52 protein-coding genes, 2 rRNA genes, 4 pseudogenes and 1 riboswitch are annotated in these 57,671 nt (G+C 36.9%); of the genes and pseudogenes, 43 read left to right on the top strand and 15 right to left on the bottom strand.

The window, feature by feature from the left end; genetic code table 11:
* From J2S19_RS06825 to purD, 16 genes are all read left to right on the top strand, one after another.
* Positions 1 to 97 (top strand): 23S ribosomal RNA (locus J2S19_RS06825); the annotation flags it as partial.
* A 93-nt stretch (positions 98 to 190) separates the two neighbouring features.
* A 5S ribosomal RNA gene (gene rrf, locus J2S19_RS06830) occupies positions 191 to 306 on the top strand.
* Between the two features lie 457 nt (positions 307 to 763).
* Complete coding sequence (locus J2S19_RS06835; protein ID WP_307339166.1) at positions 764 to 1,312, top strand: DUF2179 domain-containing protein; 549 nt, start codon at positions 764 to 766, stop codon at positions 1,310 to 1,312.
* A complete protein-coding gene (locus tag J2S19_RS06840) occupies positions 1,302 to 1,502 on the top strand; it encodes an NETI motif-containing protein (protein WP_307339168.1) in 201 nt (66 codons plus the stop codon). The genes J2S19_RS06835 and J2S19_RS06840 overlap by 11 nt, the downstream gene beginning before the upstream one ends.
* A gap of 73 nt (positions 1,503 to 1,575) precedes the next feature.
* A riboswitch (purine riboswitch) is annotated at positions 1,576 to 1,677 on the top strand.
* Positions 1,678 to 1,779: 102 nt separating this feature from the next.
* On the top strand, positions 1,780 to 2,268 hold the full coding sequence (gene purE / locus J2S19_RS06845) for a 5-(carboxyamino)imidazole ribonucleotide mutase (protein ID WP_307339170.1): 489 nt from the start codon (positions 1,780 to 1,782) through the stop codon (positions 2,266 to 2,268).
* Positions 2,255 to 3,385, top strand: a complete 1,131-nt coding sequence (gene purK / locus J2S19_RS06850; RefSeq protein WP_307339172.1) for a 5-(carboxyamino)imidazole ribonucleotide synthase — start codon at positions 2,255 to 2,257, stop codon at positions 3,383 to 3,385. Before purE ends, purK begins: the two co-directional genes overlap by 14 nt.
* Positions 3,386 to 3,400: 15 nt before the next feature.
* Positions 3,401 to 4,693 (top strand): adenylosuccinate lyase, encoded by a 1,293-nt coding sequence (gene purB, locus J2S19_RS06855; RefSeq protein ID WP_307339175.1) that lies wholly within the window; start codon positions 3,401 to 3,403, stop codon positions 4,691 to 4,693.
* Between the two features lie 130 nt (positions 4,694 to 4,823).
* The gene (gene purC, locus J2S19_RS06860) at positions 4,824 to 5,549 is read left to right on the top strand and encodes a phosphoribosylaminoimidazolesuccinocarboxamide synthase (protein WP_307339616.1); all 726 of its coding nucleotides are present in this window, start codon (positions 4,824 to 4,826) and stop codon (positions 5,547 to 5,549) included.
* The gene (purS, locus tag J2S19_RS06865; RefSeq protein ID WP_307339178.1) at positions 5,537 to 5,791 is read left to right on the top strand and encodes a phosphoribosylformylglycinamidine synthase subunit PurS; all 255 of its coding nucleotides are present in this window, start codon (positions 5,537 to 5,539) and stop codon (positions 5,789 to 5,791) included. Before purC ends, purS begins: the two co-directional genes overlap by 13 nt.
* On the top strand, positions 5,788 to 6,471 hold the full coding sequence (purQ, locus tag J2S19_RS06870) for a phosphoribosylformylglycinamidine synthase subunit PurQ (protein WP_307339180.1): 684 nt from the start codon (positions 5,788 to 5,790) through the stop codon (positions 6,469 to 6,471). The genes purS and purQ overlap by 4 nt, the downstream gene beginning before the upstream one ends.
* On the top strand, positions 6,455 to 8,683 hold the full coding sequence (purL, locus tag J2S19_RS06875) for a phosphoribosylformylglycinamidine synthase subunit PurL (RefSeq protein ID WP_307339181.1): 2,229 nt from the start codon (positions 6,455 to 6,457) through the stop codon (positions 8,681 to 8,683). Before purQ ends, purL begins: the two co-directional genes overlap by 17 nt.
* Complete coding sequence (purF, locus tag J2S19_RS06880; RefSeq protein ID WP_307339183.1) at positions 8,659 to 10,071, top strand: amidophosphoribosyltransferase; 1,413 nt, start codon at positions 8,659 to 8,661, stop codon at positions 10,069 to 10,071. Before purL ends, purF begins: the two co-directional genes overlap by 25 nt.
* Before the next feature lie 294 nt (positions 10,072 to 10,365).
* The gene (gene purM / locus J2S19_RS06885) at positions 10,366 to 11,406 is read left to right on the top strand and encodes a phosphoribosylformylglycinamidine cyclo-ligase (protein ID WP_307339186.1); all 1,041 of its coding nucleotides are present in this window, start codon (positions 10,366 to 10,368) and stop codon (positions 11,404 to 11,406) included.
* Positions 11,403 to 11,969, top strand: coding sequence for a phosphoribosylglycinamide formyltransferase (gene purN / locus J2S19_RS06890; protein WP_307339187.1), 567 nt, complete (start codon positions 11,403 to 11,405; stop codon positions 11,967 to 11,969). The genes purM and purN overlap by 4 nt, the downstream gene beginning before the upstream one ends.
* Before the next feature lie 18 nt (positions 11,970 to 11,987).
* The gene (gene purH, locus J2S19_RS06895; RefSeq protein WP_307339189.1) at positions 11,988 to 13,526 is read left to right on the top strand and encodes a bifunctional phosphoribosylaminoimidazolecarboxamide formyltransferase/IMP cyclohydrolase; all 1,539 of its coding nucleotides are present in this window, start codon (positions 11,988 to 11,990) and stop codon (positions 13,524 to 13,526) included.
* Positions 13,527 to 13,674: 148 nt separating this feature from the next.
* On the top strand, positions 13,675 to 14,943 hold the full coding sequence (purD, locus tag J2S19_RS06900; protein ID WP_307339192.1) for a phosphoribosylamine--glycine ligase: 1,269 nt from the start codon (positions 13,675 to 13,677) through the stop codon (positions 14,941 to 14,943).
* On the opposite strand, the gene J2S19_RS23695 is transcribed toward purD, so the two are convergent.
* Positions 14,924 to 15,025: an EYxxD motif small membrane protein gene (locus J2S19_RS23695; RefSeq protein ID WP_370875086.1), complete on the bottom strand. Its 102-nt coding sequence runs from the start codon at positions 15,023 to 15,025 to the stop codon at positions 14,924 to 14,926. The two genes, purD and J2S19_RS23695, sit on opposite strands and share 20 nt — an antisense overlap.
* Positions 15,026 to 15,079: 54 nt before the next feature.
* Positions 15,080 to 15,391: a YgaP family membrane protein gene (locus J2S19_RS06905; RefSeq protein ID WP_307339194.1), complete on the bottom strand. Its 312-nt coding sequence runs from the start codon at positions 15,389 to 15,391 to the stop codon at positions 15,080 to 15,082.
* A gap of 105 nt (positions 15,392 to 15,496) precedes the next feature.
* Between J2S19_RS06905 and J2S19_RS06910 the strand changes: the two genes are divergently transcribed.
* The 14 genes and pseudogenes from J2S19_RS06910 to pruA all read left to right on the top strand — a co-directional run bounded on the left by J2S19_RS06910 (position 15,497) and on the right by pruA (position 32,405).
* The gene (locus tag J2S19_RS06910; RefSeq protein ID WP_307339196.1) at positions 15,497 to 17,239 is read left to right on the top strand and encodes an adenine deaminase C-terminal domain-containing protein; all 1,743 of its coding nucleotides are present in this window, start codon (positions 15,497 to 15,499) and stop codon (positions 17,237 to 17,239) included.
* 73 nt (positions 17,240 to 17,312) lie between these two features.
* Positions 17,313 to 18,320: a DUF3048 domain-containing protein gene (locus J2S19_RS06915; protein ID WP_370875094.1), complete on the top strand. Its 1,008-nt coding sequence runs from the start codon at positions 17,313 to 17,315 to the stop codon at positions 18,318 to 18,320.
* A gap of 73 nt (positions 18,321 to 18,393) precedes the next feature.
* Positions 18,394 to 18,699, top strand: a complete 306-nt coding sequence (locus J2S19_RS06920) for a YerC/YecD family TrpR-related protein (RefSeq protein WP_307339200.1) — start codon at positions 18,394 to 18,396, stop codon at positions 18,697 to 18,699.
* Between the two features lie 266 nt (positions 18,700 to 18,965).
* Entirely contained in the window at positions 18,966 to 19,649 is a 684-nt protein-coding gene (pcrB, locus tag J2S19_RS06925) for a heptaprenylglyceryl phosphate synthase (protein ID WP_307339202.1), read from the top strand.
* Between the two features lie 105 nt (positions 19,650 to 19,754).
* Positions 19,755 to 19,907 (top strand): hypothetical protein, encoded by a 153-nt coding sequence (locus J2S19_RS06930; RefSeq protein ID WP_307339204.1) that lies wholly within the window; start codon positions 19,755 to 19,757, stop codon positions 19,905 to 19,907.
* A 347-nt stretch (positions 19,908 to 20,254) separates the two neighbouring features.
* Positions 20,255 to 21,028, top strand: a pseudogene (locus J2S19_RS06935) (UvrD-helicase domain-containing protein); the annotation flags it as partial.
* 643 nt (positions 21,029 to 21,671) lie between these two features.
* Entirely contained in the window at positions 21,672 to 23,177 is a 1,506-nt protein-coding gene (locus J2S19_RS06940) for a reverse transcriptase/maturase family protein (protein WP_307339207.1), read from the top strand.
* A 100-nt stretch (positions 23,178 to 23,277) separates the two neighbouring features.
* Positions 23,278 to 24,321, top strand: a pseudogene (locus J2S19_RS06945) (3'-5' exonuclease); the annotation flags it as partial.
* A 940-nt stretch (positions 24,322 to 25,261) separates the two neighbouring features.
* Positions 25,262 to 26,749, top strand: a complete 1,488-nt coding sequence (locus J2S19_RS06950; RefSeq protein WP_307339209.1) for a reverse transcriptase domain-containing protein — start codon at positions 25,262 to 25,264, stop codon at positions 26,747 to 26,749.
* Between the two features lie 126 nt (positions 26,750 to 26,875).
* A pseudogene (locus J2S19_RS23820) lies at positions 26,876 to 27,005 on the top strand (hypothetical protein); the annotation flags it as partial.
* A gap of 71 nt (positions 27,006 to 27,076) precedes the next feature.
* Positions 27,077 to 27,289 (top strand): annotated as a pseudogene (locus J2S19_RS23825) (hypothetical protein); the annotation flags it as partial.
* 39 nt (positions 27,290 to 27,328) lie between these two features.
* Positions 27,329 to 29,335 (top strand): NAD-dependent DNA ligase LigA, encoded by a 2,007-nt coding sequence (gene ligA / locus J2S19_RS06960; protein WP_307339212.1) that lies wholly within the window; start codon positions 27,329 to 27,331, stop codon positions 29,333 to 29,335.
* Between the two features lie 33 nt (positions 29,336 to 29,368).
* Complete coding sequence (locus tag J2S19_RS06965; RefSeq protein ID WP_370875095.1) at positions 29,369 to 30,568, top strand: CamS family sex pheromone protein; 1,200 nt, start codon at positions 29,369 to 29,371, stop codon at positions 30,566 to 30,568.
* A 289-nt stretch (positions 30,569 to 30,857) separates the two neighbouring features.
* On the top strand, positions 30,858 to 32,405 hold the full coding sequence (pruA, locus tag J2S19_RS06970; RefSeq protein WP_307339216.1) for an L-glutamate gamma-semialdehyde dehydrogenase: 1,548 nt from the start codon (positions 30,858 to 30,860) through the stop codon (positions 32,403 to 32,405).
* A 286-nt stretch (positions 32,406 to 32,691) separates the two neighbouring features.
* Here the strand turns inward: pruA and J2S19_RS06975 are convergent, their stop codons facing one another.
* Positions 32,692 to 33,114: a hypothetical protein gene (locus J2S19_RS06975; RefSeq protein ID WP_307339218.1), complete on the bottom strand. Its 423-nt coding sequence runs from the start codon at positions 33,112 to 33,114 to the stop codon at positions 32,692 to 32,694.
* Between the two features lie 526 nt (positions 33,115 to 33,640).
* On the opposite strand from J2S19_RS06975, the gene putP reads away from it, so the two are divergent.
* Positions 33,641 to 35,137 carry a sodium/proline symporter PutP gene (gene putP, locus J2S19_RS06980; protein WP_307339221.1) on the top strand — a complete coding sequence of 499 codons (1,497 nt, stop codon included), beginning with the start codon at positions 33,641 to 33,643 and terminating at the stop codon, positions 35,135 to 35,137.
* 285 nt (positions 35,138 to 35,422) lie between these two features.
* Here putP and J2S19_RS06985 read toward each other — a convergent pair whose 3' ends face one another.
* A complete protein-coding gene (locus tag J2S19_RS06985) occupies positions 35,423 to 35,806 on the bottom strand; it encodes an Hsp20/alpha crystallin family protein (protein ID WP_307339224.1) in 384 nt (127 codons plus the stop codon).
* Between the two features lie 662 nt (positions 35,807 to 36,468).
* Here J2S19_RS06985 and gatC point away from each other — a divergent pair.
* From gatC to gatB, 3 genes are read left to right on the top strand one after another with little or no spacing between them, the layout of a single operon-like run.
* Positions 36,469 to 36,759: an Asp-tRNA(Asn)/Glu-tRNA(Gln) amidotransferase subunit GatC gene (gene gatC / locus J2S19_RS06990; RefSeq protein WP_307339227.1), complete on the top strand. Its 291-nt coding sequence runs from the start codon at positions 36,469 to 36,471 to the stop codon at positions 36,757 to 36,759.
* 20 nt (positions 36,760 to 36,779) lie between these two features.
* Complete coding sequence (gene gatA / locus J2S19_RS06995; protein ID WP_307339230.1) at positions 36,780 to 38,237, top strand: Asp-tRNA(Asn)/Glu-tRNA(Gln) amidotransferase subunit GatA; 1,458 nt, start codon at positions 36,780 to 36,782, stop codon at positions 38,235 to 38,237.
* Between the two features lie 14 nt (positions 38,238 to 38,251).
* Positions 38,252 to 39,682: an Asp-tRNA(Asn)/Glu-tRNA(Gln) amidotransferase subunit GatB gene (gatB, locus tag J2S19_RS07000; RefSeq protein ID WP_307339233.1), complete on the top strand. Its 1,431-nt coding sequence runs from the start codon at positions 38,252 to 38,254 to the stop codon at positions 39,680 to 39,682.
* A 42-nt stretch (positions 39,683 to 39,724) separates the two neighbouring features.
* On the opposite strand, the gene J2S19_RS07005 is transcribed toward gatB, so the two are convergent.
* Positions 39,725 to 41,233 (bottom strand): potassium/proton antiporter, encoded by a 1,509-nt coding sequence (locus tag J2S19_RS07005; protein ID WP_307339236.1) that lies wholly within the window; start codon positions 41,231 to 41,233, stop codon positions 39,725 to 39,727.
* A 17-nt stretch (positions 41,234 to 41,250) separates the two neighbouring features.
* A complete protein-coding gene (locus tag J2S19_RS07010) occupies positions 41,251 to 41,805 on the bottom strand; it encodes a tyrosine-type recombinase/integrase (RefSeq protein ID WP_307339239.1) in 555 nt (184 codons plus the stop codon).
* Positions 41,806 to 42,428: 623 nt separating this feature from the next.
* On the opposite strand from J2S19_RS07010, the gene J2S19_RS07015 reads away from it, so the two are divergent.
* From J2S19_RS07015 to rlmD, 5 genes are all read left to right on the top strand, one after another.
* The gene (locus tag J2S19_RS07015) at positions 42,429 to 43,568 is read left to right on the top strand and encodes an AI-2E family transporter (RefSeq protein ID WP_307339243.1); all 1,140 of its coding nucleotides are present in this window, start codon (positions 42,429 to 42,431) and stop codon (positions 43,566 to 43,568) included.
* A gap of 442 nt (positions 43,569 to 44,010) precedes the next feature.
* A complete protein-coding gene (locus J2S19_RS07020; protein WP_307339246.1) occupies positions 44,011 to 44,631 on the top strand; it encodes a DUF47 domain-containing protein in 621 nt (206 codons plus the stop codon).
* Between the two features lie 19 nt (positions 44,632 to 44,650).
* Positions 44,651 to 45,655 (top strand): inorganic phosphate transporter, encoded by a 1,005-nt coding sequence (locus J2S19_RS07025; protein ID WP_307339249.1) that lies wholly within the window; start codon positions 44,651 to 44,653, stop codon positions 45,653 to 45,655.
* A 240-nt stretch (positions 45,656 to 45,895) separates the two neighbouring features.
* Entirely contained in the window at positions 45,896 to 46,810 is a 915-nt protein-coding gene (locus J2S19_RS07030; protein WP_307339252.1) for a diacylglycerol kinase, read from the top strand.
* Positions 46,811 to 46,896: 86 nt separating this feature from the next.
* Entirely contained in the window at positions 46,897 to 48,288 is a 1,392-nt protein-coding gene (rlmD, locus tag J2S19_RS07035) for a 23S rRNA (uracil(1939)-C(5))-methyltransferase RlmD (RefSeq protein ID WP_307339256.1), read from the top strand.
* An 11-nt stretch (positions 48,289 to 48,299) separates the two neighbouring features.
* On the opposite strand, the gene J2S19_RS07040 is transcribed toward rlmD, so the two are convergent.
* Genes J2S19_RS07040 through J2S19_RS07055 form a run of 4 tightly spaced genes read right to left on the bottom strand, consistent with a single transcriptional unit; the run spans position 48,300 to position 49,987 of the window.
* The gene (locus J2S19_RS07040; protein ID WP_307339258.1) at positions 48,300 to 48,842 is read right to left on the bottom strand and encodes a hypothetical protein; all 543 of its coding nucleotides are present in this window, start codon (positions 48,840 to 48,842) and stop codon (positions 48,300 to 48,302) included.
* A complete protein-coding gene (locus J2S19_RS07045; RefSeq protein ID WP_307339261.1) occupies positions 48,827 to 49,480 on the bottom strand; it encodes a recombinase family protein in 654 nt (217 codons plus the stop codon). The genes J2S19_RS07040 and J2S19_RS07045 overlap by 16 nt, the downstream gene beginning before the upstream one ends.
* Before the next feature lie 7 nt (positions 49,481 to 49,487).
* Entirely contained in the window at positions 49,488 to 49,838 is a 351-nt protein-coding gene (locus J2S19_RS07050; protein WP_307339264.1) for a recombinase family protein, read from the bottom strand.
* The gene (locus J2S19_RS07055) at positions 49,835 to 49,987 is read right to left on the bottom strand and encodes a hypothetical protein (RefSeq protein ID WP_307339267.1); all 153 of its coding nucleotides are present in this window, start codon (positions 49,985 to 49,987) and stop codon (positions 49,835 to 49,837) included. Before J2S19_RS07055 ends, J2S19_RS07050 begins: the two co-directional genes overlap by 4 nt.
* Before the next feature lie 172 nt (positions 49,988 to 50,159).
* On the opposite strand from J2S19_RS07055, the gene J2S19_RS07060 reads away from it, so the two are divergent.
* The gene (locus J2S19_RS07060) at positions 50,160 to 50,522 is read left to right on the top strand and encodes a hypothetical protein (RefSeq protein WP_307339270.1); all 363 of its coding nucleotides are present in this window, start codon (positions 50,160 to 50,162) and stop codon (positions 50,520 to 50,522) included.
* Positions 50,523 to 50,942: 420 nt separating this feature from the next.
* Here the strand turns inward: J2S19_RS07060 and J2S19_RS07065 are convergent, their stop codons facing one another.
* The 5 genes from J2S19_RS07065 to J2S19_RS07085 all read right to left on the bottom strand — a co-directional run bounded on the left by J2S19_RS07065 (position 50,943) and on the right by J2S19_RS07085 (position 53,971).
* Positions 50,943 to 51,794, bottom strand: coding sequence for a hypothetical protein (locus J2S19_RS07065; RefSeq protein WP_307339273.1), 852 nt, complete (start codon positions 51,792 to 51,794; stop codon positions 50,943 to 50,945).
* A 168-nt stretch (positions 51,795 to 51,962) separates the two neighbouring features.
* Positions 51,963 to 52,199 (bottom strand): hypothetical protein, encoded by a 237-nt coding sequence (locus J2S19_RS07070; protein ID WP_307339275.1) that lies wholly within the window; start codon positions 52,197 to 52,199, stop codon positions 51,963 to 51,965.
* A gap of 176 nt (positions 52,200 to 52,375) precedes the next feature.
* Positions 52,376 to 52,555, bottom strand: a complete 180-nt coding sequence (locus tag J2S19_RS07075) for a helix-turn-helix transcriptional regulator (protein WP_307339278.1) — start codon at positions 52,553 to 52,555, stop codon at positions 52,376 to 52,378.
* A 416-nt stretch (positions 52,556 to 52,971) separates the two neighbouring features.
* A complete protein-coding gene (locus tag J2S19_RS07080) occupies positions 52,972 to 53,235 on the bottom strand; it encodes a helix-turn-helix domain-containing protein (RefSeq protein WP_307339280.1) in 264 nt (87 codons plus the stop codon).
* A gap of 181 nt (positions 53,236 to 53,416) precedes the next feature.
* Positions 53,417 to 53,971 carry a recombinase family protein gene (locus tag J2S19_RS07085; RefSeq protein WP_307339285.1) on the bottom strand — a complete coding sequence of 185 codons (555 nt, stop codon included), beginning with the start codon at positions 53,969 to 53,971 and terminating at the stop codon, positions 53,417 to 53,419.
* A 491-nt stretch (positions 53,972 to 54,462) separates the two neighbouring features.
* Here J2S19_RS07085 and J2S19_RS07090 point away from each other — a divergent pair, with 491 nt between their 5' ends.
* The 3 genes from J2S19_RS07090 to J2S19_RS07100 all read left to right on the top strand — a co-directional run bounded on the left by J2S19_RS07090 (position 54,463) and on the right by J2S19_RS07100 (position 57,577).
* Positions 54,463 to 54,795 carry a metal-sensitive transcriptional regulator gene (locus J2S19_RS07090; RefSeq protein ID WP_144546803.1) on the top strand — a complete coding sequence of 111 codons (333 nt, stop codon included), beginning with the start codon at positions 54,463 to 54,465 and terminating at the stop codon, positions 54,793 to 54,795.
* Positions 54,796 to 54,881: 86 nt separating this feature from the next.
* Complete coding sequence (gene copZ / locus J2S19_RS07095; RefSeq protein WP_144546802.1) at positions 54,882 to 55,088, top strand: copper chaperone CopZ; 207 nt, start codon at positions 54,882 to 54,884, stop codon at positions 55,086 to 55,088.
* Between the two features lie 71 nt (positions 55,089 to 55,159).
* Entirely contained in the window at positions 55,160 to 57,577 is a 2,418-nt protein-coding gene (locus J2S19_RS07100) for a heavy metal translocating P-type ATPase (RefSeq protein ID WP_307339292.1), read from the top strand.
* Positions 57,578 to 57,671: the final 94 nt, after the last annotated feature.

A 57,671-nucleotide genomic window follows, 5' to 3' on the forward strand; every position in this document is an offset into this window, starting at 1 on the left:
GTAAGAACCCTGGAAGATGACCAGGTTGATAGGTCTGAGGTGGAAGTGTGGTGACACATGGAGCTGACAGATACTAATCGTTCGAGGACTTAACCAAAAAGAAAAGACACAAACGTTTAAACTCAGTAATAAACTTGAATAGTGAATCGTTATCTAGTTTTGAAGGAACATCCTTCTAACTTAATATGTATCTGGTAATGATGGCGAAGAGGCCACACCCGTTCCCATGCCGAACACGGAAGTTAAGCTCTTCAGCGCCGATGGTAGTTAGGGGCTTCCCCTTGTGAGAGTAGGACGTTGCCAGGTACCTCGAGAAAAAGATCAGTAGAGATACTGGTCTTTTTCTATATCTATCTGATTTTGTTTTATCTCATATTGCATGATTTGAACTCCCTATGCTAAAACTCTTTCTTAACCTTATAAAAAAACTATTACAAAACTTCTATCTTCATTTGAAAACTCATTAATGAGCATTCCTTTAAATATGTTTTGCTGGTCTACGAATATAAAAATATACACCCCCTAATTGTAGCAAAAGAATCTGCAAATTAACTCTCTGGCAATATAACTCTAAATTATTATTGTAATTTATAATTTGAAAGAACGATACCGTTCCAGATAATTATGAATATACCGTATATCGTGGGGCAATCGGGCAATTATAATACTAGTTATTATCATAATTATAATTTCTGTATTGTTTTCCTAGAAAAACTTTAGTACAATGTATCCTAATTTATTCTTTCAACTAGGGAGGAATTTTGTGCTTCAAAATAGCATTGTGATGGTATTAATTATTTTAATGATAAATATTGTTTATGTTTCTTTTTTTACAATCAGAATGATTTTAACTTTAAAAGGCCAACGATATTTAGCCGCGTTTATTAGTATGTTTGAAGTAGTCATTTATGTTGTAGGGTTGGGGTTAGTACTAGATAACTTAAATGAAATTCAGAACTTAATTGCATATGCGGTCGGTTATGGTATAGGTGTAATTGTCGGGATGAAGATTGAGGAAAAGCTAGCTTTAGGTTATATTACAGTAAATGTAGTAACAACTGAAAGTGAGACTAACTTACCGAAACAACTACGTGAAAAAGGGTACGGAGTGACGAATTGGACAGCACATGGGTTAGAAGGGGATAGATTAGCTATGCAAATTCTAACACCTCGCAAATATGAAATAAAGTTATATCAGCTTATTAAAGAGTTAGATCCTAAAGCATTTATTATTACATATGAACCAAAGGCAATTCATGGAGGCTTCTGGGTCAAAGCAGTTCGAAAAGGGAGATTGAAGGATGCCAAATAAGCATAAAAAACAAAAATTTATTGTGGGAGACAATGAAACACTAGATGAGTGTCTAGAAAGAATGAAGTCTGAAGGATATATTCCTGTAAGGCGGATAGAACAACCTATATTTAAAGAAGAGATACGTAATAATGTCGTTGAACATGTACCATGTGGCAGAAAAATTGTTTTCGAAGGCAAATTGCAGTAAAATCCGAACATTAATGTATCATTAAAATAAAACGTTCGATTTTAACGTTGACATCGTTCTGCTTCATTGTTAAGATAAACATGTAAATAAACCTCATATAAAATTGGGAATATGGCCCAAAAGTTTCTACCCGATGACCTTAAATTATCGGACTATGAGGGAAAGTGAACGTATATCTAGAACGGGGAAATTTCCGGGCTTGATATACAGCTTTCTCCTAAATAGAGATAGCTGTATATCAAGCCCTTTTTTAGTCTTTATAAAAGGTGGGAAATAAATGAACTCGCAAGTTGGAGTAATAATGGGAAGTACCTCAGATTGGGAAACAATGAAGCATACGTGTGAGATGTTGGATGAACTTGGTGTACGATATGAAAAAAAGGTTGTATCTGCGCATAGAACACCAGATTACATGTTTGAATATGCAGAGAGTGCTAGAAATAGAGGTTTAAAGGTTATTATTGCAGGTGCAGGTGGTGCAGCTCACTTACCGGGGATGGTAGCTGCTAAAACAAGTTTACCTGTTATTGGAGTTCCGGTTCAATCAAAGGCGTTGCAAGGAATGGATTCATTGTTATCAATTGTTCAAATGCCAGGAGGAGTACCTGTTGCAACGGTTGCAATCGGGAAGGCTGGGGCAACAAATGCCGGGCTATTGGCAGCAGAAATACTATCTACAAATGATGACGCCTTAGCAGAAAGGCTAGATTCGAGAAGAGACGCATTACGTAAAAAGGTGCTAGAGAGCAGTGATGAACTTGAGTAACAATGTTATTTTACCAGGAGCTACAATTGGGATAATCGGTGGAGGTCAGTTAGGTCGGATGATGGCAATTGCTGCTAGACAGCTAGGTTATAAAATTGCAGTTTTAGACCCTACTGAGAATTGCCCATGTGGTCAGATTGCTGATGTCGAAATAAATGCTCAATATGATGATTTAGATGCAATTAAAAAATTAGCAGAAATTAGTGATGTCATAACTTATGAATTTGAGAACATTGACTATGATGCGTTACGCTGGCTTGAAGAAGAAGCACATTTACCTCAGAAAAGTTCTTTGTTGTTGTTAACACAAGACCGTGAAACGGAAAAAGGGGCCATTGTAGAGGCAGGATGTGAAGTAGCACCCTACTATATAGTGAATAGTGAAGAAGCACTTGTCGAAGCTATTGAAAAGCTAGGCTATCCTTCTGTATTAAAGACATGTAGAGGCGGATATGATGGCAAAGGTCAAGTTGTTATACGAGAGCTTGAGGATCGTCATGTTGCTAAAAATCTATTAGCAAACGGTACGTGTATATTAGAAAAATGGGTACCTTTTGAAAAAGAAATTTCAGTTATTGTAACGAGATCAGTGAATGGTGAAACAAAGACTTTTCCAGTTGCAGAGAATATACATAAAGACAACATTCTCTACCAAAGTATTGTACCTGCTAGAATTAGTAAAGATATAGAAGAAAAGGCAGAGAAACTTGCGCTAAAGCTAGCAAACAATTTTCATTTAGTTGGCACATTAGCTGTAGAGATGTTTTTAACTAGTGAAGGCGAAATATATATAAATGAATTAGCGCCACGCCCACATAATTCAGGTCATTATACCATTGACTTATGTGAAACAGACCAGTTCGAACAACATGTACGAGCAATCTGTAACTTACCACTCGGGAAAACTACACTACTACAAGATGGGCTTATGGTAAATATATTAGGAGAAGACTTAGCAATTATTAATGAACATATTTCATTATTAGAATCGGGGAAGCTTCATTTATACGGAAAGAAAGAACCAGCTAATAAAAGAAAAATGGGGCATCTTAATTTAATAAGTCATGACATCGAAGAAGATATTGTAATGATTAATCGATTATGGGGTCATAAATAGAACGGAGGATTTAGAATGATAGAACGTTATTCGAGACCAGAGATGGCAAATATTTGGACAGAAGAGAATAAATTTAAAGCATGGTTAGAGGTAGAAATTCTAGCTTGTGAGGCTTGGTCAGAGTTAGGGATTATCCCGAAAGAGGACGTTGCACTACTTCGTAAGAATGCATCTTTTGATATTGATAGAATTAATGAGATTGAACTTGAAACTCGACATGATGTTGTTGCATTTACACGTGCCGTTTCTGAAACTTTAGGTGAAGAGCGAAAGTGGGTTCATTACGGATTGACTTCAACTGATGTTGTAGACACCGCTTTATCATATTTATTAAAACAAGCAAATGACATTTTACTAAAAGATATCGAGAACTTCATTGATATTTTAAAAGAAAAAGCACAAGAACATAAATATACCGTGATGATGGGACGTACTCATGGTGTTCATGCTGAACCGACTACATTTGGTCTAAAGCTTGCATTATGGTATGAAGAAATGAAGCGTAACTTAGAACGTTTTAAACAAGCTGCAGCTGGTGTAGAGTACGGGAAAATTTCAGGGGCTGTCGGGACATATGCGAACATTGATCCGTTCGTCGAAAAATATGTATGTGAAAAGTTAGGAACTAAGCCGGCACCTATCTCCACTCAAACATTGCAACGTGACCGCCATGCAAATTATATGGCTGCTATCGCATTAGTTGCAACATCGATTGAAAAGTTTGCAGTTGAGATTCGCGGGTTACAAAAAAGTGAAACTCGTGAAGTGGAAGAATCATTTGCAAAAGGACAAAAGGGTTCATCAGCTATGCCACATAAACGGAATCCAATCGGTTCTGAAAACATGACAGGTATTGCAAGGGTTATTCGTGGATATATGTTAACAGCGTACGAAAATGTCCCATTATGGCATGAGCGCGATATTTCTCATTCATCAGCTGAACGTATTATTTTACCAGATGCTACTATTGCATTGAACTATATGTTAAACCGTTTTGGCAACATTGTGAAAAACTTAACGGTATTCCCTGAAAACATGAAACGAAATATGGATCGTACACAAGGTTTAATATACTCTCAACGTGTATTACTTGCCTTGATTGATACTGGAATGACAAGAGAAGAAGCATATGACCTTGTTCAACCGAAAGCAATGGAGGCTTGGGAAAAGCAAGTTCCATTCCGTGGACTAGTAGAATCAGAGGCGAAAATAACAGAACGTCTTTCAGCAGAAGCAATTGCAGATTGCTTTGATTATAAATACCACTTAAAAGGTGTCGACACAATTTTTGAGCGACTTGGTCTTTAAGTGAAAAAATCAATACAAGCAAGGGGCGTTTAGCCCTTTGCACTGCTTTGCATAAAAAACTTGGTGAGAAAATGTAACAAGATATATATTGAGAATTCCCAATATTCTGCCTAGGAGGACTACCATGCGTATTGAAAAGCTTGAGCAATTGTATGAAGGTAAGGCAAAACGAATTTACAAAACAAATGACCCAGGGCTACTTTTCGTAGCATATAAAGATTCTGCAACAGCTTTTAATGGTGTAAAGAAGGAAGAAATAACTGGTAAGGGCCGCTTGAATAACGAAATCTCAACATTGATTTTTGAAAAGCTTACTGCAAATGGTATCGAAAATCACTTTGTGGAACGACTCTCTGAAACAGAACAACTTGTAAAAAAAGTGACGATTATTCCGTTAGAGGTTGTTGTAAGAAATGTTGTAGCAGGAAGTCTATCTAAACGGATTGGCATTGAAGAGGGTACTGAAATAAAGGAACCTCTTGTTGAGTTTTATTACAAAGATGATGATTTAGGAGACCCGTTAATTACGGAGGACCATATTGCTCTCTTAGAAATAGCTACACAGGACCAAGTGGACACGTTAAAAACGATAGCAAAACAAGTAAATGAAGTGTTAAAAGCACATTTCCTATCATGTGATGTTCGCTTAATCGACTTTAAATTAGAGTTTGGATTGACAGATGAAGGAAACATCATCTTAGCTGATGAGGTGTCACCTGATACATGTAGGCTATGGGATATTCACACTAATGAGAAATTTGATAAAGATGTATTCCGTAGAGGAATTGGTAGTTTAACAGATGCATATGAAGTCATTTTAACTAGACTAGGAGGACAAAAGGAATGTACAAAGTAAAAGTTTATGTAACGTTAAGAGAGAGTGTATTAGACCCACAAGGAAGTGCAGTAAAAAGTGCTTTACACAGTATGACTTATAACGAGGTTCAAGATGTCCGTATCGGGAAATATATGGAGCTAACAATTGAAAAGTCTGAACGCGATTTAGATGAAGCAATTCGTGAAATGTGTGAGAAGCTTTTAGCTAATACAGTTATTGAAGATTACCGTTACGAGGTACAGGAGGTTGTCACAAAGTGAAATTCGCTGTGATTGTTTTTCCAGGATCAAACTGTGATGTAGATATGTTTCATGCAATAAAAGACGAACTTGGTGAAGAAGTTGAATATGTCTGGCATGATGAGACGGATTTAAGCCGTTTTGACGGTGTATTACTACCTGGTGGATTCTCATATGGGGACTACTTACGTTGCGGCGCCATTGCTCGTTTCTCTAATGTGATGAAAGAAGTTGTAAAAGCAGCTGAAGCAGGAAAACCAGTTCTTGGTGTATGTAATGGATTCCAAATTTTACTTGAGGTTGGACTACTGCCAGGTGCGATGAAACGTAACGAAAATTTAAAATTTATGTGCAGACCAGTTAATTTAAAGGTTGCAAACAATGAAACAGCGTTTACTTCAGCTTATCAAAAGGATGAAGTGATTTCTGTCCCAATTGCGCACGGTGAAGGGAATTATTATTGTGATGAAGAAACACTTCAAACGCTTAAAGAAAACAATCAAATCGTGTTTACGTACGAAGAAAATCCAAATGGCAGCCTAGAAGATATTGCAGGTATAACGAATGAACGAGGAAATGTATTAGGAATGATGCCTCACCCTGAGCGTGCAGTTGATGCATTACTAGGAAGTGCTGACGGATTAAAATTATTTCAATCAATCGTAAGAAACTGGAGGGAATCTCATGTCACTACAGCTTGAACCAACAAACCAGATGATAAAAGATGAAAAAGTCTATAGACAAATGGGTGTCAGTGATGACGAGTTTGCTCTAATTGAAAAAATAATTGGACGTCTCCCTAACTATACTGAAATAGGAATCTTCTCAGTTATGTGGTCAGAGCATTGCAGTTATAAAAATTCAAAGCCCATTTTAAAGAAGTTCCCAGTAACAGGTGAAAAAGTGTTACAAGGTCCTGGAGAGGGAGCGGGAATCGTCGATATTGGAGATAATCAAGCGGTTGTGTTCAAAATCGAAAGTCATAACCATCCATCAGCAATTGAGCCTTATCAAGGAGCGGCAACTGGTGTAGGTGGAATCATTCGTGACGTTTTTTCAATGGGAGCAAGACCAATCGCAATCTTAAATTCATTACGGTTTGGTGAATTAAAAACACCGCGTGTGAAATATTTATTCGAAGAGGTTGTTGCTGGTATTGCTGGTTACGGTAACTGTATCGGGATACCTACGGTCGGTGGAGAGATTCAATTTGAAGACTCATATGAAGGAAATCCACTTGTTAACGCTATGTGTGTAGGGTTAATTAACCATGAGGATATTAAAAAGGGTCAAGCAAAAGGTGTTGGCAATACAGTTATGTATGTTGGCGCAAAAACAGGTCGTGACGGTATCCATGGAGCAACATTCTCTTCTGAAGAATTAACCGATGATTCTGGTGCCGATCGTTCAGCGGTACAAGTTGGGGACCCATTTATGGAGAAGCTTTTATTAGAAGCTTGTCTTGAAGTCGTTAAAAATGATGCATTAGTTGGAATTCAAGATATGGGTGCGGCAGGTTTAACAAGTTCATCTGCTGAAATGGCAAGTAAAGCAGGATCAGGTATGGAAATGAATTTAGACCTTATTCCACAACGTGAAACAGGTATGACACCATATGAAATGATGCTTTCCGAATCTCAAGAAAGAATGCTCTTAGTCGTTGAACGTGGCAGAGAACAAGAAATTATTGACCTGTTTGAAAAATATGATTTAGAAGCGGTAGCAGTTGGAAAAGTAACAGACGATAAATTGCTTCGTCTTTTCCATAAAGGTGAAATGGTTTGTGAGCTACCTGTTGATGCATTAGCAGAGGAAGCACCTGTTTATCATAAGCCATCTGCAGTACCTGCATATTATAAAGAGTTCCAAGCGATGGATGTTGCACCTATTCAAGTAGATAACTATAAAGAAACACTTATTAATCTATTAAAACAACCGACGATTGCAAGTAAAGAGTGGGTTTATGACCAATATGATTATATGGTTCGTACAAATACAGTTGTAGCACCTGGTTCAGACGCTGCTGTAGTTCGAATTCGTGACACGAAAAAGGCGTTAGCGATGACAACGGATTGTAATTCTCGGTATCTCTATTTAGATCCTGAAGTTGGCGGTAAAATTGCAGTGGCAGAGGCTGCACGTAATATCGTATGTTCAGGTGGTACACCATTAGCAATTACTGATAACTTAAACTTCGGGAATCCTGAAAAACCAGAAATCTTCTGGCAAATCGAGAAGGCTGCAGACGGAATTAGTGAAGCTTGCCGTGTATTAGAGACACCAGTTATTGGTGGAAACGTATCTTTATACAATGAGACGAACGGAACGGCGATTTATCCTACACCTGTAATTGGAATGGTAGGACTAATCGAGGATACGGATTATATTACGACTCAAGATTTTAAAGAAGCTGGAGACCTCATTTATTTAGTAGGGGAAACAAAAGCAGAATTTTGTGGAAGTGAGCTTCAAAAATTAATTCATGGAGAAATCTTTGGACAATCTCCTGAGCTAGATTTAGAGAAGGAAAGCAAAGTACTAGGCCAAATTTCTCGTGCAATTCGTGCAAACACTGTTGCTTCTGCTCATGATGTATCAGAGGGTGGAGTTGCTGTTGCGATTGCAGAGCCATTATTTAGTGGTAGAGGACTTGGTGCTGAAGTAACTCTTTCTGGAGAGGCAACAACAGCATTATTCAGTGAATCACAAACTAGATTTATTGTTTCAGTGAAGAAAGAAAACCAAGAAGCGTTTGAACAACTAGTAGATGCAGTATGTATCGGTGAAGTTACGAATACAAATACATTAGTTGTGAAGGATGAAAATGGTCAATCACTTATCAATGCATCTGTTGAGGAGTTAAAGGATGCGTGGAAAGGAGCTATCCCATGCTTGCTGAAATCAAGGGATTAAATGAAGAGTGTGGAGTATTTGGGATTTGGGGTCACCAAGATGCACCACAAATCACTTACTACGGTCTTCATAGTTTACAACATAGAGGGCAAGAAGGTGCTGGTATCGTCACAACTGACGGAGAAAAGCTTACTAGCATGAAGGGATTAGGTCTAATCAATGAAGTATTTAGTAACGGAAAACTAAATGATATTTCTGGTAAAGCAGCAATTGGCCATGTTCGTTATGCAACTGCTGGAGGAGGCGGATATGAAAATGTCCAGCCGCTCCTCTTTAAATCATCAAGTGGTAGCTTTGCCCTTGCGCATAATGGAAATTTAGTAAATGCGAGTCAAGTGAAATATCAGCTTGAAGCACAAGGGAGTATCTTTCAAACAACTTCTGACACAGAGGTACTTGCACATCTTATTAAAAGAAGCGGTCACTTAGACATGAAAGAAGCAGTAAAGAGTGCATTATCTGTCATCAAAGGTGCTTATGCGTTCTTAATCATGACAGAGACAGAAATGATGGTCGCATTAGATCCGAACGGCTTGCGTCCACTTTCAATTGGTGTTTTAGGAGACGCTTATGTCGTTGCATCAGAGACATGTGCTTTTGATGTCATTGGTGCGAAATATGAGCGTGATGTTCAACCAGGTGAATTATTAATTATAAATGATGAAGGAATTCATTCAGAGCGTTTCTCGATGAATATTAATCGTTCCATGTGTAGTATGGAATATATTTATTTCTCAAGGCCTGATAGTAATATTGATGGAATCAATGTTCATACTGCCCGGAAAAACCTTGGCAAACGTTTAGCAGTTGAGTCTGAGGTTGATGCTGATGTTGTAACAGGTGTTCCAGATTCAAGTATTTCAGCTGCAATCGGTTTTGCAGAACTGACTGGAATTCCTTATGAATTAGGATTAATTAAAAATCGATATGTCGGACGAACGTTTATTCAGCCTTCACAAGCTTTACGTGAACAAGGTGTGAAAATGAAATTGTCTGCAGTACGTGGTGTTGTTGAAGGGAAGCGAGTTGTCATGGTTGATGACTCAATAGTGCGCGGAACAACAAGCCGACGCATTGTCACGATGCTTCGTGAAGCAGGTGCAAAAGAAGTACATGTACGAATTAGTTCACCACCTATCTCAAACCCTTGTTTCTACGGGATTGATACGTCTACACATGAAGAGCTGATCGCATCAAATCATACAGTCGAAGAAATTCGCCAAATAATTGGTGCTGATAGTCTAGCATTCCTAAGTGTAGAGGGTTTACTTGAAGGGATTGGCAGACCTTATGAAGGTGAATTCAAGGGACAATGTTTAGCATGCTTTACTGGACGCTATCCAACTGAAATTTATCAAGATACGGTTCTTCCGCACGAAAAGGCATAAAAAAGAAATTGTTTATGCTATAAAGCTATCCAGTAATTGATTATTAGGGTCAGACCTCTCATTCTTTGAGGAGTCAGACCTTTTTACTTCAATTGATTATTTCATAGGAGCCGGACTAATATACATGTGGTGAAATTTCGGTTAATTTTTGCTCGTGTCTTTTGCAATTGTAGGGGGAGAGTCTAAGGTATACTCGAATCAACCTTTACGATAAGTCCGAAAACAATAAGATTATTAAAAAAGTGCCATTATCAATAGATGTCTCGATAATAGATTGCTAAGGAGGAAGAATGCATGTCTGATATATACAAAGAAGCTGGCGTCGATATAGAAGCAGGCTATGAAGCTGTAACGAGAATGAAAAAGCATGTACAAAAGACGTTACGTAAAGGTGTTATGGGTGGTCTAGGCGGTTTTGGCGGTATGTTTGATTTAAGTGAATTAAATTATAAAAAGCCAGTGCTCGTATCAGGAACAGATGGAGTAGGGACAAAGCTGAAGTTGGCTTTTATGGTCGATAAGCATGATACAATTGGTATTGATGCAGTTGCAATGTGTGTAAATGATATTTTAGCTCAAGGTGCAGAGCCGTTATTTTTCCTAGACTATTTAGCACTCGGTAAAGCAGAACCTGCAAAAATTGAGCAAATTGTTAAAGGGATTGCGGATGCATGTGAGGAATCAGGCTGTGCGTTAGTCGGTGGAGAAACAGCGGAAATGCCTGGCTTATATGATGAAGATGAATACGATGTTGCTGGATTTTCTGTCGGTGCTGTCGAGAAAGATGAGATTGTCACTGGTGAGAATATTAAAGCAGGTCATGTTTTAATCGGTCTTCCATCAAGCGGAATCCATAGTAACGGCTTTTCGTTAGTTCGAAAAATTTTACTGGAAGATAATAAGCTTGATTTAAAAGAAGTATATGAACCATTTACGCAAATTTTGGGAGAAGTTCTTCTAACGCCAACAAAATTGTATGTAAAGCCCGTTCTTGATGTAATAAACAATTATCAGATTGATGGGATGGCGCATATTACTGGTGGTGGTTTTATTGAAAACATACCGAGAATGCTTCCTGAAGGGTTAAATGCAGAAATTGATTTAGGATCGTGGCCAATTCCATCTATTTTTGATTTCCTAAAAGAAAAGGGAAATTTAAATAGTCATGACATGTATAATGTATTTAATATGGGTATCGGCTTTGTTCTAGCAGTGAAAGAAGAGCTTGTTGAAGGTGTAATCAATACTTTGGCCAAAAATGGTGAGAGGTCATATGTGATTGGTCGAGTGAATCAAGGAGCGGGAGTTTCCTTCAATGAAGGTGTGCTTCGATGAAAAAAATAGCTATTTTTGCATCAGGGAACGGTAGTAATTTTCAAGCAATCCTTGACCAAGTACAGGCAGGTGATATCCGAGCAGAGATTAGTCTTGTTGTATGTGATAAGCCACAGGCAGGTGTCATTGCACGAGCAAATGCTGTGAATATACCAGTCTTTAGTTTTAAGCCAAAAGAGTATGAATCAAAGGTGCAGTTTGAAACAGAAATTTTAGCTGAATTACAAAAATATGAGATTGAACTCGTTATTTTAGCTGGGTATATGAGGTTAATCGGCAAAACGCTACTAGATGTGTACGGTGGGAAAATTGTGAATATTCATCCATCGCTTCTCCCATCATTTCCCGGGATAGATGCTGTCGGACAAGCAATAGATGCTGGAGTTAAAGTAACAGGTGTAACGGTACATTATGTCGATGCAGGAATGGACACTGGGCCAATCATTGCACAGAGAGCAATAGAAATAGTGGATGAAGATACGAAGGATACATTAGCTGAAAAGGTTCATAAAGTTGAGCATGTCCTATATCCAGAAGTAATTAAGCAATTAGTATCAAAATAATGTTTAGGGGTGACGATAATGGCGATTAAACGTGCGCTTGTTAGTGTATCAAATAAGGAAAACCTTGTTCCGTTTGTAAAGGAACTAATTAATTTAGGTGTTGAAGTGATTTCAACAGGTGGAACAAAATCACTTTTAGAACAAAATGGTTTAAAAGTAATTGGTATTTCAGAAGTAACAGGCTTCCCTGAAATAATGGATGGACGTGTTAAAACTCTTCACCCGAACATTCATGGCGGCTTACTTGCTGTCCGAAATAATCCAAGTCATATGGAACAACTTAAAGAAAATCAAATTGAAACAATTGATTTAGTCGTTGTTAACTTATACCCATTTAAAGAAACAATTTCTAAACCAGATGTTCAATTCCAAGATGCAATTGAAAATATTGATATCGGTGGTCCTTCGATGCTTCGTTCAGCTGCAAAGAATCATGAGGATGTAACAGTTCTTGTTGATCCAAATGACTATGAAGCAGTATTAGCTGAATTAAAAGGAACAGGTGAAGTTTCACTTGAACAAAAACAACGCCTAGCGGCGAAGGTATTTAGACATACAGCTGCTTACGATGCATTAATTGCTGAATTTTTAACAAAAACAATTGGTGAGGAAGACCCGGAATCTGTTACATATACGTTTGAGAAAAAACAATCATTACGTTACGGAGAGAATCCTCATCAAAAGGCAACATTCTATCAAAAACCATTTGTACCAGTAGCTTCAATTGCTAATGCAGAACAGCTTCATGGTAAAGAACTTTCTTTCAACAACATTAAAGACGCTGATGCAGCCCTACAAATTGTTCGTGAATTCAGTGAGCCTGCTGCAGTTGCGATTAAGCATATGAATCCATGTGGTGTAGGTGTCGGAACTTCTACTTTAGAGGCGTTTACACGTTGTTATGAAGCTGATAGAACATCAATTTTTGGTGGGATTGTCGCTATTAATAGGGAAGTTGATGAAGCAACAGCTCAAAAGTTACATGAAATTTTCTTAGAAATTGTCATCGCTCCTTCATTTAGTAAAGAAGCGTTAGAAGTGTTAACTAGTAAGAAGAATTTACGCTTATTAACAATTGACGTTGCGGCAGCTTCTAAGCCTGAAAAGCAATTACAATCTGTACATGGCGGACTTCTTGTCCAAGATGAAGACATTCTTTCACTTGATGATGTAGAAGTGACAATTCCGACAAAACGTGAGCCAAGTGCGGAAGAATGGAAGGATTTAAAGCTAGCGTGGAAAGTTGTGAAACATGTAAAATCGAATGCAATTGTCTTAGCAAAGGATGAAATGACAGTTGGTGTCGGTGCAGGACAAATGAATCGTGTCGGCTCAGCGAAAATAGCGATTGAACAGGCTGGCGAGAAAGCGAAAGGTAGTGCTTTAGGTTCTGATGCATTTTTCCCAATGTCTGATACCGTTGAAGAGGCTGCAAAAGCAGGTGTTACAGCGATTATCCAACCAGGTGGATCAATTCGTGATGAGGATTCAATTCGTGTAGCAGATGAGTACGGAATAGCAATGGTATTCACTGGAGTACGTCATTTTAAACATTAATCAGTTACTGTAGATTGGAAGTGACTTTCTACAAGAGTATTAGACCCTTAATGCAAATCATATCGGCATTTAGTGAAGAGGGTCTAACACTTATGAGTCATCCTAAACTAAAAGCAGAGTATTAAAATAATATTAATGAGGTGTTTAAATGAAAGTACTAATTATCGGTCAAGGCGGACGTGAACATGCACTAGCATGGAAAGTGGCTCAAAGCAAATTAGTAACAGAAGTATTTGTAGCACCAGGAAATGATGGAATGCAGGAGCTGGCTACATTAGTGCCAATCAGTGAGACAGATAACGAGGCACTTTTAGCGTTTGCACAAAAGGAAAAGATAGATTTTACGTTTGTTGGACCTGAAGTACCATTATTAAATGGGATTGTGAATGTATTCCAAGAGGCTGGTTTGAAAATATTTGGACCAACTAAGGAAGCAGCACTTATTGAGGGAAGTAAAAATTTTGCAAAAGAACTAATGATAAAATACAATATCCCGACAGCTGATTATCAGACATTTACAGATGTCGAGCAGGCGAAAGCATATATCAAGGAAAAAGGTGCACCAATTGTCATTAAAGCAGATGGCTTAGCGGCAGGTAAAGGTGTGACAGTTGCTGAAACACTTGATACTGCAATCGATAGTGTAACAGATATGCTTGAAGGTGCGAAATTTGGTGATGCCTCAAGCTCAGTTGTTGTTGAAGAATTTTTAGCAGGGGAAGAATTTTCACTGATGGCATTTGTTAATGGTGAAAAAGTTTATCCAATGGTCATAGCCCAAGATCATAAACGTGCTTATGACAATGATGAAGGCCCAAACACAGGTGGGATGGGAGCCTATTCACCAGTTCCACAAATTTCTGAAGACATTGTTCAGACAGCGGTTAAAACAATCCTCGAACCAGCTGCTAAAGCACTTGTGAGTGAAGGACGTTCATTTACAGGTATCTTGTATGCTGGTCTGATTTTAACAGCTGAAGGACCAAAGGTTATTGAATTTAATGCTCGCTTTGGAGATCCGGAAACACAGGTCGTTCTACCTAGATTAGAATCAGATTTAATAGAAGCACTTCTTGCTATTTTAGCGGACAAGCCAGTTGAACTAAAGTGGTCTGAAAAGGCAGTGTTAGGTGTTGTCCTTGCTTCAAAGGGATATCCTAATGAGTATGCGAAAGGGCAACCAATCGGTACACTTTCTGAAAAAGAAGACGCTGCCGTGATTTTCCATGCTGGGACGAAAAAAGCTGGTTCAGAATTTGTCAATAATGGTGGACGTGTTATCGTCGTTTCAGGCTATGGTGATACAATCCAGGATGCCCAGCAACAAGCATATCAGCTTGTTGAGAAGGTAGCATCGCCAGCGTTATTTTACCGAAAAGATATTGGAAATAAAGCAATTAAGCACGTCGTTTCTTAATATAAACATATAATAACGCAACAATTCCTCCAATTAAGGCTATTAATAGAAATGACATATCAGTAAAATACTCAATAAACATTTTTTATCTATACCTCCATTTAGAAAATAAGGGGCTGGCTATCGCCAGTCCCTTTTAATATTCTGATTCAGCACCCTGCTCGTACACGATCGTATCATCATCTTCCACATATTCTCCATCTATATAATCCTCATCCTCATAATCATCATTGTTGTTGAAAAATGAGAAGTCGGTACGTTCAAAGAGGTAGGTAATCGGACAAAAGCGTAAAATTCCCTCGCCGACTTTCATAGCTGCAAGCGTCATAATAACTAAATAGGACTCTCTCCAAGGTTTTTTACAGTAACGAGAAGTTGACCATGCAAGCATTGTTAACCCACATGTAATTCGGATTAAGGCATTTACGATCCCGATATTTGGTCTCATGATTATCCCCTTCCTAAATTTGTCATACAAATGCAACATTCTGTTAATGCATCCATAAACTACCTATGTTAACATAGGATCAAAATCTAAAATGGAGGGTTTTCTATGCCCGAGAGAATATTTCCATGGAAGTTAAGTCAAATACGTAAGCATATAGACGTTATTACTAACAAGCTTGCCCCGACTATTGTGCTTAAGAATGCAACAATCCTTAATTCATTCTTAAGACAATGGATTAAAGGTCATGTATGGATTGCTGACGACCGAATTGTTTATGTCGGAAATCAGTTGCCACAGTTAACAAAAAACTCTGAAATGATTGACTGTGCAAATAAAGTAATTGTTCCAGGCTATATTGAACCACATGCACATCCATTTCAATTATATAATCCCCAATCGTTAGCGAACTATGTATCAAAAACAGGTACAACAACTTTTATAGGTGATAATCTTTTCTTCCTTTTACAATACAACAAAAAGAAAGCGCTTACGTTTTTAGATGACGTTGGAAAGCTTCCTTATCATTTTTATTGGTGGGCAAGATTCGATTTGCAAACAGAGGTACATGGAGAGGAGAACATTTTCTCGCATGATTTTTTAAAGCAGTGGCTAGAGCATAAAACAGTCATACAAGCAGGAGAGCTGACTAGCTGGCCTAAGCTTGTTGCAGGAGATGATTGGATTTTATATTGGCTAAGAGAGACGAAGCGGAGAGGTAAGAAAATTGAAGGGCATTTCCCTGGAGCCTCAGAAAATACATTATTGAAAATGAAGCTATTTGGGGTTGATAGTGACCATGAATCAATGAATGGTAAAGATGTGATAAATCGACTGAAAATGGGGTATACTGCAGCATTAAGACAATCTTCAATTCGACCGGACTTGTCTAAACTAATAAAAGAGGTTCAGGATGAAGGGTTAACTTCGTATGACCAGTTATATTACACAACAGATGGTGCAACACCGACATTTTATCAAGACGGCATGATTAACCAATGTATCGATATTGCATTAGAAGCGAATGTACCTTCAATTGATGCCTATCATATGGCAACATATAATATTGCTAAATATTATCAGCTTGAGGACCAAATAGGAGTAATTGCGCCTGGGCGAATAGCAACTTTAAATATTTTGGATTCTATTGATAATCCTACACCATCCTCTGTAATGGCAAAAGGTAACTGGATTACAAAAGACGGTAAGCATTGTAAATTAAACGACACGATCAATTGGTCTGATTATGGGTTAAATCAAGCGGAAATCAGCTGGGAACTCTCAATTGATGATTTGCAGTTTTCAATGCCATTAGGTATGAAGATGAAAAACTCTGTTATTATGGAGCCATATTCAATCGCTATTGATAGCTCTGTCAATGAACTATCACCTAAGCATGATGAATGTTTCCTTGCTCTAATAGACCGTAATGGTGAATGGAGAGTAAATACTGTTATTAAAGGATTTGCTAAAAATATTCAAGGCTTTGCGAGTTCCTATTCAACAACTGGGGATATTATTATTATCGGGAAAAAGAAGGCAGAAATGATTGCTGCTTTCAAACGCATGAAGGAGATTGGTGGAGGTATTGTTTTAGCGGAGGATAATCAAATAACGTTGGAAATGCCACTACAACTTAATGGCAGTGCATCAAGTGAGGACCTAGAACAAGTGATATCTCAACAGACAGTATTAAATCAATTATTAAAAGATAGAGGATACCAATTTGATGACCCAATATATTCTCTATTGTTTTTCTCATCTACACATTTGCCATATATTCGAATAACTCCGAAAGGTATTTTTGATGTAATGAAAAAAACGGTACTCTTTCCATCAATAATGCGTTAAAATATAAAAGTGAAAAAGCGATAAGGTTGTGTTTCGTTTGCAGAAAAGATCTAGCGTATTTCTAATAGTCATCATGTTATGTATATTAAGCGCTTGCAACAAGGATGAAAAGCAAAGTATCGTCAATTTAGAGGACAAAACAGTTGAAGCTAAACCTACTGAATTTGAAGAAACAGAAATAATTGAGGAGGATGTTTATCCTCTAACCGGTTTAAAGGTGGAAAGTGACACGAAGAACCAAAGGCCGATTGCTGTGATGGTGAATAATCATCCGAAAGCAAGACCACAATCTGGTCTTCATAAAGCAGACCTTGTATACGAAGTACTTGCTGAAGGCAATATTACAAGATTTCTAGCTGTATTTCAAAGTGACATACCTGACGTTATAGGTCCTGTTCGTAGTGCAAGGGATTATTATATCGATTTAAGCAAAGGGTTTGAAGCACTCTATGTTCACCATGGTTGGAGTCCTTCTGCTAGGCAAAAGCTTGAATCAGGTGAAGCAGATTATTTAAATGGACTTTTTTACGATGGCACGTTATTTTGGAGAGCAGATCATCGTAAAGCACCTCATAACTCATATATATCGTTCGAACACATTCAAAAAGGTGCTAAAGAGAATAATTTTACCTTAGAGAAAGAAGTAATACCATTTCAATTCTATACACAAGAGGAATTGCTAAGCCTTAAGGGAAATGAACTAAATGAGTTTGTTATCAAATATCATAAATCTCCAGAGTGGCAAGTAACGTACGAATATGACAAAACAAAACAAACCTATAGCAGATATAGTAATAATGAACAAACAGTTGATTTAGAGAGTGGAAAATCCATTGAACTAAGCAATGTATTTGTAGTAGAGATGGAACATGAGTATATTGATGATTATGGGAGAAGAGGAATTGACCTCATATCAGGTGGAAAAGCGTTCTTAATGCAAAAAGGTTTGAAGCAGGAAGTTGAGTGGAAAAACATTGATAATCGAATTGTGCCAATAAAAGATGGTGAGATTATTAAATTTGTACCAGGTCGAACTTGGATTAACATCGTTCCAAACCTTGAAGAAAGTGTTATTGAATAGTAATCACGATGATTTAGAGGTTATGTACAGCTTACTCTAACAGACAATTGTTACATATAAAAGGAGAATGGTTATGCAAATAGACAAGTTACGGGGAAGAGAGCTTGATCAGCTTTTTGAATCAATCTTATCCTTAAAAGATTTAGAAGAGTGTTATCGATTTTTTGATGACCTCTGTACTGTAAATGAAATACAATCACTGGCTCAAAGATTAGAAGTTGCCAGAATGTTAAGAGAAGGTAATACGTATCATAAAATTGAGACTGAAACTGGTGCAAGTACTGCTACAATCTCGAGAGTAAAACGTTGTTTAAACTATGGAAATGATGCCTATCAAATGGCTCTTGAACGTGTCCATAATAAACAGGAAACTGAATAAGATGCAGAGGGTAACTCTAAACAAGTGATTTCCCCTCAAATACTATATATAGTATTTGTTGGAGGGGAAGATACTTATTATGAGTTTCCCTCTTTTTTATTGCTTAGGAAATGAACATTTGCTTGTCTAAAAGATAAAATGATGTTCATGTTATTGACCTCAAATCGTTAAGTAAAGACTAGTAATTGTAGGTTGACTAATAGTGTTTTGCTAGTATGTATTTTGCTATAATAGTGAAATGGAGTTTTGAATGGAGGTTTATAGGCATGTATGATATTAATGAGTGGAAGCATGTATTTAAGCTTGATCCAGATAAAGAAATAAGTGATGAGGCTTTAGAAAAGATTTGTGAATCTGGCACAGATGCGATTATGGTAGGAGGAAGTGATAATGTTACCGAGGATAATGTGCTAAACTTAATGTCTCGTATTCGCCGCTATCTCATTCCATGTGTACTTGAAGTTTCAACAGTTGATTCAATCATACCTGGTTTTGATTTATACTTTATTCCTACTGTACTAAATAGTAAGAGACCTGAATGGATTGTAGAGTTACATCAGCAGGCTGTGAAGGAATTTGGTGAAATTATGAATTGGGATGAAATTATCGTTGAAGGCTACTGTATCTTAAATGAAGAATGTAAGGCAGCTAAGCTGACTGAAGCAAATACAGACTTAACTTGCGATGATGTCGTTGCATATGCTCGTGTAGCGGAGAATATTTTTCATTTACCAATCTTCTATTTAGAATACAGTGGTAAGTTAGGTGATTTATCTTTAGTAGAAGAAGCGAAGAATGTATTATCGAACACAAAGCTATTTTATGGAGGTGGGATAACGACCCCAGAAGAGGCAAAGATGTTTGCAGAACATGCAGATGTTGTTGTTGTAGGGAATGTCATTTATTCCAATCTTGATGCTGCACTTCTAACGGTAAGTGCGATAAAATAATCTATGTTTGGAAAAGAGAGTTTATTCATACTCTTTCTTTTAGGCTCTATTCTAAAAGATTGTGGCTTTTTGCACTTACATTTTTAAGGGTTTGTTGGAGCGTAAGTGCGAGACTCCTGCGGGATTCGTGGGAGACGTGAGCAGGCGTTTACGCTGAGGAGTACGAAAAGCGTAGGCGGCTTGCCCATCGACGTACAAACTGGAGGGGCATCGACTAAGACCAAAGGAATCACGATGAGCCGAATGGCGAATCGATGATGACTTATCGTAGGGAGATGACCTGAAGTTTGATAAAGGGTAGCCGCAAGGAGCTATGAGGCTCACCACCCACCCCGAGGAAAGCGAGTACTGCAAGAGGAGACAAACCCTAAACGACAACTCAGGTAAAAGCAACTATGTTTACGAAAACAGCCTTCTTTTAAAATCTCAAAATATCAACACAAACCACTTGTGGTCAAGAGACATCTCTCCGTTCAGGTATATAGAGCATTTATTAAGACGTTTTCTAGTAACAAAATTATGAAAATAGCCTGTATTAATAGGTTTAATTCTTGAAGGGTTATTGATAAAATAGAACATATATTCGTAATAAGGTGGTGTAATGTTTGCAATTCTTATCAGAACAATTATTAACAGGATTAAATGATAGACAACAAGAAGCGGTAAAAGCAACAGACGGCCCATTATTAATTATGGCTGGAGCAGGTAGTGGAAAGACACGTGTTTTAACGCATCGTATCGCATATTTAATGACAGAAAAGCGAGTGGCACCTTGGAATATACTTGCGATTACTTTCACAAATAAAGCATCGCGAGAAATGAAAGAAAGAATTCAAAACATATTAGGACCGGGTGCTGATGACATATGGATATCTACGTTTCACTCTATGTGTGTAAGGATTTTACGTCGAGATATTGACAGAATGGGGATTAACCGAAACTTTTCCATTCTTGATACGACTGATCAATTGTCAGTGATTAAGGCAGTCCTAAAAGAAAAAAACTTAGATCCTAAAAAATACGAACCGAGAAGTTTATTAGGCTCAATTAGTAGTGCTAAAAATGAACTGCTGACCCCAGATGAATATGAAAGTACAGCTGCAAGTCACTATGAGCAAATTGTCAGTGACGTGTATAAAGATTATCAAAGAAAACTTCGGAAAAACCAATCACTCGATTTCGATGACCTGATTATGACAACAATTCAATTATTCAAGCGTGTTCCAGAAGTATTAGAATCATACCAACGCAAGTTCCAATACATCCATGTAGATGAGTATCAAGATACAAATAGAGCACAGTATATGTTAGTTAAGTTATTAGCGGCACGGTTCCAGAATCTTTGTGTTGTTGGTGATTCAGACCAATCAATTGTGCGCCCATAAGGGTATTGTAGTTTTTCACCATTTGGCGGTGAATTAGTATAGAACAGCTAATATATCAGCAGACTTATCTCAGCGGGAAACCAAAGAGGAAGTGTAGCATGTCTGTTAAAGTCATAAGTCAACTTAGATAGCATATAGTTGCGACTGAATGGCGAGATATAAAAGGAAGGTATAAGGAAGAAGGCTAAACTGCTTAAAGAATAGACCGAGTGGGAGTATGGTCGCCTGTTAGGAAAGCTATCTGGAACCTAACATCAATCCGTGTAGATGAAAATTATTACTGTTACACTTGAGGATTAGTACTAAATTGATACTTATTTCCTTATGTTCTTCGAAAAGAGGATTGACACACATATTAAGATATGGAAAGGTCGAACGTTCCTTCCGATAACCTACCGAGCCAAACTACAATATACTAAATGGGGATTACCTAAGTTGGAGTGCTATTAAAGTAGTGTAGCTATGCGAAATGCCCTTAACGGTGATAAATTCCAAGTCAGAAGACAAGGAAGATGACGCTGAATATCCAATATGGTAACGGAGCTTCCGTAGTAGTCTGAGCATGGGAAAACCTTGTACATGGCAAAGGGAAGCAGCTTACATTGTATAAACAACGAGGAAGGGAGCGAAATGCTCTATGCAAAGTTCTGAAAATGTTTTATACAATCTATCCAAAAAAGCAAATGAAAAAGATTACACTTTTAAAAGAATATACAGAAATCTATACAATCCTAACTTTTATTATCATGCTTATGAAAATATTCTTGTTCGTAAAGGACTCGGCGCAAATGGGGTACCGGTTGTTGGTTTTGGCGAGGAACAGATCACATCAATTATTGAAAGTCTTAAAGATGAAAGTTATCAGCCACAACCTATTAAGAATTCTTCTCCTCGAAACAAGGATAACAAGCAACCATCAATAACCGACCGTATTGTAGAAGAAATTTGCAGAATGCTATTAGACGCCATCTATGAACCATACTTTCTTGAAGCATCACATGCTTTTAGACCTAAGAAAAGCTGCCATACTGCATTATTACAAGTTAAACAAGCCTTCAATGGAGCTAGTTGGTTTATTGAAGGAAATATAAAAGGTTTCTATCAAAACATCAACCATCATATTTTAATAAATTTATTAAGAAAACGCATATGTGATGAGAAGTTTTTAAGATTAATGTGGAAATTTTTAAAGGCAGGCTATACTGAGAATTGGACATTCAATCAAACATATAGTGGTACACCACATGGTGGGAGAATCAGTCCAATCCTTGCAAATATTTATCTTAATGAATTCGACTTATATATGATGGACAAGCTCAAAAGGGAATTTGATGTGGATAACTCTAATAGTCGTGAGGAAATTATGGAGAATAAAATAAACGACATGAGAAACCGCGAAAATAATGCAGCGATGAATCCTAAGTGTCCTTATCCTGGTGAAGGAAGTAAAGGATATAAAAGCTTTTCGTATGTCCGGTATGCTGACCAATTCATAGTAGGTGTTCAAGGCAATAAAGCAGACTGTAAATTGCTTGAGGATAAAATGAGAGACTTTCTTAAAGAAAAACTAAATTTACACTTAACAGAGCAAAAAAAACTTATCACAAATAGTAACAAGCCTGTTAACTTCCTTGGGTATTCTATTAAGGTTATGAAGGGAATTAATCATACCAATAGAGTGAATCAGTGTAAAATTAGGCTCTCTATTCCTGATGGAACAATCGAAAAGGTCATCACGAAACATAAGATGGTGAAAGATATTAGTGAGAAGAATTGGAAAATCCTCCATCGTCCTGAGCTCATTAAGTATACTCCAAAAGCAATTGTTGAAACTTATAATGCTGAGCTGCGTAGTTTATATAGCTATTATCGTTTAGCAAATAATGTCTCAGCGAAAATGTCTCAATTACGCTATGTGATGGAGTATAGCTGCCTAAAAACACTCGCAGGAAAATATCGAACAAGTATAAGGAAAATAAAAGAAAAGTATAGAGATGGTCAACGTTGGGGGGTCCCTTATGAAACAAGACAAGGGGAAAAGATAGTCTATTTTTTTCACGAGCCCTTATCGATGAAAAACCATGCAAGTATATTAGAAGTTGATAATCTACCATACAGTTTAAAAAGGATAGATAAAATGTAAGTGGCGAGCCGTATACTCGGAGACGAGTACGTACGGTTCTGAAGGGGGTTCTTGGAGACCTGTCACAGCAATGTGAAAAGGCGCTAGGTTCCTACCTAACTATCGTTGGCGTGGAGCAGATATCGCGAATATTCTCTCCTTTGAAAATGACTATCCACAAGCGAAAGTCATCCTACTTGAACAGAATTACCGATCGACTAAATTAATTTTAGAAGCTGCTAATGAAGTGATCAAACATAATTCAAATCGGAAGCCAAAGAAATTATGGACAGAGAACCTTCAAGGATCAAAAATCTCATATTATCGTGCAGATAATGAGGCTGCAGAAGGTCAATATGTAGCGGGTAAAATTAAAGAAATAACTGGCTCAGGAAAGAAAAAGTTATCTGATATTGCTATATTATACCGAACGAATGCACAATCACGGATTATAGAGGAAGTATTACTCAAGTCAAATATAAACTATACAATCGTCGGTGGGATTAAGTTCTATGATAGGAAAGAAATTAAAGATTTACTTGCATATTTGCGGTTGGTAGCAAATCCTGATGATGATATTAGTTTAACTCGTGTGATTAACGTACCTAAACGTGGTGTTGGTTCAACTTCTGTAGACAAAATTGCTAACTACGCGATTGCACATGATATTTCACTATTTCAGGCGTTAGATGAAATTGAGCAAATTGGTGTTAGTGCTAGAGTTATCAATGCCTTAGTCGAATTTCGTGAATTAATTCGAAACTTAGGAAATATGCAAGATTATTTATCTGTAACAGAGCTTGCAGAGGAAATTATTGAAAAGTCTGGCTATCGAGAAATGCTCCAAGTGGAAAAGACATTAGAGGCTCAAAGTAGACTTGAGAATATTGATGAGTTTTTATCTGTTACCCAAACATTTGAAAAACAAAATGAAGATAAAAGTCTTATAGCATTTTTGACTGATTTAGCCCTTGTTTCAGATATTGATAAGCTTGAAGAAGATGAACAAGGTGAAAATGATGCGATTGTTCTAATGACGTTACACTCAGCAAAGGGTCTAGAATTTCCGGTTGTCTTTTTAGTCGGACTTGAGGAAGGAGTCTTCCCGCATAGTCGTTCTCTAATGGAAGAGGATGAGATGGAGGAAGAAAGAAGGTTAATGTACGGTGCGTGACGTTAGACAGAAATCGAGGTAACTCGAAGGATTGTCTGGACTAACTTGAGTTAGTAACAACTGAAACTGTGAGACCACGGTGGGATACCCAAAATAAATCCCATGACTAGATGGCTATTAAGACTCCCCCATGCGTGTTTGGTAACGAATGCGTGTGAAGCGGGGTGAAGTCGCATCGAGTAGCCCTAACAGGTTAAGCTGAGGAAAGGTTAAACATACTGCGAAAGTGATGCGGATAGGGAGCTATATATGGTTAGGATTTGATAATCAATGACGAACTGCTGAATGTACGCCTCGCAAAGCCGACCTTAGAAATGAGGCCGAATTAATTACTTTCCAAAATAGATATCGTACGGTCTATGATGGATGAAGCTAATGGGTTGCTTCACTCTTCAATGAGAGTGATCGGGGTAAAGGCAGAACCTAAGTATAGTTATATACCTAGCAGTTTCGGAACGTCAGAAGTCCCTAACGAATGAGTAATAACTTGGGGAACAGCTCGCCTAAGCTGTGAAAGAGTTATGAATAGGGATGGCAGTAGGGGTGTAGTACCAATGAAACTCTGATAATAAAGAGTGGAGGGAAGGCCCCAAGTCTAATGAACAGGTTAATCGCTATCCATTATGGAAAGAAGGCGATGTCGATTGAAAACCAAAGATAAGGATATATATCGATATGGTATTAATGATATTGAAATCAAACTCTTTGAAAAGTCGTTAGAAAACAAGAGGCATAACCACTTATGGCATTTAGTTATTGAGGAAAGAAATATTCTGTGTTCTATTAAAATTATTAGCGGGAATAAAGGGAGTAAAACACCGGGACCGGATGGTATGGTCTGAAGGATGTACTAAAAAATGATATTGAGGAAGTCATAAGACAGATTAAATATCGACTTTTCGGAAGAATTCGTGGCAAAGCCAGACAAGTTATGATTCCAAAGGAGAACGGTAAATTTAGACCCCTTGGTATCGCTAATATTTACGATAGAATTGCACAACAATGCGTAAAGAATATCTTGGAACCAATCTTAGAAGCACAGTTTAATCCAGAAAGCTTTGGCTTCAGGAAAAATCGAAATGCTCAAGAATGTTTATCATATATTGCAACTAGTCTTCAATTTAATAATGAAGGTCATATTTATGACTGTGACCTGAAAAATTACTTTGATACAGTGAAAATTGATAAGGTTTTAGATAAACTCAGAATAAACCATAACATTCATGACTTGGCATTTCTCAAATGTGTGAAGAGATTGATGTGGATTGATTTAATCCAGCCAAAAGAAACCTATAAAGGTACTGGTCTTAGACAAGGTACAATCTTAGGTCCTTTGTTAGCGAATGTAATGCTACATGATTTTGAATTAAGATTAAATGAAGTAAATGGATTTAAACGTAACAATGGTCGAGAGATTATTCAAAATCCAAATATCTTTAAGAATCATAGCAAGAATTACAAACGTGGCAGGGAGTTTTACTTTAATTGGTTGGGTAGTCGCAGAGTAGTAAAAATCGTAAGGTATGCTGATGACTTCATTCTAATTAGTAAAGGAAAATATGATATATATGATGCGATAATGATATTTGAGGATTGGTGTAAAGAGAATGAATTAGAGATTAATCAAGAGAAAACAAAACTGATTACCTTAAATGGGGAAACGGTACTTGAATTCCTTGGTTATAAACTTAAAAAAACTTTTTCAGATAAAAGAGGTTCATTTTTAATTTCACCAAAGAATCAAACGAGAATATGGAAAGAAACAAAAAAGAGACTCGAATGGAGTCTCAGAAATAACAACATTGACTATTTTATCATATATATCAGAGGAATATTCCAATACTTTAATATTTGTACCAATTTAACTTGGCTGATTAGCAGAATACAACTTCTCTTAATTAAACTCAGAGATAGGAGAAGAAATAAATTCGGCATTAAGAAAGAAGTAGGAGAGACAATTTATTTTACAATAAAGGGAATTAAACTCGATGTCTGGGATATGAGGAAACATAGTATTAAAAATACGAACGATTATATGTACGAGGTAAATAAGCTATGGTACCCGAACAATGAAAGATATAAATCATTGGAATGGGTAAAGCATTTCTTTGAAAACCGAGTATTCACTGATCGTAATTCTGCGAATGTGATTTATATTCCGAGCCTACTAAATAGCCGAAAGAAAGAGCCGTTACTTGGTACAGAATATTTAACAATACCACCGCAAGAAATACAGATTCATCATAAAGTTCCGTTAAGCCGTGGTGGTAAGGATGAATACAAAAACCTGATTTTACTATCTAAAACAAGTCATAAACTAGTTCATGATAAAAACCTTACGTTAGAACGACTACCAGCTTATATTAATTTAAAAGAACTCAATAAACTAAGGAAATACTGTGGTTTTGCAAAACTATAACGAAATTCAATTAGGCGTATTTTGTAACCTGTTAATTAGATGGAACGCCGTGTGCGGTGAAAGTCGCACGCACGGTGTGGGGTGGGGGAAAAACTAGAGATAATATCAAAGGTTTACCTATCACCATTTGGCGTAACACGTGCAGAACAAGAACTATATTTAACAAATGCTAAAATGCGTACACTATTTGGACGTACAAATATTAATCCTGAATCAAGATTTATTGCTGAGATACCTGATGAATTAATAGAAGATGTTAATAATAGTATGAAGAAGAAAGCAGCACCTGCTGCATCCTCTATGAATTCAGGACGCAAAGTTGAAAAGCGCCCGCCTGTATCGAGGCCAATAGCAAGAGCTACAGGTGGAGATGACCTCCCGTGGGCTGTCGGAGATAAAGCCGAGCATAAAAAATGGGGAACTGGAACGGTAGTCAGTGTGAAGGGTTCTGGTGAAGGAATGGAGCTGGATATTGCTTTCCCAAGCCCTGTTGGCATTAAACGCCTCCTTGCTAAGTTTGCACCAATCAATCGTGTGTAAAAGGATTTGTAAGTTCATAAGAAAGGATTGGACCTCCGAATGGACAAACAGTCAGCAGAAAACCGAGTAAAAGAATTACATGAACTGTTAAACACATATAATTATGAATATCATGTGTTGGATAAACCAAGTGTTCCTGATGCGGAATATGACCGCCTTTTGCAGGAGTTATTAAAAATTGAAGAGAGTTATCCTGAACTTAAGTCAGCAGATTCTCCTACACAAAGAGTTGGTGGGGCGCCTCTAGATAATTTTCAAAAGGTGGAGCATCGTACACCAATGTTAAGCTTAGGAAACGCATTTAATGAAACAGATTTACGCGATTTTGACCGTCGTGTAAAACAAGCAGTAGGGGAAGATGTACAATATGTAGTAGAACTAAAAATAGATGGGTTAGCAGTTTCTTTGCGTTATGAAGATGGTCTCTTTAAGCAAGGTGCTACCCGTGGCGATGGTACTACAGGGGAAGACATAACAGAAAATTTGAAAACGATCCGCTCATTGCCATTAAGACTAAAGCAAACATTATCATTCGAAGTCCGTGGCGAGGCATTTATGCCAAAAAACTCATTTGAAAAGCTAAATGTGATGAGAATGCAAAATGATGAAGAGCCATTTGCAAACCCTCGAAATGCTGCAGCCGGCTCCATCAGACAGCTTGACCCGAAAATTGCTGCAAATCGTAACCTTGATTTGTTCGTATACAGTATAGCTGATTTAGGTGGAACGGGTGTTGAAAGACATAGTGAAGCACTTAATTTATTAGAGGAAGTTGGTTTTAAAACAAATAAAGAGCGGCGACTATGCGAAAATATTGAAGAAGTATTAACGCTTATTAATGATATTCAGGAAAAGAGAGCTTTACTTGCGTATGACATTGATGGAATTGTTATAAAGGTAGACTCATTACAACAACAAGAAGAACTAGGATTCACTGCTAAAAGTCCACGTTGGGCTATCGCATACAAATTCCCTGCAGAAGAGGTTATGACGAAGCTACTAGATATCGAGCTTAGTGTAGGGCGTACAGGTGTGATTACGCCTACTGCGATTCTGGAACCAGTAAGGGTAGCAGGTACAACCGTACAACGTGCTTCACTTCATAATGAAGATTTAATTAGAGAAAAAGATATCAAAATTGGAGATACAGTTGTTGTCAAAAAAGCTGGGGACATCATCCCTGAAGTAGTGAATGTCCTAACAGATTTGCGCACAGGTGAAGAAAAGACATTTGCGATGCCAACACATTGTCCTGCTTGTGAAAGTGAACTCGTGAGAATTGAAGGAGAAGTAGCTTTACGATGCATTAATCCGAAATGCCCAGCACAAATAAAAGAAGGGCTAATTCATTTCGTTTCAAGAAATGCAATGAATATTGACGGATTAGGAGAACGTGTTGTCGAACAGCTATTTCAGGAACAACTAATAAAGGATGTTGCTGATATTTATCGCCTAACAAAGGAACAGTTAATGAATCTAGATAGAATGGGCGAAAAATCGACAGATAATCTGCTGCGTGCGATTGAACAATCGAAAGAAAACTCATTAGAAAGACTTTTATTTGGATTAGGAATACGACATGTCGGTGCAAAGGCTGCGAAAACTTTAGCTCAGCAGTTCGAGACGATTGACCAACTTAAGCAAGCTTCCATAGAAGATTTAATTGCGATTAATGAAATTGGTGATAAGATGGCAGATGCTGTTGTCACATATTTCGCTAATCCGGAAGTACAGAAATTAATAATAGAGTTACAAGCTCTTGGCATAAATACAATTTATAAAGGACCTAAACTCATTAAGCCAGAAGAAAGTGATTCCTATTTAGCAGGTAAAACAGTTGTATTAACAGGAAAGCTCGAACAACTATCGAGGAATGAAGCAAAAGAAGGAATCGAAGCCCTAGGTGGTAAGGTTACTGGAAGTGTAAGTAAAAGTACCGATTTACTTGTTGCAGGCGAATCTGCAGGAAGCAAGCTACAAAAAGCACAGGACTTAAACATTGAAATATGGGATGAAGCACGCCTATATGATGAACTAAATAAATAAGAGGTGTTGAGACACTTGAAAAGGATATTAGTAATGGTGCTATCAAGTATATTTGTATTAACTGCTTGTGCACCTAACTTTGGAGAGCAAGAAGAAATCGTGCAGGAAACGGAAGACGACTCTAAGGAACAGGCGATTATACCGAAATATAATAAAGCGGGTTATTATCAAACGCCATTAAGTCAAAAAGAAGGCGAACCTAGCTATAAACCAGGGGAAGCTCGTGGTGTCGTTGCTGAAAATTTAAATACACGGCTTGATATTGATGAATTTGAAACAGGGTTAATGAGAATTGCCCAAGATACATTTTCTCCTGATACGTATTTGTTTCAAGAAGGACAATATTTAAAAGGGGATGTCATCAACAGCTGGTTAAAAAGGCAAAAAACTGCTGAAGAAGCAAAGGTTGCACAAGCAGAGCTCGATGAAAAGAAAAAGGATGAAAAGTATACAGAACTTGGTTTAAATCCTGCCCTGCCTGAGGGTGAACCATCTACACTCGAGCAGAGAAATCAAGATAATCCTATCTATTTAGCTCATATTATTGAACACAATTATCTTATCCGAAAAGATGATGATGCGATTCAACTTGATGGGATGGTGATAGGGCTTGCGATGAATTCCGTTCATTACTACAAGCAAAAAGATGGATTTGAACGTGAGCATAAGATACCAAGAGATGTATTGTTAGAGAAAGGGAAGGAAATAGCTGAGAAAGTTTTACAACGTATGAGAAACACAAAAGGTGTCGGTAATGTGCCAATCGTTTTTGCAATTTATGAGCAAGAAGAAAAAAAGTCGATTGTACCAGGAAATTTTATTGCTAAAGCTGAAGTAAAGCAAGGCAGTAATAGTTTTGGTAAATGGGAAACAATTGACGAAGATTATGTTTTCTTCCCTTCTCCAGGAGGGACACAGGATTATCGCGAGGATGCCCAAAGATTTGACCAATTTAAAGGTGAAATTGAGAGCTTTTTTCCGAACTACACAGGTGTAATCGGAAAAGCTTTCTATAAAAACGGAGAAATGAATTATATTGACATAGAAATTCCGATGCAATTTTATTCAAAAGGGGAAGTTATTGCCTTTACCCAATTCGTTGCGAGCGAGGTCATGGAGTATTTTCCGGATTATATATCACTTGAAGTAAACATCATGTCTAATTCAGGTCAAGAAGCGCTCATTTTAAGAGAACCGAAACAGGACGAACCAACTGTTCATATTTATAAATAATGAAAAAGAGGGTAACTCATTAAGGTTTGACACATTCACCAAACACATATATAGAATGCAGTTTGTAATCTATATATATGTTTGAGAGAGGTCTGAACCTTTACGAGTTTGCCCTCTTTTTTATCTGATTAGTTGTGACGGTAACAGACTATGTTACTAGATACGAATTGATAATCATTTCTATCATTCCCCTTGCATACGAATGAACAAGAGACGTTCCTAGTAGTCTTGGCTTCAAAAATTGAATAGCAGTTGTTTTGATGAAAAAATGACAAGGGGGCGTTAAATAATGGTCGTACCTTATAAACATGAACCTTTTACTGACTTTTCAAACGTCAAAAATCAACAACAATTTCTAGCTGGTTTACAAACTGTGGAGTCGTATATCGGTAAAGATTATCCACTTGTTATCGGTGGGGAAAGAGTGCAAACAAAAGAGCGTATCGTTTCGATTAATCCAGCAAACAAGGAAGAGGTTATTGGTACAGTTTCAAAGGCATCACAAGAGCATGCAGAAAAAGCAATGCAGGTGGCTGAAGCAACATTTGAGACTTGGAGGAAGACGAAGCCGGAAATGCGAGCAGATATATTATTCCGCTCGGCAGCGATTATTCGTCGACGGAAACATGAATTCTCGGCCCTTCTAGTGAAAGAGGTTGGAAAACCGTGGAATGAAGCAGATGCTGATACTGCTGAGGCCATTGACTTCTTGGAGTATTATGGCAGACAGATGCTACAATTAAAAGATGGAGTGAAAGTTGAAAGTCGCCCAATTGAATATAATCGGTATACCTATATTCCTTTAGGGGTTGGGATTATAATATCACCATGGAATTTTGCCTTTGCAATTATGGCAGGGATGACTGCAGCTGCTGTTGTAACAGGAAACACAGTTTTGCTTAAACCAGCCAGTGCAACACCAGTGATTGCAGCAAAATTTTTAGAGGTATTAGAGGAGGCAGGATTACCTGAAGGTGTTGTTAACTACGTACCCGGAAGTGGAGCTGAGGTTGGGGATTACTTAGTTGACCATCCAAAAACAAGGTTCATTAGCTTCACGGGTTCAAGAGAAGTAGGTATACGTATTTATGAACGTGCTGCAAAAGTTCATGATGGTCAAATATGGTTAAAGCGAGTCATTGCAGAGATGGGTGGAAAAGATACGATTGTTGTCGATTCTACAGCAGACCTCGAACTTGCGGCAAAATCGATTGTTGCTTCTGCATTTGGCTTTTCTGGGCAAAAATGTTCAGCTTGTTCACGTGCTGTCATTATAGAAGATGTATATGATGATGTGTTAGAACGTGTTGTAGACATAACGAAACAATTGACTGTCGGGGAAACGAAACAACCTACAGTGTTTATGGGACCTGTCATCGATGAAGCCGCCTTTGAAAAGATTTGTGAGTATATTGAAATCGGTAAGAAAGAAGGACGATTGGTAGCAGGTGGAACAAGTGATAAGTCAAAGGGGTTTTTTATTGAACCGACGATATTTGCTGATGTAGATAAAAATGCTCAGATTATGAAAGAGGAGATTTTCGGTCCAGTCGTTGCATTTTGTAAGGCAAAGGACTTTGATGATGCGATTAGCATTGCAAATAATACTGAATATGGATTAACTGGTGCCGTACTAACGAATAATCGTGAGCATATTGAACAGGCTCGAGAAGACTTCCATGTTGGTAATTTGTACTTTAATCGCGGTTGTACAGGTGCGATTGTCGGATATCAACCATTTGGAGGGTTTAATATGTCTGGCACTGATTCTAAGGCAGGTGGACCTGACTATTTACTGCTACACATGCAAGCTAAAACAACATCAGAAATGCTATAATACAAGACAATTTTTATAAAACCTTTATAACATACTCGTATTGGCGGTATCGACTAAATCTCTTAGGTGTTCTCCTTAAAATAAATCATCAATAATTTATCAATTTCACCCATATATTCCTTAGATTTAGTCGTTCCTTTCCATTTAATAAGTTAATGAACAAACCGTCTTCAATTAGAATTCCTCCATTCGACACCTACTCAATACATTATTGTTTAAATCAGATTCAAGTAACTTGGTGTCAGATAAATGAGGCACACACATGCTCATTTAGTCATCTCTTTTTTTATCCTTTCCAATAAAAGCGGCCGTCATAGCCTTTATCGGGATTTGCTATATTCGCATCCTCAGTTGTTTGCGACTTTGGTTGATCGTCCTTGTTTTGAGTATCTGAAGATTCGCTCTGTTGATTATTAACGACAGAGCGTTTTTCATTTAGCATATCTATTATTTGGATAGAGGCTTCTGTACGTTTTTGAAACTCGGTTATAAACACAGCAACTGCTAGTATTAGGCCACCACCTATTAAACAAGTAAGATATGGGGTAGTTGTCCCAGCTAATTGAACTAATATTAAGCTTGGATTGTAGGTATCATACATTACTTGCTCAGCTTTAATCGCTCGATTCAACATAGAAAGATGATTTATAAGACCTACAAAACCGATAATAATTAAGAAAATACCAAGAATATATAGGGATTTTTTCAAATTTGCCACTCCTGATTGAAACATATTTATTAGTAATACTAACATGTAATTTTTTTAACAGCTAGAACAAAAGAGTAATTCTTCTTCTAATAAATGTGTAAAAGTAACCTGTAAATTTTTACATAAATTGGACAAAATTCTACTAGATTTTTAAAAAATTCAAAACTTAATTTTATAAATTTTTGTGAATAGATATAATGTATTCTTTTGTATATTGCAAAAAAACAACAATATAGTGTATATTTATGCATTTTTAAGGAGTGAGAATTAAGTGTCATTTGTTCCGTTTGTCAGATTGTGTTACGCTTGTACATGACTTCTTTCCGCACTTAATCCTGCTATTGTATTTTTCTTATCATCATGAAATTGCATAAGCTTGCATATGGATTTGTTATAACCTTATTAGGAGGTGAGTTGGATGGAACATTCATTAACTGGTGCTACATGGTTTTGGTTATTTGGACCAATGTTATTTTTAGTAGTTATATCAATTATTACAAACTTTACAGAGAGGAGTGACTAATTAGTGGATGCTGGAGTTTTAACAACATTTATCATTTATTTAATAGGTATGTTAGCGATTGGTATTATTTCTTACCGTTTAACTAGTAATCTTTCAGACTATGTTTTAGGTGGAAGACGTTTAGGTCCTGGTGTCTCAGCACTTAGTGCCGGAGCATCGGATATGAGTAGTTGGTTATTGATGGGGTTACCTGGTGCAGTTTATGCTGCAGGTGGAATGAATCAAATTTGGTTAGCAGTTGGATTGGCAATTGGAGCCTACCTTAACTGGCAGTTTGTAGCCAAAAGATTACGGACGTATACAGAGGTCGCAAACGATTCGATTACGATCCCAGACTTCTTAGAAAATCGTTTTAGAGACGGTTCTAAGATTTTACGTGTTATTTCAGCAGCAGTTATCCTACTTTTCTTTACATTCTACACATCTTCAGGAATGGTTGGTGGAGCAAAATTATTTGAAGCTTCATTTGGCCTTTCTTATACACAAGCATTGTGGATAGGTGCAGTAGTTATTATTTCATATACGTTCCTTGGTGGATTCTTAGCAGTTAGTTGGACTGATTTTATTCAAGGAATTTTAATGTTCTTAGCATTAGTTATAGTACCTATTGTTGCCGTGAGTGAGCTTGGCGGTTGGGGTGAGACTGTTAATAAGGTTGGAAATATTGACCCAGCTAACTTAGATGCCTTTGCAGGTATGACAGCACTTGGTATAATCTCGTTGCTAGCATGGGGATTAGGGTATTTTGGTCAGCCACATATTTTAACACGTTTTATGGCATTACGTTCAAAAAATGATGTCCCTAAGGCACGTATGATTGGTACGATTTGGATGGTGTTTGCGTTATTTGGTGCCATTTTCACGGGATTTGCAGGAATAGCATATTTTGCAGAATCACCACTACCTGATGGAGAACAAGTATTTATTCAGTTCTCACAAGTATTATTTAATCCATGGGTATCAGGAATATTATTAGCAGCTATTTTAGCAGCAATTATGAGTACAATTGATTCTCAATTATTAGTATCTTCAAGTGCTATTGCAGAGGATTTTTACAAGGCGATATTACGGAAAGATGCTTCTGAAAAAGAATTAGTATGGATTGGACGTATATCTGTTGCAGTTATCGCGTTAATTGCAATAGCATTAGCATCAAATCCAGATAGTTCAGTATTAGATTTAGTAAGTTATGCTTGGGCAGGATTTGGCGCTGCATTTGGTCCTGTAATCATTCTCTCCCTTTTCTGGAAACGTACGAATCGTTGGGGAGCTTTGGCAGGAATGATCGTAGGAGCAGCTACAGTTGTAATATGGAAGATATTATCTACGGCTGAATTGAATTCGGCTGGTGAGGTTATTAAGGAAGCTGTCATTCCGTTTAACCTATATGAAATTGTTCCAGGTTTTATCTTCGCATTAGTAGCCATCATTGTTGTGAGCTTAGTGACTGAAGCTCCATCTAAAGAAATAGAAGAAGAATTCGAGCAAGCAAAACTATAAATCTTTAAAAAGGGTAACTCACTATGGGTTACCTTTTTAATTATGTAAGTGGAGTTATCCCCTCTTTTTAAGAACAAGAACAGAAGGTGCATTAGTTGCTGGCAGGATTGTAACTCAAACAACAGCTCTATACAACAAATCATAAATATGTGGCTGGAGCAAGTAGGTTTTCATCATAAGAAAATTACACCTCTCCCACGCTGATTCAAGGACCATTACATTGAGATACAATATCTCAGTTTCCTTGTAAATAATATATTGCCAGCATAATTTTTGCTGACAACTTTACTCTATCATTATTTTTTTTGGCTTCTTCTTTCTTAAATGTATTGTTAATAACCCATGTCTATAAACAGCCTTCATATTACTCTTTAAACAAAAGTCAGGAATTGGTATTTTTGCAACACCACCAAATTTCCTTCGTATTCCCATTTGCTCCTTAACCTCAATCACAAGATTTTCACCTAATATCTTTATGTTTATATCATCCTTAGGTACACCTGGGAGTTCAGCTTGAATTGTATAGTACTCTTCAGATTCAAACACATCAAGGTTCCTCTCTAACGATGAATGATTGTTGAAAACATCATCGACTGTATCTAATAATGTTCGTCTAGGACGACTATGAAAAAACTCATTTATCATTTTCATTGGATCCTTTTTTCTCACAATTTATCCCTCCAATTTATTTGTTTTTACGAACATTCCTTAAAGGTTGTTGCTTATTGCTGATTTTTTTGTAGGATGATTACGAGAATCCTGTAAGACAGGAGAGCTGAGATTCATGCTGGTATTCATCGAGTTCGAAAAAGGGAGTGACATACATATCTACTTATAAACAGAGGGCATCAACTGAAATAAGGAATCGATGCTGACTTATTGTCGGGAGATGACCTAAGTTTGCTTGTTCATGCCACTTAAGCTAGTCAAGCGCACCACCCCCTCGGAAATTGAGTAATTGTAATACAATTAACCCAAACGATAACTAAGTATCAACAATCATGTTTACGACAACTGCCTTTTTTATATTATATGTTGGTGTTCTTCGTTTGCTTTTTCTTTCTATATATGAATCCATCTTTTTAGGATGTTTCCTATAGAAATTATGTTGTATAACTAAACGGTGAAAGTTTATTCGAGAGGTTCAACTCGACTATCCAACTGCATGATAAATAACATACGAATATTATTCAAAATGTAACGTAAGTAGTCGTAAAATTTACTAAATATACTATTAGATAGATAACCAAGACAACTAATATTGATTAAATAGGCGTTTCTTTGGTATCATCAGAGTATTGTGGTCGTACGATTTTGTGGAGGTGAATGTTATGTCAAGAATTACAAAAGAAGAAGTAAAGCATGTAGCTAATTTGGCACGCTTAGCTATAACAGATGAAGAAGTAGAAGTAATGACTAATCAGCTTGACGCAATTATTTCGTTTGCTGAATTATTAAATGAAGTCGATACTGAGAATGTAAAGCCAACATCACACGTATTAGATATAAAAAATGTGATGAGAGAAGATATACCGAAAAAAGGATTAGCTAATGAGGAAGTTGTCAAAAATGCACCAGACCATATCGATGGCTATATCCGTGTACCATCAATCTTAGAATAATAGAAGAAGGAGGGACAAGCATGGCACTCTTTGATCAGAAAATATCTGAATTAAAAGATTTATTACATAAAAAAGAAATTTCCGTTTCAGATTTAGTGAACGAATCATATAAGCGGATAAATGAGGTAGATGAAAAGGTTGGAGCATTTTTAACATTAAATGAAGAAAATGCGCGCGCTTATGCAAAAGAATTAGATGACGCATTAGAAACGAGAGATGAATTTGGCTTATTATTCGGAATGCCAATCGGAATAAAGGACAATATCGTTACAAGAGGTTTGCGTACAACTTGTGCAAGTAAAATATTAGAGAACTTTGACCCGATATATGACGCAACGGTTGTTGAACAATTAAAACAAGCAGAGACAGTGACGATCGGGAAATTAAATATGGATGAGTTCGCAATGGGGTCATCTAATGAAAACTCAGGCTATAAATTAACGAAAAACCCTTGGGATTTAGAGAGAGTTCCAGGAGGATCAAGCGGTGGTTCAGCTGCAGCTGTAGCAGCGGGCGAAGTACCGTTTTCATTAGGCTCTGATACAGGTGGTTCAATTCGTCAGCCAGCTTCATTTTGTGGCGTTGTCGGATTAAAGCCTACATATGGACGAGTATCACGCTTTGGGTTAGTTGCTTTTGCTTCATCTTTAGACCAAATTGGTCCAATCACACGAACTGTTGAAGATAATGCGTTCCTTTTACAAGCAATTTCTGGTGTCGATGAGATGGACTCAACATCTGCAAATGTAGATGTACCTGATTTTCTATCTGCATTAACAGGTGATGTCAAAGGTTTGAAAATTGCTGTACCGAAAGAGTATTTAGGTGAAGGTGTGAATGAAGAAGTTAAGCAATCTGTTCTAAATGCACTAAAAGTACTTGAAGGGCTTGGCGCAACATGGGAAGAGGTTTCCTTGCCACACTCTAAATATGCGCTTGCTACATATTATTTACTTTCATCATCTGAGGCTTCTGCAAACTTATCTCGATTTGACGGTGTACGTTACGGGTATCGTACGGATAATGCGGAAAATCTCCTTGATTTATACATGCAAAGTCGTGCGGAAGGCTTCGGAAATGAAGTGAAAAGACGTATTATGCTTGGAACATTTGCATTGAGTTCAGGCTATTATGATGCTTATTATAAAAAGGCACAAAAGGTTAGAACATTAATTAAAAAGGACTTTGATGATGTTTTTGAAAAATATGATGTAATTATTGGGCCGACAACTCCCACACCTGCTTTTAAAATTGGTGAAAACGTTAAGGACCCATTAACAATGTATGCGAATGATATTTTAACAATTCCAGTTAACCTTGCTGGTGTCCCTGGAATTTCGATTCCTTGTGGTCAAGCAAACGGCTTACCATTAGGCTTACAAATTATTGGAAAGCATTTTGATGAAAGCACAGTATATCGTGTCGCACATGCATTTGAACAAGCAACAGACTATCATAAAGCAAAACCTGAACTGTAAGGGGTGAGGAAACAATGGAATATGAAACAGTCATAGGACTTGAAGTCCACGTTGAGCTAAAAACAGATTCAAAAATATTCTCAAGCGCTCCGAACCGTTTTGGTGCTGAGCCAAATACAAATACAACCGTTGTCGAGCTTGGATATCCGGGAGTCTTACCTGTATTAAATAAGAAGGTAGTCGACTTTGCAATGAAAGCATGTATGGCATTGAATTGTGAAGTGGCAACGGAAACGAAGTTTGACCGCAAAAACTATTTCTATCCGGATAATCCAAAGGCTTATCAAATCTCGCAATTTGACAAACCAATTGGTGAAAATGGCTGGATTGACATTGAAGTAAATGGTGAAACAAAGCGAATTGGAATTACTCGAATTCATATGGAAGAGGATGCCGGAAAACTGATTCATACAAATGACGGACATTCATTAGTGGACCTTAACAGACAAGGAACACCATTAATTGAAATTGTGTCAGAACCAGATATTCGTACACCAGAAGAAGCATATGCTTACTTAGAAAAATTAAAAGCGATTATCCAATACACGGAAGTGTCGGATTGTAAGATGGAAGAAGGTTCACTTCGCTGTGATGCAAACATCTCACTCCGCCCAGTTGGACAAAAAGAATTTGGTACGAAAACGGAATTGAAAAACTTAAACTCATTTGCCTTTGTCCAAAAAGGGTTAGAGTATGAAGAAAAGCGTCAAGAAAAGGTTCTTCGTTCTGGTGGTACAATTGACCAAGAAACACGCCGTTATGATGAAGCAACGAAGAAAACAATCTTAATGCGTGTAAAAGAAGGTTCAGATGATTACCGTTATTTCCCAGAGCCTGATTTAGTAGAATTGTATATTGATGATGAATGGAAAGAGCGTATCCGTGCTTCAATCCCAGAATTACCTGATGCTCGTCGGAAGCGATATGTTGAAGAGCTCGGTTTGCCTGAGTATGATGCACAAGTACTAACAATGACAAAGGAAATGTCTGATTTCTTTGAACAAGCGTTAGCTGCAGGTGCAGAAGCAAAGCAAGCATCGAACTGGATAATGGGTGAACTATCAGGATACTTAAATGCTGAAGGAAAAGAGCTTAGTGATGTTGCTTTAACAGCAGAAGGTCTTGCCGGCATGATTAAGCTGATAGAAAATGGCACAATTTCTTCGAAAATAGCGAAACAAGTATTTAAAGAGCTTGTTGAAAATGGTGGAGATGCTGAGGCAATCGTCAAAGAGAAAGGCTTAGTACAAATTTCTGATGATGAAACACTTCGTAAATTTGTAACAGAAGCATTGGACGCTAACCCACAATCAATTGAAGACTTCAAAAGTGGTAAGAAAAAAGCAATTGGCTTCTTAGTTGGACAAATTATGAAAGCTACTAAGGGTCAGGCGAACCCGCCAATGGTCAACAAGCTGTTAATGGAAGAAATTCAAAAAAGATAAAAACGATAGAAAAAAGCAGTGGGGTTCATTCCACTGCTTTTTCTATACAGATTCAGGTAATTCCTCAACTGAATCTTCTGTTTTCTTTTCTGTTAACACCTGCTTGAGCGAGGATTTACTCTTTTTCGCAGTGAGAATATACAGGAAGTCTCCAGGTATAATCGTTGTATTACCTGTTGGTGTAATGAGTTGGTTATTCCTGATTACTGCATTTACTAAGGCCCCCTCAGGAAATGGAATCTCTAATAATGTTTTTCCTGCTACTTCTGAATCTGTTTCAACTTCATATTCAACCATCTCTGTATTCACTTGTCCAAGTGTTACTAATTCAATCGAGTGCATTGGTGTAGTCTTTTTAGGACCTGTTAATTTAAGCTTTTCAGCAAGATTCGTAATGGTTGAACCCTGTATTAGACAGCTTGTTAAGACAACGAAGAAGACGACATTAAAAATTAGTTGACTACCCTCGATATTTGCAAGCATCGGGAAAGTTGCTAAGACGATTGGCACCGCTCCCTTTAAACCAGCCCATGATAGGAATATTCGTTCATTCAATGTATACTTCATTCCAATTGTGGAAAGAAAAACGGCTACTGGTCTAGCAATTAACATTAGAATTGCTGAAATGGCAATACCTTTTATAATAATGTCCCATGTGAACAGTTCTGAAGGAAATACGAGTAGACCCAAGATGACAAACATGGAGATTTGCATCATCCAGGCAAAACCTTCTGAAAACCTGAAGATGGATTGGCGATAAGCAATTTCAGCATTTCCAATGATAATCGCTAATACATAAACCGCTAATAGGCCACTACCGCCTAAAAACGCAGTAATGCCATACGTAAGCAGGGCAAATGCAATTGAAAAAATCGGGTATAAACCACTAGAGTCAAGATTTAACCGGTTTAATGCATTAACAGCTAATTTCCCTGCAATGATTCCTAGTAATAAACCAAGACCCATTTGGATAAAAAATGAACCAACCATCTTTATAATACTTGCGTCTGGAGCCGTAATAAGTTCAATCGTTGCAATTGTGAGGAAGACTGCCATCGGATCATTTGATCCTGATTCAGCTTCTAAAGTTGTGCCAATCCGTTCTTTAATATTTTGTCCTTTTAAGACAGCGAAAACAGCAGCTGCATCTGTGGAGCCAACAATTGCACCAAATAACAATGCTTCTAACCAGCCTAAATTCAAAATGAAGTAAGCGGCTGCGGCTACGATTCCAGTTGTTAATAGCACACCTAATGTTGCTAGGGAGAGGGAAGGGACAATGACAGGGCGTAAGGTACTCCATTTTGTTTGGAGTCCACCTTCGAATAAAATAATAACAAGTGCAAAAACACCTATCATCTGTGCAGTGGATGCATTATCAAAATAAATAATTCCGAGAACATCACTACCCATAACCATGCCGACAAGCATGAACAGGACAAGGGCAGGAACTCCCAAACGAGCAGAAAATTTTGTAGTAAGCACACCGACAATTAATAAGACGGAAGTTAATAAAATAAATGTGTCAGTGTGTATTATCTCTTGTAACATTAACATCAACTCTCTTTCTATAAATTAACATCTAGTTTAATTTGCAATGTCGTGTTTGCAACGCCAATATATTGTCTAGTTTCAGAAGGTGTGGATTGTTGAAGGCGTTTTTGGATAAGTGAGATGGCAATTCCTTTTCTATAAGCATGATACCCAAAGGTTTTCCGAAGTGTATGTGTTCCAATTGGTTCGCAAATACCAGCCTGTCTCGAAGCCTCATTAATCACTCTGTAGGCTTGTTGGCGAGATATGGGCTCATTCGTGCGTTTTGATTTAAACAAGTAATCATTTAACGAAAGTCCCTCTTCTTCAATGTAGGAGGTTAAAGCCTGCTGAACTTGATGGTTCAAATAGACAGGTGGCTCCAAATGAACAGGAGACATTAAATGGTCATAGAGGCTTCCATCCTCAGCTATGAATTGGTGAACATATAAATGAAGTAAGTCATGAATACGGATTCCAGTATTAATCCCTAATAAAAATAGACAGTAATCACGAGAAGACCTACTTTTTAAAAACGATTTCATCAATAGGATTTGGTTTGTATCCTTTATCGCTTCGACAGTTTTCATTTCAACGCTCCTTGTTTACCTGACAGGTTTAACAGTATCTATGTTACATAATATGATTATAACATACATTTATGTTACTTCAAAAGAAAAAGCCTACAGTTAATATAAGGCTGTTTTCGTAAACATTGTTGGCTTTTAACTGAGTTGTCGTTTAGGGTTTGTCTCCGCTACAGTACTCAGCAATAGCGGGGTGGGTGGTGAGCCTCATAGCTCCTTGCGGCACGAACAAGCAAACTTCAGGTCACCTCCCTACGATAAGTCATCATCGATTCGCCATTCGGCTCACCGTGATTCCTTTATCTCAGTTGATGCCCATCCAGTTTGTACGTCGATGGGCAAGCCGCCTACGCCTTTCATATTCCTCAGCGTTAACGCTTGCGGGGTCTCACCTCTCCCACGCATCCCGCAGGAGTCTCGCACTTCCGCTCCAACAAACCCTTAAAAAGGTAAGTGCAAAAAGCCACAATCTTTTAGAAAAGAGCCTAATATAATGCCTGAACTGTAAAAATTTATCAAAAATAATTTACAAAACTGTGAACTGAAAGGTAAGATAGGTGATAGAGATAGTTAAGTACGTTACTATTGAAGAAAGGATTTAGGATTTGAGAGGAGTACGTGCGTCCATGAGTGACAAGCAGTTCACAAAAGTAGATATGTTTAAGAAGTTCATTTTAAATAACAGATTTGTCTTATTTCTATTGATTATCTTTTTAATAGGAATAAATTTGTTAATATTTAGAGAAGTATCATATATTTTTACACCGTTACAGGTTTTGGTAAAGACGGTCATTCTTCCCATTATGATGGCCACGGTTTGTTATTACTTATTAAATCCGCTCGTTGATTACCTTGAAAGATTTAAAATAAAGAGAGTCTACTCAATCCTATTACTATATATTGTTATTATTGGCGTTCTCACAATAATTATTGTGTCAGTAATTCCCTTTTTGCGAGAGCAAATTATGAGTTTAGTTTCAAGCTTTCCCGGTTATGCAAGTGATGTCGAAAAATTAATTCGAGACATCGTTGGAAGTCAATTTGTAAATGAAGCCCAAAAAACATTGAATATAAATGTACCTGACCTTGTTAGCAATGTTTCTGAACAAATCTCGAAAATTGTAAACAATACTTGGTTAGGAATTGGAGTTTTTGTCGGAGCTGTGAAGGATTTTGTGTTAGCTTTGATTATCTTGCCTTTCATTCTATTCTATCTATTAAAAGATGGGAGGAAGCTGCCGAAGTATATACTGAGCTTTTTACCAATACCATTCCGCAATCAGACGTTTACTGTAATGAAAGAAATAAATACAAGCATTAGTCTGTATATAAGAGGACAAATTATTGTTAGCTTTTGTATCGGATTTCTAATGTTTATCGGATTTCTCATTATCGGTCTAGAATATGCTTCAATTTTAGCGTTAATTGCTGCATTTACGAGTATTGTTCCGTATTTAGGACCGGCAATTGCAATAACACCAGCTTTAATTATTGCGATTGTTACGTCACCAATTATGCTGTTAAAGCTAATTATTGTTTGGACAGTTGTCCAACTTATCGAAGGAAAGTTCATCTCACCGCAAATTATGGGAAGAAACCTTCATATTCACCCGATTACGATTATATTTGTTATCTTAACAGCAGGTAATTTATTTGGTGTTATTGGCATTATTTTAGCTGTGCCCGGATATGCTGTATTAAAAGTCATTGCCACTCATATATTTGATTATGTGAAACATAGAAGTAAATATTATAAAGATGTATAAATAGTAATAAAATGCTTAGGGCAATGATGCCTAAGCATTTTTTAATTACATGATTTGTTGAATAAGAAAATTGCTTTCAGGTTGGTGCTAAGGTCCTGCTTCCGTAGGTTCCACCCGTAATATACAGACATTAAACATAGAATAGGATCCTTAAATAAATAGTTGGATTGTATTTAGGTAATACTTTCTAAAAGATACTAATTGTATTTTTTGTAGCATTTATAAAGTAGTTAGTAGCATAAATGCTCAATCACAATGATTAATAAAGTAAAATATTTTTTAAAATTATTATTTAGATATTGTAATATCGACAAAAAGACTTAAAATTAGACAATGGGTGATGATTTGTCATCCTTCATATGCAAAGAGTATGTATATGATAGTTGAAAGTTCTAAAAAGAGGTTGTTTACGATTTATATACAGAAATGTGGAGGGTTTTCTATGTTATTTGGGTCAAAAAAAGATGTGTTTTTCGACAAGATTTTAACAATTGCTAAAAATGTTAATGAGTCTGTTGAATATTTAATCGATGCAGATGTAAAAAACGTAAGTGACTTAAAAGAAGTCGCAGCAGTGATGAAGTCTTATGAAAATAAAGGTGATACATACATTCATCAGTTAATCGTTGATTTGAATAAAACATTTATTACGCCAATAGAGCGTGAGGATATTTTGCAGTTGGCAATGAAGATGGATGATGTATTAGATGGATTAGAACAATGTGTTGCCTATTTTGAAATGTTCTCGTTTAGAGTATATGACGAATACATAGAAAAATTTATCAATCATATACATAGCAGTACGATTGAAATAGTAAAAGCTGTAGAGTTACTTTCAAACAAGAAATTACTAGATATGATGCAACACTCTATTGAAATAAAAGATATCGAATCAAAATGTGATGACCTTTTAAGAGTTTCGATAAAGCATTTGTTTGCTACAGAAAAGGACCCAATTAAAATCATGCAGCATAAAGAAATTTATGAAATGCTTGAAAAAGTAACGGACAGCTGTCAAGGTGTAGCAAATACAATTGAAACGATAATCATGCGAAACGCATAAGGGAGCGCAACTAAATAGTATGGATACAATTTTAATACTAACGGTCTTAATCGTAATATGTGCACTAGCTTTTGACTTTATTAATGGCTTCCACGACACAGCTAACGCGATTGCTACATCAGTGTCAACGAGGGCGTTATCTCCAAGAGTTGCGATCGTTCTGGCAGCGACAATGAACTTTATCGGTGCATTAACGTTTACAGGAGTAGCAAAAACAATTACAAAGGATATCGTTGATCCTTTTGCATTACAAAATGGTTCCATTATTATATTAGCAGCTTTATTAGCAGCAATTGCTTGGAATTTAATTACATGGTATTACGGGATACCTTCCAGTTCTTCACATGCTTTAATCGGTGCGATTGCAGGTGCTGCTATCTCTGCGGCGGGACTGAATATCTTAAATTGGTCGGGCTTCATAAAAATTATTCAAGCATTAATATTTTCACCCTTTATTGCATTAGCGATTGGATTTTTAATGATGAGTTTGTTTGCAGTCATTTTTAAAAATACACAATTATATAAGTCGAACCGAAGATTTCGGATTTTTCAAATCTTTACTGCGGCATTACAAGCTTTTACACACGGTACAAATGATGCACAAAAGGCAATGGGGATTATTACGATGGCCTTAATAGCAGCAGGATATCATAGTCCTGATGGGGATATACCACTATGGGTTAGATTATCAGCAGCAACAGCGATGGGAATTGGAACTTCGATAGGTGGCTGGAAAATTATTAAAACGGTCGGCGGGAAGATTATGAAAATACGTCCAGTTAATGGCGCTGCAGCTGACTTATCTTCGGCATTAATTATTTTCGGGGCAACAGCGATTCACCTTCCAGTTAGTACAACCCATGTTATTTCATCTGCCATTATGGGTGTCGGTTCTGCCCAGCGAGTAAAAGGTGTCAAATGGGGTGTAGCTCGTAAGATTGTATTAACTTGGGTAATTACATTACCAATATCAGCATTACTAGCTGGACTTATATATCAAGTTTTACGGTTATTCTTTGCATAGAAACAGCCAGTTGACGTTCATTTTTTAATGAGCGTTTTTTTTATGCAAATGTATAGCACAATATTTGTTAATTTCTTTACTTTTTTTTGATTTCATGGTGATAATAATAGTTAGGACAATTTTATGAACTGAGCATATAGGTTACATTTGTCACTTGTCGTATATAATCATAAGAGTATAATAAAGAAATTGTAATTAAGTAGAAAGAAGTAGATGAATTCTTTAAATAGGATGATGGACATGCAAAGAGCAAGAATAATTTATAACCCAACTTCAGGACGCGAGGCTTTTAAAAAGCAACTCCCTGATGTCTTGCAAAAATTCGAACAAGCAGGATATGAAACATCTTGTCATGCGACTACTTGTGAGGGAGACGCAATAGAGGCTGCGACATTAGCTGCAAAAAGAGGTTTTGATTTAATTGTAGCTGCTGGTGGAGATGGAACAATTAATGAGGTTGTCAATGGTGTTGCAGGTCTTGATGTTAGACCTAAAATTGCAGTAATTCCAGTTGGAACAACGAATGATTTTGCACGTGCAATAGGCATACCACTTAATAATGTTCAACAGGCAGTGGATGTCATCTTAAAAGGTGAGGCAAAGAAAATTGATATCGGACAAGTAAATGGACAGTATTTTATCAATATTGCCGGTGGCGGACGTTTAACCGAGTTAACATATGAAGTGCCAAGTAAGCTAAAAACGATGGTCGGTCAGTTAGCATACTACTTAAAAGGGATGGAAATGCTTCCTTCAATAAGACCAGCTGAAGTAGCAATTGAATACGACGGTAAGCTTTTTGAGGGTGAGATCATGTTATTCCTTGTCTCCCTTACGAATTCAGTCGGAGGCTTTGAAAAATTAGCCCCTGATTCAAAGCTGAATGATGGAATGTTTGACTTACTTATTCTAAAGAAGACAAATTTAGCGGAATTTATCCGCATCGCTACACTTGCCTTAAGAGGCGAGCATATAAATGATGACCATATTATTTATACAACGGCGAACCGTGTAAAAGTGATAAATAGAGATAAGATGCAATTAAACTTAGATGGTGAATACGGTGGTTTATTACCAGGGGAATTTGTAAACATGTATCAACATATCGAGTTTGTTGTCTCTAATGAAAAAGCAAGAGTACTGGATGAGGAATAAAGAACTTGGGCTGAATAGCGCCAAGTTTTTTTATCTGTTTGTCGTTATGTTAAACTATAAAAAACTGATTATAAAGGAAGAAGCACATGGCTAAAATACAAGCACCGGTAAATAAAAATGAATATTACGACGTAACCTTTGAAGATTTGACACATGAAGGTGCTGGTGTAGCAAAGATAGATGGTTTTCCAATCTTTGTTGAAAATGCTTTGCCAGATGAACGTGGAAAAATTAAAGTAATCAAGGTGAAAAAAGGCTTTGCATTCGGCAAGTTAATCGAACTCCATGAAGAGAGTAAACATCGGATTGAAGCACCATGCCCAATCTATGCACAATGTGGAGGCTGTCAGCTCCAGCATATAAGCTACCAAGGTCAGCTTGATTTTAAGAAAAAACAGGTGGAGCAAGTACTTAGTAGAATTGGTAAACTTGACATGACGAAGGTTAAGGTCCATGACACACTCGGTATGACTGAACCATGGAACTATCGCAACAAAGCCCAAGTCCCTATCGGCGAACGTGAAGGTGGACTCGTCGCAGGCTTTTACCAAAAGCGAAGCCACGACATTATCGATATGGAACGTTGTCTCATTCAACAGTCAGAAAATGATGAAATTGTCCAAGCGATAAAAAACATCTGCGAGCAGTACGGTATCCGTGCATATAATGAGGAAAAACATAAGGGCTGGCTCCGTCACATTATGGTCAGGTACGGATTAGTGACAGGAGAAATGATGGTCGTATTTGTGACGAAAACGGCAGATTTTCAACATAAGCAAGCTATTATTGAAAACATAACATCAAAATACCCTCAAGTGAAATCTATCGTCCAAAACATTAACACGAAACGGACAAATGTCATCTTCGGAGACGAAACAAACGTCCTTTGGGGAGAGGAATATATTTACGATAAAATTGGTGACGTGAAATTTGCAATCTCAGCGCGGTCATTTTATCAAGTAAATCCAGAGCAAACAAAGGTCCTCTATGATAAAGCACTAGAATACGCACAATTAACAGGTGAAGAGTCTGTTATCGATGCTTATTGTGGTATCGGTACAATTTCATTGTTTCTCGCGCAAAAAGCAAAGAACGTATTCGGAGTTGAAATCGTTCCAGAAGCAATCGAAGACGCAAAGCGAAATGCAGAACTCAATGGCATCACAAACGCAGACTTCGCAGTAGGTGAAGCTGAAGTCGTCATCCCTGAATGGTACAAGCAAGGCAACAAAGCTGACGTCATTGTAGTCGATCCACCACGCAAAGGCTGTGATGAAGCATTGTTAAAGACAATTCTTGCGATGAAGCCGAAGCGTGTTGTTTATGTGTCTTGTAATCCAGGGACATTAGCGAGAGATTTGCACATTCTTGAGCAGGGTGGGTATGAGACGGTTGAGGTGCAGCCGGTGGATATGTTTCCGCATACGACGCATGTGGAAGTGATAGTGAAGCTTGTTTTAAAAGGTACAGTGGATTAAACTGTACCTAATTAAGAGGAAAGTGAGGGGGAAAGGTTGTAATGTATTTTAATCTTTCCTTCCTCATAAACTTCTATCTTGTTAATGAGTCTTTGTAGTACTTGCTTTAATACCTGTTCATCGTTAATGTCAAGGTTAGCAAAGCGTTCTACTTCCTTTTTAAAGAACTGTAATTCTTCTGCGGTATCTTTTCTAGCCGTTAGAGCGGATTGAAGCTCAGCTTTTTTGACCGCAAGTTCCTTCTGTTGTTGGGATATACGTTCATTTTGAGCCTTGAATTGCTCTATTGTGATATGCCCCTCTGTATGCAACGTTAGGATATTATCAAACCGTTTGTTTACTTCTTTAAGTTGTCTTTCGGTTTGATTAATTTCCTTTTCAAGGTTGGAACTTACTGAATTAGCTTTCTTCTCTGCTATACCGTAAAACTTTTCTAATTTGAGATTATCTTTAATTAGTTCCCTAAGGTCATTTTTAACAGTCTGTAAGAGAATGCTTTCCTCAATGATATGTGAAGAGCAATGAGCGGTTGTAAACTTTACATAGCCCCACAAACATAAGCCCCTTTACGTCTATCAGGCTTAAAGTGCATGCCGCTTCCACAGTCTGCACATTTAGCGATATGGGCAAACAAACTCTCTTTTCCGTTGCTTCTGTTAGTTCTTTTGCTCTTCATGAGTTCCTGAACCGCTCTAAAATCCTCTTCCGAAATAAGTGGTGAATGAGTGTTTTTGATAATGACTTGGTTTTCAAGGTCTACTTTCTTTCTTATCTTGTACAATTCAGAGTCACTTAAAAACTTTGTAGTCTCTTCTCTGTTGTGTACTAGACTTCCTGTGTAAGCAGGGTTGTTAAGGATACCTTTTATTGTGTTTTGGTGCCATTTTGAACCAGCATTAATGGCTCCTGCTATTGCTCTTGGTGTTGGTATGCCCCTTGACATAAAATCGTTAGTAATTTTAAACATTCCCCAGCCTTTATAGAGATAAAGATGAAATATCTCTTTTACAAAGGGAGCGGTTTTTTCATCTACTTCTAGCTGATTAGTGTGAGGGTTCATTTTATATCCGTAAGGTGGAACAGAAGCTTTGTATTTCCCTTGCTTTGCACGTTCCTTTAGCCCCAATTTAACCCTATGTGATAGTTTTAGGTTTTCCTCTTTAGCGAAAACAGCCTTTAATTCAAATGGCAATGAACTATCAATCACTTGTTTTTGAGTCGTAAAAGTCCTCAGGAAGTATTAAGCGGACATTTTGTCTCTCAATCTGTTCCGCAGTCTGTAAACTTTGTACAGTGTTCCTTCCCAGCCTTGATACAGACTTAGCAATAACAACGTCAATATCCTTCTTTTCGAGGTCATGAAGCAGTTTGTTAAGCCCTGTACGGTTCTTTATTCCTGCTCCACTTATGCCATTATCAATATATCTTTCGATAACGGTAAACCCTTTGTCATTGGCTATACTCTCAGCTAAAGAGATTTGATTTTGTAAACTATTTTGTTGTTCTTCTTTCCTCGTGCTAACACGAGCATAAATTGCACATTTCATCATTTCGCCACTCCTTTATTATTCGGAGTGGCACTAGTTCTTTCCTTATCGTAGGAAGCATTTGACATTTTGTCAATTACATATTCTATGAATGAGAAAATTACATCTTCTAATTTTTCGGTTCCTACAAACTCTCTATCAACTTTTATCATGTTAATTCGCCCCTTTCGCCCTAGCAATCGTTCTATGTTGGGGATTAGTTGCGATAATTTTTAAAAGTTTTTGAGTGCTTTTAGAAGTTTTCTAGAATTAGGTCAAACCGTTTGGTAAAATATTCATATATTAAATTATATTTTTATAGGAATAAGGTCACGGAGGTCAATAATGAATACAGCTATGAAACATCCAGATCAAACTAATAATTTGAAAAGCAGCGGTAATAGTGTAATCTGTAAAAAATGTAAGTCAAACCAAGTGGTGGCTAATAAAAGAGGGTATAGTTTTGGTTTAATGTTTAAGGTGTTATTTTCTTTGGTCGCAATAGGGATAATTTTCTCTATAATACGGTCACTTGTTTTTAATGTTCTTGATTTTAACTCAACACTGTATGGTATCTTAATGGCACCAACTGCAATCGGTATTTTCTTTTCTCTACCTATTGCATTGTTATGTGGGTTTATTGGCAGAAACTCGCTTGTGAATGGTTGTATGAACTGTGGTAATAAGTGGATAGCAGGTAAGAAGTAAAACAATATTTGTAAAACACTGCTCTAAAAAGTATTTTCCAAAAGAAAGAAAGTTATAGGTGCGACTTTAGGAGCACCATGGAGAAGAACGACCGAAGGAGTTCTTCGAACATCCATGGTCATTGGAATTTTTACATACTAACTACTTGTATTCTCCGTTCGCTTCGCTCACTTCGGGGGCTTCGTTCCTCGCCCCTATAATTTTATTCATTATTTTTGAATATATTGATTAAGTTATTCTTTATAATACTTTAAAGATATAAGAAGGAATACACATATGAAAACACCTAAACTATTAATATTATTGACTTTATGGCACTTTTTCGCTCAACAAATAGGTGCAGTTTATACCGCATAGAAAGGCTAATAGGTGCAATTTACACCGCATTGTTGACGTACAAATAAAAAAGAGGACTGAATTTCAGTCCTTTACTTTCGCTTTTCTTCTGTTTGCGTTGATTTTGTGAGCCTCAAACATCTGACGTAAAGCATTGAATTTCTCCGTATCACCGTCATTTGCTTGGCGATACATTAAATCAGGATGGACATAGTAAAGTACATTTCCGCAACTCCTAGTGAACATAATTAGCCCCTGTTCTTCTAGCTTTTTTACTAATGATGTAATATTATCGACATCATAGTTAATAGCGGTAGATAACTCGTTACGGTTCATATACCTGATTTTCTTTTCATCCTCTTCATTGGGATTATGTGAAAGAATGCAGGTATTATAGTGGAAGTAGGGGAGAACTTTATATAAAAAGCCTAGTTGTTCTAGTTTTAAATCTCCCACAACTTCACGAAGTTTAGTTGTAAGTAATTTTGTGAAGTACCCCCTTTTAGGAACTTTCCCCATGATATGGAAGTAGTTATTCATATAAAAGAGTTTTGAACGTCCCTCTTTTACTGATATTAGTATAGATAGGGTTTCAAGCCTCTTTACAATATCTACAGTCTGTCTTTTGCTCTTACCAAGAATATTTTGTATGTCAAGCTGTCTTAAGGGCTTTCCATTCTTTTGCAAAAGACCTTCACCATTCATTTTTAGGTAAAGTAACAATTTCATTACTGCTCCGCTCTCTGTGAGTGAAAGGTGTTGCGTCACCTCCTTAATTGAGTCATGAAAGCAATTTATATAAGGCTTTCTCCCTCTTAACTTATATTTTTCTAAGTCTTGTTTTTGTCTGTGTCTTTTTTCTTGTTCGGGGGTTCTATAGTAAGCTATCTCCCCTTTTACTTCACCTGTTAAAGGGTTAACTGCAATTAATTCCACGAAAATTCCTCCTTAGTTATTAAAAAAGTTAGTGTTAATCTAGTAATCGAAATAAACACTCTAAAAGTTGCCATGTTATGATCTGGAGTTAAGAAAACCGCTCCAAGGAAATTGCCAATGCAAAATCCTGGAACGGTTGTATGTTAACAGTTAGAAGTTTAGAAACTTCTAAGCTGATAAAATTACTTTTATTTCTTTTTCAGTAACTCCACGGTTAAGTAAAAAGTTCATAAGTGAGTCGACATTCACACTATAACCGTATTTGGTATTTCTAGAGTAATAGCCATTTTCTATACGAGGGGATTTTTCAAGTTGTCCATGTTGTAAGTAACTTAGAACAGCACTTTCAGTAAAGGCTATATTAAAGTGGTTTAACACACGACTTGTCTTTTCTACGCTAATCATTTAAACATCACCTCTCAATACGAGATTTCGAATGCTATCCTTGGTGAAATAAATCCTATTCTCGATATGCACCTTCTCAATATAGGGAGAAGAAGATAATTCAAACAACCTTTGAGTAGTAACCCCCAATATTGCAGTTGCTTGTGAAAAGCTGTATAAGTCCTTAGTTTTCATTATCATGAATTAGCTCCGCCTTTTTGCAACCAATCCATTACAACCGCTTTATTAAACCGCACAGACTTTCCAACTTTGATACGTCCTGGAATTACTCCCTCTCGTGCTAATTTGTACGTTGTTTGCTCACTCATATCTAGTAATTTTGATAATGAACGAACTGTTAAAAACTCTTTTTCCATACCGTAATGCCTCCTAATTTTGATGTTTTATCCTCTAACATCATCATTATAGGAATAGCGTTTTAATTTCTAACAACAGAAGGAATAGAACAATGCAATAAAAGATTAAACGATAAATAACGGCAAAATGCTAGGTTTTGTGCGTACATAAGTGGATATTTATAGGCGGATGGAGGGAACGAATGTAGGGTTACTACCTATAAAAATGGTGGTATCTGAATAAATTGGGATTTGAGGAATTAGGACACCCATTTTAAAGCAACTGACGTACAAAGAAATTTGAAAAAAATTTGTATGGAGAGAATGGGTGATATGCAAGGGTTTTTTACCAAAAGTCAAACATTCGGCACTGGCTAATCTTTAACAACAAAAAGAGGAGGTTATATTTTCCCCCTCTTTCATTTAATATACTGAGTCTATTCATTATCACGTTGTTTAATCCAATCAAGGAACAATGGATAGTAGTCAACATCTTCATTCGCAAAATCAAACATATCATCAATTACTATTTCACTCATTTGTAAGAACTCTTTTAAGTGATACTCTGATATCCTAACTATACCATCCAATTTATAAGCCTTTAAGGAGACCGTATAAATCCATTCGTATATAGTATCAGATTGAACCCCAAAGATATCAGTTACCTCTTTTACGCTGTAAAATTTACCTAAAGTCTTCATTAAATTCTTCCACCTTTCGAGATGATTTGGTTAACTGTTCTTTCAATTTAGTTATCGATTTATCTATCTAGTTGGTTGCGATGAATAGGAGATTAATGAATGATGTAAATTGTAAGATTAAATGCAAAAATGAGCGGTTTTACTAAACCGCTCAATGTAAAGTATATTTTTTGTTAAGTTTTTATTGTGTTTGGTTTCTTTTCGCTCTAATTAGGGTACTCTTTGATATTCCTGTTAAATCTTCCACTTGTTTATAGGAATTACTTTCTAGTAGCTTTAGAGCGTGTTGTATTTGCTTTTTAGTGTACTTGTTAGGTCTACCTTCCTTAAAGTCTTCACGCTGCTTAGCAATAGCCTTACCTTCTTGTGTACGCTCGACAATCATGTCTCGTTCAAACTCTGCGAAAGAACTCATTATATTAAAAATAAGCCTACCTGTAGGACTATCTTCTACTAATCCCATATTTAATACATGAACTTTAACACCTTTTTGGAACAGCCATTTTACTGTCTCTATTGCGTCACTTGTAGAACGTGCAAATCTGTCTAATTTGGTTACAACTAAAGTGTCACCTTTCTCTAAAGTAGAAAGCAATTCTTTAAATTTAGGACGGTCAGCTTTTGTGCCTGTGAATTTTTCAGAATATATTCTTTCACAGCCCTCGTTTTCAAGTGTTTGTATTTGTAGTTGTAAATCTTGATGAACTGTACTTACTCTAGCGTATCCGTATTTCATAATTGACCACCTTTTATGTATTGATTTAAGACACTAAGTTATGACACCTTGCTATATATTGATTTTACTGAATGGTGTCAATTTAGGAGTTATTTTTCACCTATTTTAAGCGATATTTTGCACTAATAACATATAATTCTTGAGATAAGTAACTATTCAATGCATGTTATATGCTCAATAAATTTAAATGCATCATTTTCTGAAATAGCTTCACTTCCAAAAAATTCGTAATTATTAAATTAGGGTATAAATGAGGTAAAACATAAACATCATTCTTCTTTTATTGGGGTTCATATTCAAAATTTTCGTATATAAATGCTGAGAGTATGTAAACTAAAAGGGAATTTTCCTCAAACCTATAAAAAATATGAAATAAAATCACCCAAGTAATCTTCTCTTTAGATAAAGTTCTTGAAAAATTATTTTAATCAGCCTATTTACATACCATACTGGGGTATAGTAATATGAAATCGAGTTAGGAGGTTAAGTACATGGAGAATAATGTGAAAGAAGTAGCTTGCCACTCAGAGAATGTTACTTCTTGTCGAAAAAGCCATCATCCTGAACGTGTAAAAAAAGATTTAACCACACGATTAAATCGAGTAGAAGGTCAAATCAGAGGAATCAAAGGAATGATAGATAATGATGTTTACTGTGATGACATTATCACACAACTTTCTGCTACACAATCTGCTTTAAATAGTGTAGCCAAAATCCTTTTGGAAGGCCATATAAAAGGTTGTGTTGTAGATCGTATTTCAGAAGGTGACGATGAGGTTTTAGACGAATTAGTTGTGACGATTCAAAGGTTAATGAAAAAATAAAAAACTTTTAAACAGAAATTAAATTTTTTTAATTTTTTATACCCCTATAGAGTACCTTGTAACATCAATTTAAAGGAGAGAAAAGTATGCAAAATATAACATTAAACGTAAAAGGAATGTCATGTGGGCATTGTGTAAATTCAATCGAAGGAAGTGTTGGTCAATTAGACGGTGTTAATCAAGTAACAGTAAAATTAGCAGATGCTCAAGTTGAAGTATTATTTAATGAGTCTCAAGTAACTCTAGATAAAATTAAAGAAAAGATTGAAGAACAAGGATATGAGGTAGAATAAGAGTGCTTTCATAGCACTCTCTCATTTTAAATTCAATATACCCCATAAGGGTATAAGGAGTGTGGGATTTCATGAGTACAGAAGTAAAAGAAGCGAATATTCAAATTACAGGAATGACTTGTGCAGCATGTGCAACACGTATTGAAAAAGGATTAAATAAGATGGAAGGTGTTAAGAAGGCAGCAGTTAACTTAGCACTTGAAAAGTCATCTATAAAATATGATCCATCTAAACTAAGCGAAAGTGATTTTGAAAAGAAAATAGAAGCACTTGGATATGGTGTTGTTAAACAAAAGGCAGAATTTGATATAACCGGAATGACTTGTGCAGCATGTGCAACACGTATCGAAAAAGGGTTAAATAAAATGGAAGGTGTTGCTAATGCAAACGTTAATTTGGCACTAGAAAAAGCAACCATCGAATTCAATCCATCAGAAATAACGATCGCTGACATTATTGCGAAGGTAGAGAAACTCGGTTATGGGGCACACCAGAAACAACAGAATGAAGAAACGGTAGACTATCGTGAAAAAGCAATTAAAAATCAGAAACGAAAATTCATTATATCAGCAATTTTATCATTACCATTATTATGGACTATGGTAGGACATTTTACATTTACATCATTTCTATATGTACCAGATTTCTTAATGAATCCCTGGATACAAATGATATTGGCAACACCAGTACAATTTATTATTGGGAAACAGTTTTATGTTGGTGCTTATAAAGCACTTCGTAATGGAAGTGCAAATATGGACGTTCTCGTTGTCATGGGTACATCAGCAGCATATTTTTATAGTGTCTATCAAGCAATTGTTACAACTGGATCTCATCATGGACCAGAACTATATTTTGAAACAAGTGCGGTACTTATCACATTAATTCTCTTAGGGAAATTATTTGAAGCAAAAGCAAAAGGGCGTTCTTCTGAAGCGATCAAAAAATTAATGGGGCTTCAAGCAAAAACAGCGATTGTTTTACGTGAAGGTGTTGAAAAGGAAATACCGTTAGAGGAAGTAGTAATTGGTGACTTCATATTAGTGAAACCAGGTCAAAAAATTCCAGTTGATGGTGAAGTTGTAGAAGGAACTACAGCAGTTGATGAATCCATGTTAACAGGAGAAAGTTTACCAGTGGATAAAAAAGCTGGTGATGTATTATATGGCTCAACGATTAATAAAAATGGGTTCATCAAAATGACAGCAACAAAAGTTGGGCGTGATACAGCATTAGCGCAAATCATTAAAGTAGTAGAAGATGCACAAGGATCGAAGGCACCAATCCAACGTTTGGCTGATCAAATTTCCGGTGTGTTTGTACCAATCGTAGTGGGAATTGCCCTTATCACTTTCTTAGTATGGATAATATTGGTAAAACCAGGCGATTTTACATCAGCACTTGAAGTATTAATTGCAGTACTTGTTATTGCTTGTCCTTGTGCACTTGGATTAGCAACACCAACTTCCATTATGGCTGGTTCGGGTCGTGCAGCAGAATTTGGTATTTTATTCAAAGGTGGAGAGCATTTAGAGCAAACACAAAATATTGACACAGTAGTAGTTGATAAAACTGGTACGGTAACTCATGGTAAACCTGTTTTAACAGATGTTCTAGTCGCGCAGGGGCAAGATGAGGAGAAATTTTTGTCACTGATTGGTGCAGCTGAAAAACAATCTGAGCATCCACTAGCAGAAGCAATTGTTCAAGGAATTGAAGATAAAGGTATTGAGCTTGGTAATATTCAATTCTTCGAAGCAATTCCTGGTTATGGTGTTATTGCAACAGTATCAGGTCAAGGTATTGTCATTGGGACTCGAAAACTAATGCAACAATATAATATAGATATTACACCGGTTCTTTCAACGATGGAAAAACTCGAAGAAAATGGGAAGACAGCAATGTTAGCTGGTATAAATGGACAATACGCAGGTTTAGTGGCCGTAGCCGATACTATAAAAGATACATCTAAAGAAGCTGTACGTCGTTTAAAAGAAATGGGCATCACAGTCATCATGATGACAGGTGACAATAAGCGAACAGCACAAGCAATTGGTAAAGAAGTAGGCGTTGACGAAGTGATTGCTGAAGTTCTTCCTGAAGGTAAAGCTAAAGAAGTTACTAAGTTACAACAACAGGGCAAAAAGGTGGCAATGGTCGGAGATGGTATTAATGATGCACCAGCACTTGCTACAGCTAATATTGGAATGGCAATTGGCACATGCACAGATGTTGCCATGGAGGCTGCAGATATAACACTAATTCGAGGGAATTTAAACAGTATTGCTGATGCAATCTTAATGAGTCGTAAAACAATGCGTAATATTAAACAAAATTTATTTTGGGCATTTGCTTACAATACTTTAGGCATACCAATTGCAGCAATTGGATTACTTGCGCCATGGTTAGCAGGTGCAGCTATGGCATTTAGTTCTGTGTCGGTTGTGTTAAATGCTTTGCGTTTACAAAGGGTAAAATTCAAAAATTGAATTAATTCACTATAGAGTAAACTCAGACTACCTTGTTTACTCTATAGTATTCATAACAAAAAAATGAATACTGGTTTTTTAAAAGGAAGTGAAA

This window comes from Metabacillus malikii, assembly GCF_030813355.1.
Taxonomy (GTDB): domain Bacteria; phylum Bacillota; class Bacilli; order Bacillales; family Bacillaceae; genus Metabacillus; species Metabacillus malikii.

What these genes read in the sequence shown, in the direction of transcription:
- J2S19_RS07080 (WP_307339280.1), bottom strand. Translation starts at nt 53,235, where the DNA reads ATGAAGACTTTAGGTAAATTTTACAGCGTAAAAGAGGTAACTGATATC.
- ligA (WP_307339212.1), top strand. Translation starts at nt 27,329, where the DNA reads ATGGACAAACAGTCAGCAGAAAACCGAGTAAAAGAATTACATGAACTG.
- J2S19_RS07070 (WP_307339275.1), bottom strand. Translation starts at nt 52,199, where the DNA reads ATGATTAGCGTAGAAAAGACAAGTCGTGTGTTAAACCACTTTAATATA.
- J2S19_RS07030 (WP_307339252.1), top strand. Translation starts at nt 45,896, where the DNA reads ATGCAAAGAGCAAGAATAATTTATAACCCAACTTCAGGACGCGAGGCT.
- purF (WP_307339183.1), top strand. Translation starts at nt 8,659, where the DNA reads ATGCTTGCTGAAATCAAGGGATTAAATGAAGAGTGTGGAGTATTTGGG.
- J2S19_RS07025 (WP_307339249.1), top strand. Translation starts at nt 44,651, where the DNA reads ATGGATACAATTTTAATACTAACGGTCTTAATCGTAATATGTGCACTA.
- purN (WP_307339187.1), top strand. Translation starts at nt 11,403, where the DNA reads ATGAAAAAAATAGCTATTTTTGCATCAGGGAACGGTAGTAATTTTCAA.
- J2S19_RS06940 (WP_307339207.1), top strand. Translation starts at nt 21,672, where the DNA reads ATGCAAAGTTCTGAAAATGTTTTATACAATCTATCCAAAAAAGCAAAT.
- J2S19_RS06950 (WP_307339209.1), top strand. Translation starts at nt 25,262, where the DNA reads ATGATTCCAAAGGAGAACGGTAAATTTAGACCCCTTGGTATCGCTAAT.
- J2S19_RS06905 (WP_307339194.1), bottom strand. Translation starts at nt 15,391, where the DNA reads ATGAGACCAAATATCGGGATCGTAAATGCCTTAATCCGAATTACATGT.
- purS (WP_307339178.1), top strand. Translation starts at nt 5,537, where the DNA reads ATGTACAAAGTAAAAGTTTATGTAACGTTAAGAGAGAGTGTATTAGAC.
- J2S19_RS07010 (WP_307339239.1), bottom strand. Translation starts at nt 41,805, where the DNA reads ATGAAAACTGTCGAAGCGATAAAGGATACAAACCAAATCCTATTGATG.
- purE (WP_307339170.1), top strand. Translation starts at nt 1,780, where the DNA reads ATGAACTCGCAAGTTGGAGTAATAATGGGAAGTACCTCAGATTGGGAA.
- J2S19_RS07050 (WP_307339264.1), bottom strand. Translation starts at nt 49,838, where the DNA reads ATGATGAAATGTGCAATTTATGCTCGTGTTAGCACGAGGAAAGAAGAA.
- J2S19_RS06920 (WP_307339200.1), top strand. Translation starts at nt 18,394, where the DNA reads ATGCAAATAGACAAGTTACGGGGAAGAGAGCTTGATCAGCTTTTTGAA.
- pcrB (WP_307339202.1), top strand. Translation starts at nt 18,966, where the DNA reads ATGTATGATATTAATGAGTGGAAGCATGTATTTAAGCTTGATCCAGAT.
- J2S19_RS23695 (WP_370875086.1), bottom strand. Translation starts at nt 15,025, where the DNA reads ATGTTTATTGAGTATTTTACTGATATGTCATTTCTATTAATAGCCTTA.
- J2S19_RS07090 (WP_144546803.1), top strand. Translation starts at nt 54,463, where the DNA reads ATGGAGAATAATGTGAAAGAAGTAGCTTGCCACTCAGAGAATGTTACT.
- purB (WP_307339175.1), top strand. Translation starts at nt 3,401, where the DNA reads ATGATAGAACGTTATTCGAGACCAGAGATGGCAAATATTTGGACAGAA.
- J2S19_RS07005 (WP_307339236.1), bottom strand. Translation starts at nt 41,233, where the DNA reads ATGTTACAAGAGATAATACACACTGACACATTTATTTTATTAACTTCC.
- J2S19_RS06840 (WP_307339168.1), top strand. Translation starts at nt 1,302, where the DNA reads ATGCCAAATAAGCATAAAAAACAAAAATTTATTGTGGGAGACAATGAA.
- J2S19_RS06965 (WP_370875095.1), top strand. Translation starts at nt 29,369, where the DNA reads ATGGTGCTATCAAGTATATTTGTATTAACTGCTTGTGCACCTAACTTT.
- purH (WP_307339189.1), top strand. Translation starts at nt 11,988, where the DNA reads ATGGCGATTAAACGTGCGCTTGTTAGTGTATCAAATAAGGAAAACCTT.
- purK (WP_307339172.1), top strand. Translation starts at nt 2,255, where the DNA reads ATGAACTTGAGTAACAATGTTATTTTACCAGGAGCTACAATTGGGATA.
- gatB (WP_307339233.1), top strand. Translation starts at nt 38,252, where the DNA reads ATGGAATATGAAACAGTCATAGGACTTGAAGTCCACGTTGAGCTAAAA.
- pruA (WP_307339216.1), top strand. Translation starts at nt 30,858, where the DNA reads ATGGTCGTACCTTATAAACATGAACCTTTTACTGACTTTTCAAACGTC.
- J2S19_RS07055 (WP_307339267.1), bottom strand. Translation starts at nt 49,987, where the DNA reads ATGATAAAAGTTGATAGAGAGTTTGTAGGAACCGAAAAATTAGAAGAT.
- J2S19_RS07020 (WP_307339246.1), top strand. Translation starts at nt 44,011, where the DNA reads ATGTTATTTGGGTCAAAAAAAGATGTGTTTTTCGACAAGATTTTAACA.
- copZ (WP_144546802.1), top strand. Translation starts at nt 54,882, where the DNA reads ATGCAAAATATAACATTAAACGTAAAAGGAATGTCATGTGGGCATTGT.
- rlmD (WP_307339256.1), top strand. Translation starts at nt 46,897, where the DNA reads ATGGCTAAAATACAAGCACCGGTAAATAAAAATGAATATTACGACGTA.
- J2S19_RS06915 (WP_370875094.1), top strand. Translation starts at nt 17,313, where the DNA reads ATGTTATGTATATTAAGCGCTTGCAACAAGGATGAAAAGCAAAGTATC.
- purM (WP_307339186.1), top strand. Translation starts at nt 10,366, where the DNA reads ATGTCTGATATATACAAAGAAGCTGGCGTCGATATAGAAGCAGGCTAT.
- J2S19_RS07015 (WP_307339243.1), top strand. Translation starts at nt 42,429, where the DNA reads ATGAGTGACAAGCAGTTCACAAAAGTAGATATGTTTAAGAAGTTCATT.
- gatA (WP_307339230.1), top strand. Translation starts at nt 36,780, where the DNA reads ATGGCACTCTTTGATCAGAAAATATCTGAATTAAAAGATTTATTACAT.
- J2S19_RS07060 (WP_307339270.1), top strand. Translation starts at nt 50,160, where the DNA reads ATGAATACAGCTATGAAACATCCAGATCAAACTAATAATTTGAAAAGC.
- purL (WP_307339181.1), top strand. Translation starts at nt 6,455, where the DNA reads ATGTCACTACAGCTTGAACCAACAAACCAGATGATAAAAGATGAAAAA.
- purD (WP_307339192.1), top strand. Translation starts at nt 13,675, where the DNA reads ATGAAAGTACTAATTATCGGTCAAGGCGGACGTGAACATGCACTAGCA.
- J2S19_RS07100 (WP_307339292.1), top strand. Translation starts at nt 55,160, where the DNA reads ATGAGTACAGAAGTAAAAGAAGCGAATATTCAAATTACAGGAATGACT.
- J2S19_RS07075 (WP_307339278.1), bottom strand. Translation starts at nt 52,555, where the DNA reads ATGGAAAAAGAGTTTTTAACAGTTCGTTCATTATCAAAATTACTAGAT.
- J2S19_RS07085 (WP_307339285.1), bottom strand. Translation starts at nt 53,971, where the DNA reads ATGAAATACGGATACGCTAGAGTAAGTACAGTTCATCAAGATTTACAA.
- J2S19_RS06910 (WP_307339196.1), top strand. Translation starts at nt 15,497, where the DNA reads ATGCCCGAGAGAATATTTCCATGGAAGTTAAGTCAAATACGTAAGCAT.
- gatC (WP_307339227.1), top strand. Translation starts at nt 36,469, where the DNA reads ATGTCAAGAATTACAAAAGAAGAAGTAAAGCATGTAGCTAATTTGGCA.